This window comes from Ruegeria arenilitoris, from assembly GCF_013032855.1.
In the GTDB taxonomy this organism is placed as follows: Bacteria; Pseudomonadota; Alphaproteobacteria; order Rhodobacterales; family Rhodobacteraceae; genus Ruegeria; species Ruegeria arenilitoris.
The window spans coordinates 57,672-115,100 of record NZ_WQDA01000004.1; the positions used below are offsets into that span (position 1 = coordinate 57,672).

The 57,429-nt window shown below is 63.2% G+C and carries 52 protein-coding genes (2 of these 52 running past the window's edge); 26 read left to right on the forward strand and 26 right to left on the reverse strand.

Annotation, left to right across the window (positions count from 1 at the left end; genetic code table 11):
• The 3 genes in view from GOW72_RS13885 to GOW72_RS13895 are tightly spaced (at most 16 nt apart) and all read left to right on the forward strand, a layout consistent with a single transcriptional unit that may run on beyond the window.
• Positions 1-410, forward strand: partial view of a 5-oxoprolinase subunit B family protein gene (locus tag GOW72_RS13885; RefSeq protein ID WP_170367242.1) — the 3' portion only. The gene continues 319 nt to the left of window position 1, outside the view; only the last 410 of its 729 coding nucleotides appear in the window; its start codon lies beyond the left edge, outside the window; its stop codon occupies positions 408-410.
• Complete coding sequence (locus GOW72_RS13890) at positions 407-1,423, forward strand: 5-oxoprolinase subunit C family protein (RefSeq protein WP_170367243.1); 1,017 nt, start codon at positions 407-409, stop codon at positions 1,421-1,423. The genes GOW72_RS13885 and GOW72_RS13890 overlap by 4 nt, the downstream gene beginning before the upstream one ends.
• 16 nt (positions 1,424-1,439) lie before the next feature.
• The gene (locus GOW72_RS13895; protein WP_170341657.1) at positions 1,440-2,213 is read left to right on the forward strand and encodes a LamB/YcsF family protein; all 774 of its coding nucleotides are present in this window, start codon (positions 1,440-1,442) and stop codon (positions 2,211-2,213) included.
• Between the two features lie 22 nt (positions 2,214-2,235).
• On the opposite strand, the gene GOW72_RS13900 is transcribed toward GOW72_RS13895, so the two are convergent.
• Positions 2,236-3,249: a LacI family DNA-binding transcriptional regulator gene (locus tag GOW72_RS13900; RefSeq protein WP_170359559.1), complete on the reverse strand. Its 1,014-nt coding sequence runs from the start codon at positions 3,247-3,249 to the stop codon at positions 2,236-2,238.
• 219 nt (positions 3,250-3,468) lie between these two features.
• On the opposite strand from GOW72_RS13900, the gene GOW72_RS13905 reads away from it, so the two are divergent.
• The 8 genes from GOW72_RS13905 (at position 3,469) to nadC (ending at position 12,321) form a co-directional block, all read left to right on the forward strand.
• A complete protein-coding gene (locus GOW72_RS13905) occupies positions 3,469-4,776 on the forward strand; it encodes an extracellular solute-binding protein (RefSeq protein ID WP_409233626.1) in 1,308 nt (435 codons plus the stop codon).
• Between the two features lie 63 nt (positions 4,777-4,839).
• A complete protein-coding gene (locus GOW72_RS13910) occupies positions 4,840-5,721 on the forward strand; it encodes an ABC transporter permease subunit (RefSeq protein WP_093963282.1) in 882 nt (293 codons plus the stop codon).
• A 36-nt stretch (positions 5,722-5,757) separates the two neighbouring features.
• The gene (locus GOW72_RS13915; protein WP_170341801.1) at positions 5,758-6,642 is read left to right on the forward strand and encodes an ABC transporter permease subunit; all 885 of its coding nucleotides are present in this window, start codon (positions 5,758-5,760) and stop codon (positions 6,640-6,642) included.
• A 10-nt stretch (positions 6,643-6,652) separates the two neighbouring features.
• Positions 6,653-7,693 (forward strand): ABC transporter ATP-binding protein, encoded by a 1,041-nt coding sequence (locus GOW72_RS13920; RefSeq protein ID WP_170367244.1) that lies wholly within the window; start codon positions 6,653-6,655, stop codon positions 7,691-7,693.
• Entirely contained in the window at positions 7,693-8,703 is a 1,011-nt protein-coding gene (locus GOW72_RS13925; protein ID WP_170367460.1) for an endonuclease/exonuclease/phosphatase family protein, read from the forward strand. Before GOW72_RS13920 ends, GOW72_RS13925 begins: the two co-directional genes overlap by 1 nt.
• A 143-nt stretch (positions 8,704-8,846) precedes the next feature.
• On the forward strand, positions 8,847-9,899 hold the full coding sequence (gene nadA / locus GOW72_RS13930) for a quinolinate synthase NadA (RefSeq protein ID WP_170367245.1): 1,053 nt from the start codon (positions 8,847-8,849) through the stop codon (positions 9,897-9,899).
• An 8-nt stretch (positions 9,900-9,907) separates the two neighbouring features.
• Positions 9,908-11,500, forward strand: a complete 1,593-nt coding sequence (locus GOW72_RS13935) for an L-aspartate oxidase (protein ID WP_170367246.1) — start codon at positions 9,908-9,910, stop codon at positions 11,498-11,500.
• The gene (nadC, locus tag GOW72_RS13940; protein ID WP_170367247.1) at positions 11,473-12,321 is read left to right on the forward strand and encodes a carboxylating nicotinate-nucleotide diphosphorylase; all 849 of its coding nucleotides are present in this window, start codon (positions 11,473-11,475) and stop codon (positions 12,319-12,321) included. Before GOW72_RS13935 ends, nadC begins: the two co-directional genes overlap by 28 nt.
• Positions 12,322-12,328: 7 nt before the next feature.
• On the opposite strand, the gene GOW72_RS13945 is transcribed toward nadC, so the two are convergent.
• The 17 genes from GOW72_RS13945 to GOW72_RS14025 form a co-directional block, all read right to left on the reverse strand.
• On the reverse strand, positions 12,329-13,147 hold the full coding sequence (locus GOW72_RS13945; RefSeq protein ID WP_170367248.1) for a M90 family metallopeptidase: 819 nt from the start codon (positions 13,145-13,147) through the stop codon (positions 12,329-12,331).
• A gap of 41 nt (positions 13,148-13,188) precedes the next feature.
• On the reverse strand, positions 13,189-15,033 hold the full coding sequence (locus tag GOW72_RS13950) for an amidohydrolase (RefSeq protein WP_170367249.1): 1,845 nt from the start codon (positions 15,031-15,033) through the stop codon (positions 13,189-13,191).
• Between the two features lie 96 nt (positions 15,034-15,129).
• Positions 15,130-15,861 (reverse strand): amino acid ABC transporter ATP-binding protein, encoded by a 732-nt coding sequence (locus GOW72_RS13955; protein WP_170367250.1) that lies wholly within the window; start codon positions 15,859-15,861, stop codon positions 15,130-15,132.
• Complete coding sequence (locus tag GOW72_RS13960; protein ID WP_170367251.1) at positions 15,861-16,694, reverse strand: amino acid ABC transporter permease; 834 nt, start codon at positions 16,692-16,694, stop codon at positions 15,861-15,863. The genes GOW72_RS13955 and GOW72_RS13960 overlap by 1 nt, the downstream gene beginning before the upstream one ends.
• Position 16,695: 1 nt before the next feature.
• A complete protein-coding gene (locus GOW72_RS13965) occupies positions 16,696-17,511 on the reverse strand; it encodes an ABC transporter substrate-binding protein (RefSeq protein ID WP_170365764.1) in 816 nt (271 codons plus the stop codon).
• 105 nt (positions 17,512-17,616) lie between these two features.
• Entirely contained in the window at positions 17,617-19,032 is a 1,416-nt protein-coding gene (locus GOW72_RS13970) for an FAD-binding oxidoreductase (protein ID WP_170367252.1), read from the reverse strand.
• A gap of 105 nt (positions 19,033-19,137) precedes the next feature.
• On the reverse strand, positions 19,138-19,395 hold the full coding sequence (locus GOW72_RS13975) for a DUF4242 domain-containing protein (RefSeq protein WP_093963294.1): 258 nt from the start codon (positions 19,393-19,395) through the stop codon (positions 19,138-19,140).
• Positions 19,396-19,425: 30 nt separating this feature from the next.
• On the reverse strand, positions 19,426-22,986 hold the full coding sequence (locus GOW72_RS13980; protein ID WP_170367253.1) for an AAA family ATPase: 3,561 nt from the start codon (positions 22,984-22,986) through the stop codon (positions 19,426-19,428).
• Positions 22,987-23,074: 88 nt separating this feature from the next.
• Positions 23,075-24,811, reverse strand: a complete 1,737-nt coding sequence (locus GOW72_RS13985) for a SulP family inorganic anion transporter (protein WP_170367461.1) — start codon at positions 24,809-24,811, stop codon at positions 23,075-23,077.
• 65 nt (positions 24,812-24,876) lie between these two features.
• Positions 24,877-26,559, reverse strand: coding sequence for a bifunctional protein tyrosine phosphatase family protein/NAD(P)/FAD-dependent oxidoreductase (locus GOW72_RS13990; protein ID WP_170367254.1), 1,683 nt, complete (start codon positions 26,557-26,559; stop codon positions 24,877-24,879).
• A gap of 15 nt (positions 26,560-26,574) precedes the next feature.
• On the reverse strand, positions 26,575-27,459 hold the full coding sequence (locus GOW72_RS13995; RefSeq protein WP_170367462.1) for an MBL fold metallo-hydrolase: 885 nt from the start codon (positions 27,457-27,459) through the stop codon (positions 26,575-26,577).
• An 85-nt stretch (positions 27,460-27,544) separates the two neighbouring features.
• Complete coding sequence (locus GOW72_RS14000) at positions 27,545-27,982, reverse strand: DUF6691 family protein (protein ID WP_093963297.1); 438 nt, start codon at positions 27,980-27,982, stop codon at positions 27,545-27,547.
• 4 nt (positions 27,983-27,986) lie between these two features.
• Entirely contained in the window at positions 27,987-28,418 is a 432-nt protein-coding gene (locus GOW72_RS14005) for a YeeE/YedE family protein (RefSeq protein ID WP_170365772.1), read from the reverse strand.
• A gap of 1 nt (position 28,419) precedes the next feature.
• Entirely contained in the window at positions 28,420-28,635 is a 216-nt protein-coding gene (locus GOW72_RS14010) for a YgaP family membrane protein (protein WP_170359531.1), read from the reverse strand.
• Between the two features lie 96 nt (positions 28,636-28,731).
• Positions 28,732-29,397, reverse strand: a complete 666-nt coding sequence (locus GOW72_RS14015; RefSeq protein WP_170367255.1) for a Crp/Fnr family transcriptional regulator — start codon at positions 29,395-29,397, stop codon at positions 28,732-28,734.
• Positions 29,398-29,574: 177 nt separating this feature from the next.
• Complete coding sequence (gene cueR, locus GOW72_RS14020) at positions 29,575-29,961, reverse strand: Cu(I)-responsive transcriptional regulator (protein ID WP_170341589.1); 387 nt, start codon at positions 29,959-29,961, stop codon at positions 29,575-29,577.
• Positions 29,962-29,974: 13 nt separating this feature from the next.
• A complete protein-coding gene (locus tag GOW72_RS14025; RefSeq protein WP_170367256.1) occupies positions 29,975-32,485 on the reverse strand; it encodes a heavy metal translocating P-type ATPase in 2,511 nt (836 codons plus the stop codon).
• A gap of 249 nt (positions 32,486-32,734) precedes the next feature.
• On the opposite strand from GOW72_RS14025, the gene GOW72_RS14030 reads away from it, so the two are divergent.
• Positions 32,735-33,007, forward strand: a complete 273-nt coding sequence (locus GOW72_RS14030) for a hypothetical protein (protein ID WP_170341585.1) — start codon at positions 32,735-32,737, stop codon at positions 33,005-33,007.
• A 4-nt stretch (positions 33,008-33,011) separates the two neighbouring features.
• On the opposite strand, the gene GOW72_RS14035 is transcribed toward GOW72_RS14030, so the two are convergent.
• Positions 33,012-33,674, reverse strand: coding sequence for a L,D-transpeptidase (locus GOW72_RS14035; protein WP_093963303.1), 663 nt, complete (start codon positions 33,672-33,674; stop codon positions 33,012-33,014).
• Between the two features lie 303 nt (positions 33,675-33,977).
• On the opposite strand from GOW72_RS14035, the gene GOW72_RS14040 reads away from it, so the two are divergent.
• The 6 genes from GOW72_RS14040 (at position 33,978) to phoB (ending at position 39,999) form a co-directional block, all read left to right on the forward strand.
• Positions 33,978-35,015, forward strand: a complete 1,038-nt coding sequence (locus tag GOW72_RS14040) for a substrate-binding domain-containing protein (protein WP_093963304.1) — start codon at positions 33,978-33,980, stop codon at positions 35,013-35,015.
• 66 nt (positions 35,016-35,081) lie between these two features.
• Positions 35,082-36,458 (forward strand): phosphate ABC transporter permease subunit PstC, encoded by a 1,377-nt coding sequence (gene pstC / locus GOW72_RS14045; RefSeq protein ID WP_244952436.1) that lies wholly within the window; start codon positions 35,082-35,084, stop codon positions 36,456-36,458.
• Between the two features lie 11 nt (positions 36,459-36,469).
• On the forward strand, positions 36,470-37,774 hold the full coding sequence (gene pstA, locus GOW72_RS14050) for a phosphate ABC transporter permease PstA (protein WP_170341613.1): 1,305 nt from the start codon (positions 36,470-36,472) through the stop codon (positions 37,772-37,774).
• A 19-nt stretch (positions 37,775-37,793) separates the two neighbouring features.
• A complete protein-coding gene (pstB, locus tag GOW72_RS14055; protein WP_093963750.1) occupies positions 37,794-38,591 on the forward strand; it encodes a phosphate ABC transporter ATP-binding protein PstB in 798 nt (265 codons plus the stop codon).
• Positions 38,588-39,316, forward strand: coding sequence for a phosphate signaling complex protein PhoU (phoU, locus tag GOW72_RS14060; protein WP_244952437.1), 729 nt, complete (start codon positions 38,588-38,590; stop codon positions 39,314-39,316). The genes pstB and phoU overlap by 4 nt, the downstream gene beginning before the upstream one ends.
• Positions 39,316-39,999, forward strand: coding sequence for a phosphate regulon transcriptional regulator PhoB (phoB, locus tag GOW72_RS14065; protein WP_170367257.1), 684 nt, complete (start codon positions 39,316-39,318; stop codon positions 39,997-39,999). The genes phoU and phoB overlap by 1 nt, the downstream gene beginning before the upstream one ends.
• Here phoB and GOW72_RS14070 read toward each other — a convergent pair.
• From GOW72_RS14070 to GOW72_RS14080, 3 genes are all read right to left on the reverse strand, one after another.
• On the reverse strand, positions 39,984-41,267 hold the full coding sequence (locus GOW72_RS14070; RefSeq protein ID WP_170367258.1) for an O-antigen ligase domain-containing protein: 1,284 nt from the start codon (positions 41,265-41,267) through the stop codon (positions 39,984-39,986). The two genes, phoB and GOW72_RS14070, sit on opposite strands and share 16 nt — an antisense overlap.
• Complete coding sequence (locus GOW72_RS14075) at positions 41,264-42,745, reverse strand: GumC family protein (RefSeq protein WP_170367259.1); 1,482 nt, start codon at positions 42,743-42,745, stop codon at positions 41,264-41,266. The genes GOW72_RS14070 and GOW72_RS14075 overlap by 4 nt, the downstream gene beginning before the upstream one ends.
• A 115-nt stretch (positions 42,746-42,860) precedes the next feature.
• Positions 42,861-43,475 carry a response regulator transcription factor gene (locus tag GOW72_RS14080; RefSeq protein ID WP_170341595.1) on the reverse strand — a complete coding sequence of 205 codons (615 nt, stop codon included), beginning with the start codon at positions 43,473-43,475 and terminating at the stop codon, positions 42,861-42,863.
• A gap of 253 nt (positions 43,476-43,728) precedes the next feature.
• On the opposite strand from GOW72_RS14080, the gene GOW72_RS14085 reads away from it, so the two are divergent.
• The 4 genes from GOW72_RS14085 (at position 43,729) to GOW72_RS14100 (ending at position 49,232) form a co-directional block, all read left to right on the forward strand.
• Entirely contained in the window at positions 43,729-45,102 is a 1,374-nt protein-coding gene (locus tag GOW72_RS14085; RefSeq protein ID WP_170367260.1) for a WecB/TagA/CpsF family glycosyltransferase, read from the forward strand.
• A 21-nt stretch (positions 45,103-45,123) separates the two neighbouring features.
• Positions 45,124-46,011, forward strand: coding sequence for a UTP--glucose-1-phosphate uridylyltransferase (locus tag GOW72_RS14090; protein ID WP_170367261.1), 888 nt, complete (start codon positions 45,124-45,126; stop codon positions 46,009-46,011).
• A 100-nt stretch (positions 46,012-46,111) separates the two neighbouring features.
• Entirely contained in the window at positions 46,112-46,612 is a 501-nt protein-coding gene (locus tag GOW72_RS14095; protein ID WP_244952438.1) for a putative pterin-binding protein, read from the forward strand.
• Positions 46,613-46,673: 61 nt separating this feature from the next.
• Positions 46,674-49,232, forward strand: a complete 2,559-nt coding sequence (locus tag GOW72_RS14100; RefSeq protein ID WP_170367262.1) for a hybrid sensor histidine kinase/response regulator — start codon at positions 46,674-46,676, stop codon at positions 49,230-49,232.
• Here the strand turns inward: GOW72_RS14100 and GOW72_RS14105 are convergent.
• Positions 49,222-50,451, reverse strand: coding sequence for a polysaccharide biosynthesis/export family protein (locus GOW72_RS14105; protein ID WP_170365790.1), 1,230 nt, complete (start codon positions 50,449-50,451; stop codon positions 49,222-49,224). The genes GOW72_RS14100 and GOW72_RS14105 overlap by 11 nt on opposite strands.
• Positions 50,452-50,646: 195 nt before the next feature.
• On the opposite strand from GOW72_RS14105, the gene GOW72_RS14110 reads away from it, so the two are divergent.
• From GOW72_RS14110 to GOW72_RS14125, 4 genes are read left to right on the forward strand one after another with little or no spacing between them, the layout of a single operon-like run.
• Complete coding sequence (locus GOW72_RS14110; protein ID WP_170367263.1) at positions 50,647-51,885, forward strand: oligosaccharide flippase family protein; 1,239 nt, start codon at positions 50,647-50,649, stop codon at positions 51,883-51,885.
• Positions 51,882-52,802: a glycosyltransferase family 2 protein gene (locus tag GOW72_RS14115; protein ID WP_170367264.1), complete on the forward strand. Its 921-nt coding sequence runs from the start codon at positions 51,882-51,884 to the stop codon at positions 52,800-52,802. Before GOW72_RS14110 ends, GOW72_RS14115 begins: the two co-directional genes overlap by 4 nt.
• A 20-nt stretch (positions 52,803-52,822) precedes the next feature.
• Entirely contained in the window at positions 52,823-53,809 is a 987-nt protein-coding gene (locus GOW72_RS14120; RefSeq protein ID WP_170367265.1) for a glycosyltransferase family 2 protein, read from the forward strand.
• Between the two features lie 14 nt (positions 53,810-53,823).
• Positions 53,824-54,807 carry a glycosyltransferase family 4 protein gene (locus GOW72_RS14125; RefSeq protein ID WP_170367266.1) on the forward strand — a complete coding sequence of 328 codons (984 nt, stop codon included), beginning with the start codon at positions 53,824-53,826 and terminating at the stop codon, positions 54,805-54,807.
• A gap of 17 nt (positions 54,808-54,824) precedes the next feature.
• On the opposite strand, the gene GOW72_RS14130 is transcribed toward GOW72_RS14125, so the two are convergent.
• The 3 genes in view from GOW72_RS14130 to GOW72_RS14140 are tightly spaced (at most 44 nt apart) and all read right to left on the reverse strand, a layout consistent with a single transcriptional unit that may run on beyond the window.
• Complete coding sequence (locus GOW72_RS14130) at positions 54,825-55,247, reverse strand: GNAT family N-acetyltransferase (protein ID WP_170365799.1); 423 nt, start codon at positions 55,245-55,247, stop codon at positions 54,825-54,827.
• Between the two features lie 44 nt (positions 55,248-55,291).
• Entirely contained in the window at positions 55,292-56,569 is a 1,278-nt protein-coding gene (locus tag GOW72_RS14135) for an amylo-alpha-1,6-glucosidase (RefSeq protein ID WP_170367267.1), read from the reverse strand.
• A gap of 10 nt (positions 56,570-56,579) precedes the next feature.
• A protein-coding gene (locus GOW72_RS14140; protein WP_170367268.1) for an ABC transporter ATP-binding protein crosses the window boundary here: on the reverse strand, positions 56,580-57,429 show its 3' portion. 191 nt of this gene lie beyond the right edge of the window; the window shows 850 of its 1,041 coding nt (coding positions 192-1,041); the start codon falls outside the window, past its right edge — the gene reads right to left on this strand; the stop codon is at positions 56,580-56,582.

A 57,429-nucleotide genomic window follows, 5' to 3' on the forward strand; every position in this document is an offset into this window, starting at 1 on the left:
CGCAGCTGGGGCAGGCGGCGCAGGCGGCGGGCCTGTCCGAGGCCGTGGCGGTCCGGTCGCTGTCCGAGGCGCGGGTACGGGTGCAGACCATCGGCTTTGCTCCCGGTCAGCCATATCTGGGTGAGTTGCCGCCCGCCTGGGACATCCCCCGGCAAAAGGAGTTGACCCCGCGCGTACCCGAAGGCGCGCTGGTGGTGGCGCTGCGGCAGCTTGTGCTGTTCTCGGTCACCACGCCGACCGGATGGCAACATGTGGGCCAGACCGCCATCCGTTTGTTCCAGCCTGATATGCCCCAACCCTTCCTGCTGCGCCCCGGGGATGAGGTGCAGTTCACCCCCACCGACCCGGAAACGCTGGCGCGGATGCGCAGCGATCCGCGCGGCGGCGCCAGTTGCGAGCCGTTGGCATGAGCACGCATCTGACCATATTGCGCGCGGGGGCCGGCCTGACGGTGCAGGACATGGGGCGACCCGGTTATCTGGACATGGGCCTGTCGCGCGGTGGTGCGGTGGACCGGCTTGCATTGGCCGAAGGCGCAGCGTTGCTGGGACAGGCCGACAGTCTTGCCGCCCTGGAAATGGCCGGTATGGGCGGCGAATTTCAGGCTGATCAGGACCTGCGCATCGCCCTGACTGGCGCGCGGATGCGGGCGCAGATCGACGGCGCGACCGCAGTCTGGAACGCCTCGCACCTCCTGCCTGCGGGCGCCCGGCTCAGCATTGGGCCGGCCGTAGCCGGCAGCTATGGATACCTCAGCATCGGCGGCGGGGTGCAGGGCGACCCGGTTCTTGGCGCCCGTTCGGCGCATCTGACGGCGGGGATCGGAGCCGTGCTGAAGGCGGGGGACCGGCTGGCGATCGGCCTGGACGCGGGCGGTGCAACCGGCATGACCTTCGACCCCGAGGACCGGTTCTCGGGCGGTGAAATCCACATCGTGGCCAGTTTCCAGACCGACCTGTTCGCCGCCGACGTTCTGGAGCGGCTGCAAAACACCGCGTTTCGCCGGGACGCGCGCGCCAACCGCATGGGCGTGCGGCTGGAAAGCGACGGACCGGGCTTTCATGTCTCGGGCGGGCGCAGCGTGCTGTCGGAAACCATCGTGCCGGGTGACATCCAGGTCACCGGCGACGGCACGCCCTTTGTGCTGTTGGCCGAGTGCCAGACCACCGGCGGTTATCCCCGCATCGGCACCGTTCTGCCCTGCGACCTGCCCAAGGTGGCGCAGGCCCCGGCCGGGGCCGACCTGCGGTTCCGCTTCGTGTCGCTGGACGAAGCGGTGACTGCCGAGCGCGCCGCGGCGCAAACCCGCGCCGCGCTACCCCGGGCGCTACGCCCGCTGATCCGCGATCCGCGCAGCATGTCCGACCTGCTATCCTATCAACTGATCAGCGGCGCCATCGCCCGCGAAGAGGACGTTTTGTAGAAAAGGAGCCTGTGTCATGGCACATCAAGTCGATCTGAACGCCGATATGGGCGAAAGCTTTGGCCCCTGGAAAATGGGCGATGACGCGGCGCTGCTGAAGATCGTGACGTCGGCCAACGTGGCCTGCGGGTTTCATGCGGGCGACTGGGACGTGATGGCCACGACGATGGCGCAGGCGGTCGAAAACGGCGTGGGCATCGGCGCGCATCCCGGCTTTGCCGATCTGCACGGCTTTGGGCGTCAGCGGATGCACTATCCCCTGCCGTCGCTGCAGAACCTGATCCGCTATCAGGTCGGCGCGGCGCAGGCGATGGCGCGGGCGGCCGGCGGACAGGTGCGCCATCTGAAATTGCACGGCGCGCTGGCCAACATGGCGTCCGAGGATCAGGCGATGGCGCGGGCATGCTACGAGGCGGCGCTGTCGGTGGCTCCGGATCTGATCATCATGGTTCTGGCCGGAACCGCCCAGCAGCGCGCCGCGCGAGACCTGGGCTGTCCGGTGGCCTGCGAGATCTTTGCCGATCGCGCCTACAACGATGACGCCACTCTGGTCGACCGCAGCCTGCCCGGCGCGGTGATCCACGACCCCGACCGTGCCGCCGCGCGCATGGTCGAGATGGTCAAGGCCGGGGCGATCATCACCGAAAGCGGCAAGCATATCCCGACCCGCATCGACACGATCTGCCTGCATGGAGACACGCCCACGGCGGTGTCGATTGCGGCCGGTGTCCGCCATGCCCTGCAGAAGAGCGGGGTTGAGCTCAAGCAGTTCGCCGGTGGCCCTGCCTAGGCTTCTAGATCGACGCGGCTGTTCAATGCGTCTCGCGTTCGATGACGCTGGGGTCCAAAAAGATACTCTCTTCGGGACGTCCGGGATCGACGAGCCTACGCTCCAGCAACGCGATGATCGCGTCAACGGCGGCGTCGATGGGGTTCCGGACTGTCGTCAGGCGGAATGTCGGCCATTTCGCCATGGCGATGTCGTCGAAACCAACAATCGCCAAATCGCCGGGTACGTTCAGAGACAGATCGCGCGCAGCCGATAGCGCCCCGATCGCCGTGGCGTCATTGGCGCAGACTAGCGCATCCAGAGAGGCGCGGGACAACAGACTGCGCGCGGCGCCGTATCCGCTGTCGACCGAGTAATCAGTCGGGTGTTCGGCCACGAGGTCAAGCCCCGCCCGATCCAGCGCCTGGAGGACCCCGGCGCGTCGCCGTGAAGACGAATAGAACTCCTCGGGTCCGCTGAGAAACCCGAACCGGCGCCGCCCCCGGCTGATCAGCAAGTCGGTGATCATGGTCATGCCATCGGCATTGCGGCAGCAGACATTGTCGACACGGGGCCCTTGAACGGGACGGCCTGACGAGATCATCGGGATGCCGAACCGCGCACATCTGTCGACGATCTCTTCGGACATGCTGCCGCCGCGCAGAATCAATGCGTCCAACGGATAGCGCAGCAGCTCTCGCAGCGCCTGATCCGTGTTGGCGCCGGTTCGGTCGATCAGAATGGGCCATTTCTTCAACCCGCTCAGGGCCTGGGCCAGTTCACCTACAAAGGCCGAGTCGTAGGGGCTGCGCATGTTGCCGACGAAGACGGCGACCAAATTTGATTGCCCGGCCTTGAGGCCAGCGGCCAGGGCATTCGGCTGATACCCGGTATCGGCTGCGATCTTGAGGATCCGTCTACGCTTCTCGGAATCGACATAGGCACCGGGCGTGAAAGCGCGCGAAACAGCTGAACGCGAGACGCCCGCAAGGTCCGCAACGGTCTGGGCCGTTGCGCGCCGGGGGCGTTTTGCGTCCTTGTTTCTCTCGCTACACATGCGGTTTGCGTTTCGCCTGTTCAGAGGGTTTCAACATTCTTGCAATGAATCGAATCTTTCATCAAACTGTCACGGTTGGAAGCTAGTGAACACGTGTGCACATTTTGCGAAAGGTGTCAGCCTTTTTCTGGATGTGAAATATGTCATCGGGGAAAATACCCCATAGTTTCCAGGGCTTTGGCCCGCCCGTAGGGGCGCAACATGAATCGGAGGAACTACATGATAAACGTCAAAACAGGTGCTGCTGCTGCCGCGTTCGCGATGATAGCGAATACGGTCTCGGCCGAAGTCGAGATTACTTGGTGGCACGCCATGGGAGGAGCCCTGGGTGACACCGTCAACCAGATTGCCGAGGATTTCAACGCGTCCCAGGACGACTACAAGATCACGCCGGTTTTCAAGGGCACGTATGAAGAGACCCTGACCGCCGGCATCGCCGCATTCCGTGCGGGTGAACAGCCCAACGTCCTGCAGGTATTCGACGCCGGCGCCGCCACCGTGATTGGCGCCAAGGGCGCGACCGTTCCGGTTCAGGACCTGCTGGAACAGAACGGCGTTGCGTTCGACATCGAAGACTATATCTCGGGCGTTCGCTACTTCTATGCCGACAGCGATGGCAAGATGATCGGGATGCCGTTCAACTCGTCCTCGCCCATCATGTATTACAACGTCGATGCGCTGGAAAAAGCGGGTGTGACGCCGCCGAAAACCTGGGAAGAGTTCCAGACCGTGACGGCGCCGGCGCTGAAAGAGGCCGGTTATATCGGCCTGTCGCAGTCGCATCTGCCCTGGATCTTCACCGAGAACTTCCATTCGCGCCACGACCTGCCGTTTGCCACCAACGACAACGGCTATGAAGGCGCTGACGGCACCAAGATTCTTGTCAACAACGACGCGATCAAGGCACATTTCAGCGCCGTCAAAGACTGGAAGGACAACGGGTTCTTCGAATGGTACGGCACCGGCTGGAGCGACAACCAGACGCCGTTCGAAGAAGGCAAGGTTGCCATCTGGTTGGGCTCGTCCGGTTCGTTCGGCGGCCTGTCCAAGAAGGACCTGCCGTTCGAATTTTCGGCCACCTTCCTGCCCTATTGGGAAGCTGTGACCAAAGAACCCAAGCAGACCTTCATCGGTGGCGCGGCCCTGTTCGCGATGGCTGGCAAGAGCGACGAGGAAAACAAGGCCACCGCGGCATTCTTCGAGTTCCTGACCAAGCCCGAAACCCAGTACATGTGGCACCGCGAGACCGGCTATGTTCCGATCACCACCGCCGCCTATGAAATGGCGAAGGGCGATGGTCACTATGACCGCGCTCCGGCGGCCGAGGTCGGCATCAAACAGCTGTCGCTGCCTGCTGGTGAAAACACCAAGGGCTATCGCATGGGCTTCTACGTCCAGATCCGCGACGTGATGAACCGCGAATATGGCCGCATCCTGACCGGTGAAACCTCGGTCGAGGACGCCTTCAAGGCGATCGAGGACGAAGCCAACGGTCTGCTCGAGCGTTTCGCAAAGACCCAGAGCTGATCCCACTCGCCAAGAAACGGGCGGTCGCAGAAGTGCGACCGTCCTCCCTTTTTCGGAGTTTTCATGAAACGCGCTGGTTTTTCCACTCGCTGGCTGCCGGTTCTTCTGCTGTTGCCGCAGCTGTTGATCATCGCGGTCTTTTTCTACTGGCCTGCCGCCCACGCGGTGCAGTCTTCGTTCTTCCTTCAGGATCCGTTCGGGTTTGGGTCTACCTTCGTCGGGCTGGACAACTACAGCGACCTTGCCGGGAATTCCGAGTATCTCAGTATTGCCTGGTTCACGGTGATCTTCACCGTTCTGGTCACGTTCTTTTCGCTGTCGATCGCGTTGTTGCTGGCCGTGAAGGCCGACAATGTGCTGCGCGGCGCCAAGACCTATCGCACGCTGCTGATGTGGGTCTATGCCGTGGCGCCGCCGGTGGCGGGTTTCATCGGCCTGATCCTGTTCAACCAGAGCTGGGGACCATTGACCGAACTGGCGCGTTCGATCGGGTGGGATTTCAAACTGGGCGTGAATTTCAATGACACCGCCACGGCGATGGTTATCGTTTCGGTCTGGAAACAGGTTCCGGTGAATTTCATCTTCTTTCTGTCTGGCCTGCAATCGATCCCGCGATCGGTGCGCGAGGCGGCTTTGATCGACAACCGCTCATCCACGGGCCGGTTCTGGGACGTGACTTTTCCCCTGCTGGCGCCGACCGGGTTTTTCCTGCTGATCATCAATATCACCTACGCATTGTTTGATACTTTCGGTGTGATCGACACGATGGTGAAGGGTGAGCCGGGCAACAACCCGATGACGTTGGTCTACAAGGTCTATGTGGACGGCTTCCGCGGCAACGACCTGGGTGGCAGCTCGGCGCAGTCGGTCGTTCTGATGGTGCTGGTTCTGGCCCTGACGGTGTTCCAGTTCCGGCTGGTCGAACGCCGCATCCACTACACGTAAGGAGGGCAGACAATGACCGAAGCACATACCCCTGCGATGGCGTCCGCCACTTCACCCACCCAAACGCGAAAGCGCGGCATCCGACTGTCCACGATCCTGGATCACACGATCCTGATCGTCGGATCGTTGTTCATGATGCTGCCGCTGCTGATGATCTTCCAGATGACGACCGTTCCGGATGTCGAGGTGATCAAGACCGGACCCAGCCTGACGATCGGGGACGAACTTGGCCCCAACTTCCAGAAGGCAATGTTCGAGGCCTCGGGCTTTTCCGGCCAGAACACGGGCATGAACATGCTCAAGAACTCGTTCATCCTGGGCATCGGTTTTGCCCTCGGAAAGATCATCATCGGCATGATGGCGGCCTATGCGATCGTCTATTTCCGGCTGCGCTTTGCCACGCTGGCTTTCTGGGTGATCTTCACCACGTTGTTGCTGCCGCTCGAGGTGCGCATTCTGCCCTCGTACGAAGTGGTGCAGAAACTGGGGATGCTGAACACCTATCAGGGCCTCATCATCCCGCTGATCGCCTCGGCCACCGCCACGTTCTTCTTCCGGCAGTTCTTCCGCTCGGTTCCCGAAGAGCTGGTCGAGGCCGCGCGGATCGACGGCGCCGGCCCAGTGAAATTCTTCATCGACATCCTGGTGCCGCTGTCGCGTACGATGATTGCGGCGATGTTCATCATCATGTTCGTGTTCGGGTGGAACCAGTATCTGTGGCCCACCATGATCACCACCGAAGAGGACATGTTCACCCTGGTGCGCGGGATCAAGCAGATCACTCAGGTGCTGGAGGGCAACCGCATTCCCGAATACGGCCGGGCCAACCTGCTGGCGATCATCGCCATCATCCCCCCGGTCATGGTCGTCATCTTTTTCCAAAGCTGGTTCGTCAAGGGCCTGACGGAATCCGACAAGTAAGGCAGAATCAATGGCTCAGGTATCCCTGAAGAACATCCGAAAAATCTATCCCAACGGCGCCGAGGCGCTGACCCCGTCCAGTTTCGACATCGGTGATGGCGAATTCGTGGTTCTTGTCGGCCCGTCGGGCTGCGGCAAGTCCACACTGCTGCGCATGGTGGCCGGCCTGGAAGAAATCACCGAAGGCGAACTGACGATCAATGGCCGCGTCATGAATGACGTCGATCCGGCCGATCGCGACATCGCCATGGTGTTCCAGAACTATGCGCTGTACCCGCATATGACCGTGCGCAAGAACATCGCCTATGGTCTGAAAAATCGAAAGACGCCCAAGGACGAAATCGAGCGCAAGGTGGCCGAAGCCGCTTCGATGCTGAACCTGAACGAGTTTCTGGATCGCAAGCCCTCGCAACTCTCGGGCGGTCAACGCCAGCGGGTTGCCATGGGGCGGGCCATCGTGCGTGATCCGGCGCTGTTCCTGTTTGACGAGCCGCTGTCGAACCTGGACGCCAAGTTGCGCAACCAGATGCGGATCGAGATCAAGGCGCTGCAGCGGCGTCTGGGCGTCACCTCGATCTACGTCACCCATGACCAGGTCGAGGCGATGACCATGGCCGACCGCATCATCGTGATGAACGCGGGCCGGATCGAACAGATCGGCACCCCGTCCGAGATCTATCACCGCCCGGCCTCGACCTTCGTGGCCAGCTTCATGGGCGCTCCGCCGATGAACCTGATCGGCGCGCGTCTGGAGGGCGGCCGCGTGATGATCAACGGCGACACAGTGCTTGCCACGGCCGAAGGGTCTGGCGCGGTGACTGTAGGTGTGCGGCCCGAAGATGTACTGATCGGGGCTGAGGGTTCGATCGCCTTTCACGTCGACATCATCGAAGAGCTTGGCGCGCACCGCCTGTTGCACGGGCGTCTGGCGGATCAGGAGTTTACGATCCACGTGGGCAAGGATGTCGAAGCCGCGCCCGGAGAAACGCGGATCTCACTCAAGCCCGACGCGATCAGCCTGTTCCACCCGGAAACCGGAAAAGCCCTGTGATCACGAACATCGTGTCGTCTTTGCCGCCGGTCTCGGATGATGTCCGAGACCGCATATTGGCAGCGCCGCGAACGGCCGAGGCGCACCGCGCCCTGATGGCGCAGACACCGGCGATGAACGCGGTGCAACTGGGCGGAAACGCAACCCGGGACGTTCTGGGTGCACGTTTCTCGGCTGCGGCTTGGAATGTGGAACGTTGCCTGTTCCCCGAAGAAAGCGCAGCCCACCTGGCGGCTGTGACCCCGGACATCGTTCTGCTGTCCGAGGTGGACCACGGTATGTCCCGTACCGGTCAACGTCACACGACGGCAGAAATGGCCGACAAGCTGGGTATGGCCTACGCCTTTGGAGTTGAGTTCCACGAACTGGATCTGGGCGGTCCGACCGAGCGCGCTTTTTGCAAGGATGATTTCAACACCCTCGGGTGGCATGGGAACGCGATTCTGTCCTCGGTTCCGTTCAAACGCGTGGCCATGATCCGTCTTGACGACCATGGCCACTGGTTTGCGGCCGAGTCCGGGGCGTCGGACCCGCAACAGCCGCGGCTGGGTGGCCGAATGGCGATTGCTGCGGAAGTCGCGACCGAGAATGGGCCTGTATGCGTGGTTTCCACCCATCTGGAAAGCAACGCCGCGGCCGCGCATCGGCATGCGCAGTTTCAGCTTCTGCTGGATGCGCTCGATGAGTTTGCGCCCGGGATGCCGGTGCTGATCGGTGGCGATCTGAATACCGGCAACCACCTGCCACCGGATTTCGACTGGCGCCGGGAAACCTTGTTTGCTCTGGCCGAGCAGCGCGGCTTTTCCTGGGAGTTCACGACCGAAGGCCACACCACCCGGCCCAGCCTGATCACGCCGCACCCGGACCGGGTGATGAAGCTGGACTGGTTCGCCGGCAAGGGGCTGATCTGCCGCGACCGGGGTCTGCTGTCGTCGCTGACCGCCGACGCCAAGCCGCTCTCGGATCATGACTGCGTCTGGTGCGCGGTTGAGGTGCCTGACGCCGGGTGACTCCGGCCTGTCCGCGATATTTGGTCACGTGGCCCAACGTCCCGATGAATTTCGGGGCGTTTTTTCGCGGTTCGACTGTGGAAAACGGTTTGGAAACCCCATAAGAACGAGGCCACCTATTCAACAGGCGGAAAACCAGTCCAGTGTTTGACCTCCCCGCGCAGCGCGCGCATCTTGCCGAGAAATTCGATCTGACCCCGTCGCCCGAGCTGGCCGCCAGCATGAGCGACATCTACGCCCGCATGTCGCGAGTCGTCACGCCAGCGGATTGGGCGATCTACGCGCCCTATGTCAAGGCGATCAACGATCTGAAAGCCGAACGCAACGCGGTGATCCTGGGCCACAACTACATGACGCCCGAAATCTATCACGGCATTTCGGACTTCGTCGGCGACAGCCTGCAGCTGGCCATCAAGGCGACCGAGGTCGAGGCCGACGTGATCGTGCAATGCGGTGTGCATTTCATGGCCGAGACCTCGAAGATCCTCAGCCCCGAAAAGACGGTTCTGATGCCAGACATGGAGGCCGGCTGTTCGCTGGCCGAGTCGATCACCGCCGAAGGCATTGCCGAGATGCGCCGCCGCTATCCCGGCGCGCCGGTCGTGACCTATGTGAACACCACGGCCGAGGTGAAGGCGGCATCCGACATCTGCTGCACCTCGTCCAACGCGGCGCAGATCGTGGCGGCGATGGACAGCGGCACGGTCATCATGACCCCCGACCAGTACCTGGCGCAGAACGTGGCCCGCGACGTGCCGCAGAAGAACGTGGTCTGGTGGGAAGGCTCGTGCATCGTGCACGAACAGTATACGGCGCAGGACCTGCGCGAGTTCCGCGAATGGAACCCGGGCACCCGCCTGATCGCGCATCCCGAATGCCCGCCCGACGTGGTGGCCGAGGCCGATTTCTCCGGGTCTACCAGCGGCATCATCAAATACGTCACCGACGAACAGCCCGAAAAGGCGATGCTGATCACCGAGTGTTCGATGGCGTCGAACATCGCCGACGCGCTGCCGCAGGTCGATTTCGTCGGCCCCTGCAACATGTGCCCCTACATGAAGAAGATCACGCTGGAAAAGGTGCTGTATGCGCTGGACACCATGACCGGTCAGGTCGAGGTTGACCCCGACGTGGCGGAAAAAGCGCGCCTTTCGGTTCAGCGGATGATCGACCTGTCGCGCAAGCTGGGAATTTGATCGGGGCGATGCAGACGGTCTCGACCCCTCGGGTGGTCATCATCGGCGGCGGGCTGGCCGCGGTCTATACCGCGCTCAAGCTCGACCCGCACCCGGTGGTGATGATCTCGCCCGAGCCGCTGGGCTCGGGTGCCAGTTCGGCCTGGGCGCAGGGCGGGGTGGCGGCGGCGATGGACCCGTCCGACAGCCCCGAAGCCCATGCCCGCGACACGATGCGCGCCGGCGCAGGATCGGTCCTGCAGGAGGTGGCCGAGTTCGTCACCCGCGCGGCGCGGGATCACATTCTGGACCTTTCCGATCTGGGCACCGGGTTCGACCGGGACGCCGATGGCGGGTTCATCCAATCGCAGGAGGCTGCGCATTCGGTGGCCCGCGTGGTGCGTGTCAAAGGCGACCAGGCCGGTGCCGAGATCATGCGCGCCCTGATCGCCGAGCTTCGGCGGCGTGCTTCGGTCCAGGTGATCGAAGGGGCGCTGGCCGTGGGGCTGGAAAGCGACGGGGCCAAGGTCTCGGGCGTATATCTGGCGCCGACAGATGCGCCGGGGGCCGAACCGGTGTTGCTGCGTGGGGCGGCACATGTACTGGCCACGGGCGGGTCGGCGGGGCTCTATGCTCGCACCACCAACCCGGCGCGCATCCGCGGGCAGGGGATCGGCATGGCCGCACGGGCCGGGGCCCGGATCGCCGATGCCGAGTTCATTCAGTTTCACCCCACCGCGATTGACGTGGGCGAAGACCCGATGCCTCTGGCCACCGAGGCTTTGCGTGGCGAGGGCGCCGTGTTGATCAACCGCCACGGCGAACGGTTCATGCAAGGTGTCCACCCCGATGCCGAACTGGCCCCGCGTGATGTCGTGGCGCGCGCCGTCTATCTGGAAACCAAGGCCGACAACCGGCCCGCGCTGGATACGCGCGCAGCGATCGGCGCGGCGATCCGCAGTCAGTTTCCGGCGGTGACCGAGGCCTGCCTGCGCAACGGTGTCGACCCCGTAACTCAACCGATTCCGGTGGCGGCGGCGGCGCATTACCACATGGGCGGCGTGGCCACCGACCTGAACGGCCGCAGTTCGCTGGCCGGGCTCTGGGCCTGTGGCGAAGCGGCCTCGACCGGGTTGCACGGGGCGAACCGGCTGGCCTCGAACGGTCTGCTTGAGGCGCTGGTCTTTGCCCGCGCCTGCGCCCGTGATATCGCCGGCACCCTGACGGTGGCCGACGCGCCCGAGGTGCGGCTGCGCCTGCCGTCCGGCGGCACCGACCCCGACCCCCAAGCCGTAGCCGAACTGCGCCAGGTCATGACTGATGGCGTGGGGGTGGTCCGCGACGCCGACGGGCTGCGCCGCGCCTTGGGCCGGATCGCCGAGTTGGAGTCGCTGCACGGCCAGTCGCACCTGTTCCGAAACATGACCGCAACCGCCACGCTGATCGCGGCAGCAGCGCTGATGCGCACCGAAAGCCGCGGCGCGCACTATCGGTCGGATTGTCCGGTTACGGCCGAAGGGCCGGGGCGGCGGTCTGATCTGACATTGGACGAGGCCGTGGCGCTGCGGTCGAAAATCTTCAAGGAAACCGCAAAATGCATCATGCCACTGTCCCCGACCTGATCCTCGAACCGATGGTCCGCGCCGCCCTGACCGAGGATCTGGGCACCTGCGGCGACATCACTACCCGCACCGTGATCCCGGCGGACGTGACCTATGCCGCACGGCTGAACGCGCGCGAGGATGCGGTTGTGTCGGGCATGCAGGTTGCGGCCCTGGCGTTCCGGCTGGTGGACCCGACGTTGAAGATCACGCCGCTTGTGGCGGACGGGGACCGTTGCACCAAGGGCCAGACCCTCATGGAGATCGCCGGCAGCGCGGCCTCGATCCTGTCCGGCGAACGCGTGGCGCTGAACTTTGCCGGTCGTCTGACCGGGGTGGCGACCCTGACCGCCGGGCTGGTGGCGCAGACCGCCGGGACCAAGGGGCGCATTACCTGCACCCGCAAGACCACCCCGGGCCTGCGCATCGTCGAGAAACTGGCCGTGCTGCATGGCGGCGGGTTCAATCACCGCCATTCGCTGTCGGATGCGATTCTGATCAAGGACAACCACATCGCCGCCGCCGGCGGGGTGCGCGCGGTGCTCGAGGCGGTCAAGGCGCGTGCGTCGCACATGATGAAGGTCGAGATCGAAGTGGACCGGCTGGACCAGTTGGCCGAGGTTCTGGAAATCGGCGGCGCCGATGTCGTGTTGCTGGACAACATGACGCCCGACATGCTGGCCGAGGCCGTGGCGATGGTGGACGGACGTCTTGTGACCGAGGCGTCAGGCAATGTCACCGTGGGGACGGTGGCCGAGATCGCGGCCACTGGGGTCGATTATATCTCGTCCGGGGCGCTGACCCATTCCTATCGGACAATCGATCTGGGTCTGGATTTCTGATCATAGATCATGACGGTTTCGGCCATTTGATTGGATCCAGCCGGAAGTATTTGGACAGCTGCCCGTAGAATTCGGGCGCGGTATCCCTGAGGGCCTCGGGGCGTTCGAAGAACAGCTCGACCGTGACGGCAAAGAACTCTTCGTGTCCGGTGGCGCCATAGGGGTCGATCACCGTGCGCCGGCCTGTCTCGACCGCGTGCAGATGCGCGTCATACGCGGCCAGAAAAACACGTTCCCACTCGGCATAGCTTTGATCTCTGGCCAGAACTGGCACACCGTTGGTGCCGCCGGACAGATCATCCAACTGATGCGCGAATTCATGAAACACGACGTTGTGTCCGTCATGATCGTTTGCCGCGCCCTGCCGGCTGTGCGCCCAGGACAGGATCACCGGCCCCCGGTCCCAGCTTTCGCCGGTACGGATGATCTCCTGTTCGGTCACGACATAGCCGCTGTGCCGCTGTTGGCGGGACTTGAAGGCATTGGGATAGATCAGGACCGTCGTCAGATTGTCGTACCATTGGTCCGAGTTGACGACCAAAAGGCAAGCTTGTGCGGCGATCGACAGACGCATCTCGTCCGTGACCTCCAGCCCGTCGCAGCCGATGAAATCGACCTGATTCAGGAACAGGTTGATCTTGCCTTCCAAAGTGGCGCGCAACTTGGCAGGCAACCGCTCGAGGATCGGCACCATCGCATGGATGGTTCGCCGCTCCTCATCGCTCAGCGGTGTTAGCAGCAGCGCGGCCCTGGCCCTGGACTTCGACCAGAAATACCAGACCACCAGACCGGCGATTGCCGCAAAAAGGCTCAGAAACAGCACCATGTGGCGACGGTATCTCTATTGCCCCACCTCGGAAAGCCGATTCATTCGGTCGAGGGCTGCGTGAAGTTCGCCAGCCAAGGCCGTTCGACATCCATGCCCTGATACAGCGCATGCAGCAGCAGATGTGCCGTCACCGGGTCGGGGGCAAGGGGGCGTCGGTCCAGTCGTCCCTCCTTGACCGCCGTATCGGCGTCGAAGATCACCGCATCCTCTTTGATGGTGGTCAGCACCCGAAGCTGGGCCAGCGTTTCGGGGTTGACCGCGGTCGGGTCATCCGAAAGGATCACGAAATCGGCCAGCTTACCCACTTCGATCGAGCCCTTCTGGTCTTCCTCGAAATGCTGCCATGCCGGCCAGATCGTCATGGCCTTGAGCGCTGTCATCACATCGACCCGCTGGTGAGGGCCTAGGATGTCGCCCGACCTGGTGCGCCGGGTGACCGTTGCGGCCAGAACCCGCATGCTGTCGGGAAACGCTACAGGCGCGTCGTGATGCGTACCGAACATCATGCCGCGTTCGGTCACCCAGCCGGTCGGCGAGATGTTGTCGGCATTGACCGGCCCGACCGTGTGGTCGCGGTGCCAATCGCCCCAGTAGAAGGTGTGCATCGGAAACAGCGACGGGAACACGCCCAATCGTTTGAGGCTGGCCACCTGATCCTCGCGCAGGAACTGACCGTGCACCAGAACCGGCCGGTTGCCCGGATCGCCATAGGTCAGCCGCGCCTCGTCGATGGCGGCGACCAGCATATCCGTGGCGCCCTCGCCATTGGAATGGGTCAGGATCTGGTGACCGTTCTCGAAACACCAGTTCACCGCATCCTGCAACTGCTCGCGCGTGATGGCGGCGTATCCGGCATAGCCGGGCGGGTAATCCCCGACCGGATCGTAGTAGGGCCGATCCCGCAGCGCGGTAAATCCTTGCGGCGAGCCGTCGATTGTCAGCTTGCACCCGCCGACTCGCACCCGGTCGGCATAGGTGCGCGAGGCGTCCGACGCGATGAAATCGCGCGATTCCAGAATGTCGGGAAAGGCCACGACGTCGATCGGAAGGTCGCCGTCCGCGGCCACCCGGCGCAGGGCCCGAACCACCGCGCCCGAGGAGCGTCCCTCTTGCGCGGTGGTGTAGCCAAAGCGCGCCCACATCCGGCTGCCGGCGCGCGCGAAAGTCTGCAGCCCGTCTTCGCCGACAGCGCCAAGCAGGGGCACCAAGGCGCCGAAGAATGCGTATTCCTCCAGCACGCCGTTCGGCTCGCCAGCTTCGTCTCTTCGGATCACGCCTCCGGGCGGGTTCTCGGTTTCTGCGGTGATCCCAGCCAGTTCAAGCGCCTTGGAATTGCCCACCCCCAGATGGCCCGATTGGTGGATGATCATGATCGGAACATCGCGCGAGACCGCGTCCAGCTCGGTACGCGTGGGGTGGCGCAGTTCGGCCAGTTGCGCGTTGTCATAGCCAAAGCCGATGATCATCCCCATCGCTTCGACCGTGTCGTTATTGGCCTCGGCCCACGTGGACAACGCCGCCTGCAGGCTGGCAATGTCGGTGACCTTGCCATCCGGTGGGGCCAGCAGGTTCGCCGACAGGGCTTGCAAACCGCCCATGACGACGTGGCCGTGGCTGTCGACAAAACCGGGCAGCATCGCGCGCCCGTCCAGATCAAAGATCGTCGTGTCGTCGCCCTGATGGCTGCGTATCTCGGCCAGTTCACCTGCTGCGATGATCCGCCCATCCCTGACCGCGACCGCCTGTACCGTGGGCCGGGCGTCATCGATCGTCAAAATCGGACCGCCGGTATAGATCGTGTCCGCGAGCTGTTGGGCCAAAGACATGTTGCCGAGGGTCAGACCCGCAGCAACGCTCACGGCAGACAGGGACAAAAGACGCATTCCGAACCTCCAGCAGCATATGGCAATGCGCTGGAGTCTAGCACGAAGTTGGCGTCCGGCCCGTGCAATGTTCAGTTGTCGATCCGACGTCGGCGTTCACTTGAGCGCGCGCGACAGGAATTGCCGTGTGTCGTCCTGCTGCGGGTGATCGAACAGCTGCTCGGGCGGGCCTTCCTCGACGATGCGGCCGTTCTGCAGGAAACACACCTTGTCGGCGGCCTGCCGGGCAAAGCCCATCTCGTGCGTGGCCATCACCATCGTCATGCCCTGCTGTTTGAGCATCAGCAGCACGTCCAGAACCTCGCCCACCAATTGCGGGTCCAGAGCCGAGGTAATCTCATCGAACAACATCACCTCGGGCTGCATGGCCAGGGCGCGCACGATGGCGACGCGCTGCTGCTGTCCACCAGATAGTTGGTCGGGATAGTTGTGCATCCGGTCGGCAAGCCCGAAGCGTTCGAACATCTCTTCGATCTGGGGCAGCAGCTCGGCGCGCGTGCGGCCGCGCACGCGGCGCGGCGCCAGCATCACGTTGTCCAGCGCCGTCATGTGCGGGAACAGGTTGAAGCTCTGGAACACGATGCCGATGCGCGCGCGCACCGATTGCGGATCCAGACCCGGCACCGAAATGTCGACCCCGTCCAGCAGAATCTCGCCATCCTCGATCGGTTCGAGCAGGTTGATACAGCGCAGAACGGTGGATTTGCCCGCCCCCGAAGCGCCGATCAGGCAGACCATCTGCCCCTCGTCCACGGTCAGGTCGATGCCGTCGCAGACGGTGCGGTCGCCGAAGCGTTTGACGACGTTGCGCAGGTTCAGTTTCGACATCAACGCCGCTCCCTCATCTGCTTGGCCATAAGGTGGTCGGCATAGCGCGTCGCCGGGATGGTCACGATCAGGAAGATGATCGCCGCGCCCACATAGGGCGTGAAATTGGCCAGCAGCGACTTGAACACGCCGGCCTGGCGGAAAATCTCGACCGGGCCGATGAAGCTGAGCAGCGACACGTCCTTTTGCAGCGCGATCAGCATGTTCATCTGCGACGGCACGACGTTGCGGACGGCCTGCGGCAGTACCACATCGCGCATAACCATACCCTCGGTCAGGCCCAGCGACAGGGCGGCGGCGCGCTGACTGTGGTGTACGCTGTCGATGCCCGAGCGGAAAATCTCGGCCACATAGGCCGAATAGGTCAGGATCAGCGCCAGCGATCCCCAGATATAGGGCGAGTTCCATGGCCGGGTCAGGCCCAAGCCGGGAATGCCGAAGCCGATCAGATAGACGGTCAGGATCACGGGCACGCCACGGAAGATGTCGGTGAAAGCCGCGCCGAAGATGCGCAACGGGAACAGCGCGGGCGATTTGGTGTCGCGGGCCAGCGCGATCAGCAGCCCCAGCACAGCGATCGCCGGTGCCGACCAGGCAAAGATCATCACGTTGATCTTGAAGGCCTCGAGCAGCTTCGGGAAGGTCTTGACCAGGACTTCGCCGTTGAAAAAGCTCTGCTGGACCTTGGCCCAGCCCGGCGCCAACGGCACCAGCACGATCAGCGCAACGACGACCAGAACGGTGCTGGTCGCGGCGATCCGGATCGACCGCCGCCGCTGCTGCGCCTCAAAAAGTTCGCGGCGGGTCGGGCCCGCCGTTCTGTTCTGTGTCATGTCACTTGATCAGCGGAACGCCCGTCGTGTCCTGCAGCCATTTGGCCTCGATCTCGGCCAGCTTGCCGCTTTCAGTCAGCGCGGCGATGGCCGCATCCACGCAGGATTTCAGCGGGTTGCCTTCCTCCATCAACATGCCGAACTGGTCGGGGTTGTCGCCTTGATCGGCAGGGAACTGGCCAATCACCTTGGACCCTTCGATCATCACCGCGCTCAGGAACAGGGCGGTAGGCAGGTCGAACAGCGCGGCGTCGATCTGGTTGGCGGTCATGGCCGCGTTCACATCGGCATTGTCGCCATAGAGCAGCGGGTCCGCATCCGGCTGGATCACGCTGGCCAGTTTCGGCACTGCGGTGGTCGACCCGACCGCGCCCCATTGCAGGCCCTTCAGCGCCTCGAGCGTGGGCGGGGTTTCAACGGCGTTTGCGCTGACCAGAACCGCCATCGGCGCGGTGTAATAGGGGGCCGAGAAATCAACGACCTGATCGCGCTCGGGCGTGATCGAGTATTGCTGGATGTTCACGTCGAAATTCTTGGCGCCGGGCTGGATCGCCTCGTCAAAGGACGACCGGACCCAGACCACGTCATCCGCGGCAAAGCCCATCTCTTCGGCCACGGCATAGGCGACGGCGGCTTCAAAGCCCTGGCCGGATTCGGGCGCGTCGTCCATCACCCACGGGTAATAGGCCGGGTTTCCGGTGGCCACGGTGAACTTGCCCTCGGTCAGGGTCTTGCCCGCGGCGCAGTGCCCGTCCGCAAGGGCCGAAGTTGCGGTGAACGCAAGGGTTGCGGCCGCGATCGAAAGCATCTTGGACATGGATCTGGGTCTCCTGTTGGGAATGTCGGGCCCACGGTAGTGTTGCCCGCCGACCCTGTCCAGTTGGTCGCGGTCTATGCCAGACACCGCAAGAAGTTCAAGCCGTCACGCGGGTGGAATGTTGTGGTTCACCCGGAACAGGTTGCCGGGATCGTACCGCCCCTTGATGCGCGACAGCTGCGTGGCATTTGCCCCGTAGGCGCCGGACAGGTGATCGGCCTCGTCCGCTGGCATGAAATTGACATAGGCACTGCCGGTTGCATGCGGCGTCATGCGATCATAGAGCGCACGCGCCCAGGCGATGCAGGTGTCATCCTTGGCCGGATCTTCCCAACGGGTGTGCACGTTCATGATGAAATGGGCCGAGCGTTGGGGATAGGCTGTCGCCGCAGCCTCGACCCGGGCCATCGCACCGCCGACATGGGCAATGAACACCTCGCAGGACGGGTCCGGAAGGGTCGAGATACTGTCCAGAAGCCCTGTGATTGCATCCGCGGGCAGGGCATCAAAATCGTGGCTTTTCCAATAGTTTCTTGCGCCGGGGGTCAGCAGGGGGTCAAAAGCGGCTTGCCAGTCGACGAAGGCGTGCGGCGAGATCACGTCCACGATCGGGTCCCCGAGGGCGCGCAGCGGCTCCATCGCGGCTTCGCCGTTTTCGATGGGCCCGGCATAGCAGGCGGCAAAGATCAGCACCTCGCGCCCGTGCCAGTCTTCGGGAAGGAAGGGCAGGGGAGGGGCCTTGCGCATCACCGTCCAGACCGTCAGCTCGTCAGGCGCAGTGTCAGCGATCCGCGCGTATTCGGGCAGCAGGGCGGGGCCCTGCTCGATCGGATGCACCACAAGGCCGGACAGCACCTGCGGCCCCAGCGGGTGCAGACGGAACTCGAACGAGGTAACCACGCCGAAATTGCCGCCACCGCCGCGAATGGCCCAGAACAGGTCCGGGTGGCTGCTTTCCGACGCGGTCACGATCGAGCCATCGGCCAGAACAACCTCGGCCGAGATCAGGTTGTCGATGGTCATGCCGAACTTGCGCGTTGTCCAGCCAAAGCCGCCGCCCAGTGTCAGCCCGGCGATCCCGGTGGTCGAGTTGATGCCCGTCGGAATCACCAACCCGTGCGCCTGCGTCTCTCTGTCAACGTCACCCAGAACCGCGCCCGGCGCCACACGCGCGGTGCGCGCTTTCGGGTCGACATGCACCGATTTCATCTGCGACAGGTCCAGCATCACCGCATCATCGGCTACCGCATGTCCGGCGATCTGGTGACCGCCCGATCGGACGGACATGATCAGCCCTGCCTCGCGCACGAAATTCACGGCCTTTTGCACATCGCTGGCCCCGAGCGCCCGGATCACAAAGCCGGGTTTGCGGTCGACGATGCTGTTCCAGGTGGTGCGGGCACTATCGTATTCGGGGCTGCTGGGAAGAAAGACGGATCCACGCAGCGACGCGTCCAAAGCGTCCAGCGCTTCTTGGTCCACGGTTTTGGTGCTGCCGTTCAGCGTTATCAGGTCAAACATGATCAGTCCTCCAGATCAGGTGGACAGGTTTCCTGCGGTGCTGCCTCGGGCAATGGGTTGCGCGCCCCATTCGAGCGAAGGGCGCGCAATGCAAATTTGGTCGTGTCAGGCGAAGATGCCGGGATCGATCCGATCAACTGGCGTGATGACGTCAGCCGGAATGTTCAGACGCTTTGCCGCCTTGCGTAGGCTTTCCGCGTCCGGCGCCTCGTATAGACAATAGGTTTTTCGCTTGTCCGCGCTCAGGAACGAGAAAATCCACTCGATCCCTTCTTCGTCGTTGATTTCCTTGATCTTTACCTTGTCATCGTCGCCAAGCTCAAGCTGTTCGGCGAAGTTCCGTTCGATGATGTACCTTGGCATTATGCACCCCCCTGCGCATGTGCTCGGAGTCTAAGACGCGGATCCTTCAAGTTTTGACCTAAGGGAAACCATACCCAATTCCCGGGCAGTTGCCAACGCTTCGGCCTCAAGCGACAGGGCCGAGCGCAGATCCTGAGCGCGACCGCGACGGCGAAGAGCCCAGGCGCGCGCGGCATTGCTGTGGGCGATCCACGGCGGTGCGGCCATCGCTGTGTCCACTTGGATCGCGGTTTCGAACAGCTCGTCGGCGGTGTCCCAATCACCCAACACGGCGGACAGGGCTCCCAGCCGCCGGGCCGCGGATCCGGTGCAGACGGTTGTCGCGCCGGCCGTGATCGTCAGGTCCCTATAGGGCAGCAGCTTGTCGATCAGCGTTTGGGCATGGTGCGTGTTCTCGACCGCGACGCAGATATCCGCCAGATAGGACAGGGTGGTCGAGTACATCGCGTCCTGCGGCAGGTCAAAACCGGTGTCCGCGATCTCATTGAGAATACGCTCGGCGGGCTCGCGAAACCCCAGTTCGGCGGCTATCAGGCCGAATCCGGGTTTCCAGCTGGTTTCGCCGGGGCTGTCGGACATGAGCCGCTTGATCACAGGGGCCACTTCATGCAACCGGGCCTGCTCGCGCCGGATGGTGAACATCTGAACGCCGTAGACACCCTCGACATGGGCGCCGTGTGTCTGCCGCCCGATTTTGACGGCTTCGCTCGCATAGGTCTCGGCGCGTTCGAAATCGCCATCCAGTATGGCCACCATTGCACGGGCATGGATCTGGACCCAGTACAACTGTCGGTGGTTGTCCTTGTCCGAAATCTCGGTCAGCAGTTTCAACGAGGTGTCGACCAACTGGCGGTCCGCCATCTCGGCACCGACAAACAGGCTGAGGGTACGGTCGCGACCCTGATCGATGTTTCCAAGCTTTTCCGCCACTTCGTGCATGGATTCGAGGTTCTTGCGCCAGTTCAGCCGATCTTCGCCCTGGCGCGCCACGAAGGGAGCGCCGAAGCGGGTCATCATGACGGCGAACCGGGATTTGTGATCGCCCAGCCGGGCGGCCAGTTCCATGCATTGCTGGCCATATTTAGTGCCCTCGGCAAAGTCGCCGATGAACATGTAGGCGCGGGCGATCTGGGCCATCAGACGACACCGCCGAACCTCATCTGTCGGCGGCAGGCTGTCCAATGCCTCGAAGCACAGGCTGATCGCCTGGCCGTGCCGTTGACCGGCCATCATGCATGAATCGGCGAAGTGATGCGCCGCGTCGGCAGCAAGGTCCGTCTGGCCTGAGTGCCGGGCGGCGTCCGAGGCTTCCTTCAGTTTGGCGATTCCTTCCGGCAACCTGCCTGCGCTGTCGTAGCTGCGCCCAAGCAGCAGGTTTCCAACGATCGTCTGAGGGCTTTTTTCGTCGCCGAGTTTTTGCGCGGCCTTCAGGGTTTCCGTCGCATTGGCCAGGGCTTCCTGACTGGCCGACCGTGACAGGGCCATTTCTGTCGCCGCGCGCCACCGGTCATAGGCGGCAGCCCAGTCTTCGGCCTCGGTCAGGTGCCGGGCGGCCAACTCGGGGCGTCGTTCAATCTCGGCCGACCGCAACTGCATCAGCGCGCGGGCGACATTGGCGTGTTGGGCCTTGCGCGTGCTGCTGAGCATGGACTGATAGGCGGTGTCCCTGATCAATGCATGGCGGAATACATAGTGCCCTTTGTGGTGCCCGCTTTCAAAGACCAGTCCAGCGCGACACAGCTCAGCCAGACAAGTGTCGAGCTCTGCCGGGGCTTCCGGCATCGACGCGGCAAGCAGAGCCGGTTCGAACTCGCGCCCGATAACCGACGCGGCAAGAGCCGTTTGTTTGGCGTCGGGCGATACGGCGTCCAACCGGGCCATCAACGCTCCGCTGAGGGACGCGGGCACGTTCACACCGACCCCGCCGGTTTCGTGTATGGCGCGGGTCAGTTCCTCGACAAAAAGCGGCACGCCGTCGGTTTTGTCGACAATCAGGTCGACCAATTCCGGATCCGGATCGCGTCCCGAGACACGTTGCACCAGATGGGCGACCTGCTCGGCATCAAGACGCCCTAGGTGCAGGGTTTGCACATGGCTGTCCCCTTCGGTCTTCTGCATTTCCCAGCCGGGGCGATGCGTGATCACGATCAGAAGGGGAAGGTCGACGCACAACGCTTTGAAACGATCCAGCAACGCGTGGGTCGAGGCGTCGATCCAATGGGCATCCTCGACAAACAGGATGACCGGACGTTGGACGGCCCGGGCCTTTACCGTGGTGATCAGCGCTTGGATCGTCAGGTCTCGCTGTTCCTGGGGCGACAGTTGCAGGACCTGCTGGGCCAAGGTGCTGCGCGGGGCGACCAAAGCGGCGAAGGCAGGTAGAACAAGGTCCAGATCCAGTCCTTGCCGCTGGGCCAGCATGGCGTGAACACTCTCCTGCACCCTGTCGTCGTCAAAATCCGGGTCGACGCCCGCATCCTGTGAAATCCGTTCGGCAACCGGGTGAAACGGGCTGCTGGTCAGATAGGGTGAGCAGTTCAGTCTGATGATGTCGGCCTGATGGACCACGCTTTCGTCCTGCAGAAACTCCTCGATCAGGCGCGACTTGCCGATTCCCGCTTCACCTGACAGCAGGACCACTTCGCCTTTGCCGTCCTGCGCGTGTTTCCAGGATTGCAGAAGGATGCCCTTTTCAAAACTGCGGCCGATCAGGAACCCGTGGGCTCCATCCCCGCGAACCGCATGGAACCGGCTTTCGGCGCTGCGCTCACCCATGACCTGAACCAGGTCGTGCGCGACATCGAAGCCTTTCAGGGGCACGCTGCCCAAGGATGAAACCTCGAACACGCCATCCAACGACCCTGTCAGGTCTGCACGGGGCATGACGACGGCGTTTGCCGGGGCTTTTTCCTGCAACCTGGCGGCCAAGTTCAACACCGGTCCGGTCATGGCCCCTTCTTCGAACGAGTTTTCACCGATCGCATCACCGACAACCACGTCGCCGCTGGCGATGCCGATGCGCACGGCGAGCGGGGTTCCGTCGGGCGTCGTCATCTGCCGGACCCTTCGCACGGCTTCGAGACCAGCTTTGACGGCCCGAATGGCGTGATCCTCATAGGCGCGGGGCCACCCGAAAAAGACCAGCAGCCCGTCGCCAAGGTATTTGGCGACATATCCTCCATACCGGCTGACGGCACCTGCGACGGAATCCTGGTATCGCTGCAACAGGATCCGCATGTCTTCGGGGTCGATCCGGTTGGTCAATTCGGTCGAGCCGACGAGATCGGCAAAAAAGACCGTCAGATGGCGCCGCTCGGCCGGAGCGCGCGACGGTTGCCCATCCGTGTCGGGCCGTATTTCGGCTGCGGCTGCTGCGATGTCAGATGTTGGCTGCTCGGGCGTTTGTTCATCAGACAGGACGCGGGCGGCAGCCAGAATGACCTTGCGGTGTCCGAGGCTGACTCCAAGCTCTCGGAGATCGTCATTGGTCAGCAGAGGCAATACGCGTGCATCAACGTCATTTTCCGCAAAGGTCTCTGCGTATTGGCCCAGACCAAGATCGTTCAGCCATGTTTTGACCGTGAACCCCATTGACGGATCATGCGTGGTTGCAATTCGTCAATCAAGCGTGAGGAATAAACTTTACATAATCATGATTACGCGGCTCAGGGATCAGAACTCATTCCGCGGCCCACGTGATCCGGTCAGGCGCGGTCAGTCTTTGCCAAGCGTCATATTGCGACAGAAACACCTGCCCGTTCAATTCATCGAGGAAATGCGATTGCTTCAGGCGGTCCATGACCGGGCCTTTGACCTCACTCAGGTGCAGCCCGACACCCATGTCGCGCAGGCGGTGGTTGATCGCCTCAAGGCTTTCGAGCGCTGAGAAGTCGACCTCGTTCACCGCCGAGAACATCAGTACCACGTTGCGGATCTCGCAACCCTCGGTCACGCGCGACTGGATCAGATCCTCGAGGAAGCGGGCATTCACGAAATACAGGCTTTCATCCACCCGCAACGTGACCAGCGTGGGGTCGGTCTGGACCTTGTGGCGCAGGATGTTGCGGAAGTGTTGAGTGCCCGGCACCAGCCCCAGTTCGGCCACATGTGGACGTGAAGTCTTGTAAAGATGCAGAAGGATCGAGATTGCCACGCCGCTGGCAACACCCGCTTCGACGCCGGCCATCAGGGTCAGGACGATTGTAGCGGCGACGGCGGTGAAATCGGCCCGTGAATAGCCCCAGGTCTTTTTGAGGATTGAAAAATCCACCAGGCTAAGCACCGCCACGATGATCGTCGCGGCCAGCGTCGCCTTGGGCAAGAAATAGACAAGCGGGGTCAGGAAGAGTGCGGCAACCGCCAGCCCAACGGCGGTGAAGGCACCGGCCGCCGGGGTCTCGGCGCCCGCGTCGAAGTTCACCACCGAGCGCGAGAATCCGCCGGTGACCGGAAAGCCCCCGGTGAAGGCGGCGCCCAGATTGGCCGCGCCCAGGCCGATCAGTTCCTGGTCGGGATCGACGCGCTGACGTTTCTTGGCCGCCAGCGTCTGCGCGACCGAGATGCTTTCGACGAAGCCGATGATCGAGATCAGGATGGCGGGCACCAGCAGCGCGCCGATCAGGTCCGAGGACAGCCCCGGCAGGGTCAGCGGAGGCAGGCTTTGGGGCACCTCGCCCACGATCTTGACGCCGCGCGCGTCCAGCCCGAAGGCCCAGACCGCCATCGTGGTTGCCACTACCGCCACCACAGGCCCGGCCTTGGTCAGCACATCGGCCAAAAGCGGCGGTACGCCCATGCGCCGCAGCGCGGGTTTGAGGTTCTTGCGCACCCAGAACAGGAAAGCCGTGGCCAGTGCGCCGATCAACACCGTAATCCCGCTGGTCTGGTCCAGATGCGCCAAGATAGAGCCCAGCATCTCGGGCAGGGTATGGCCATGCGCGCTGACCCCCAGGATGTGTTTCAACTGGCTGGTGGCGATCAGAATGCCCGAGGCGGTGATGAAACCCGCGATCACCGGATGAGACAGGAAGTTGGCCAGAAAGCCCAGCCGGAACACACCCAGCAACACCAGGAACCCGCCCGACAGAAAGGCCAGTGTCAGCGCCGCCACCGCATAGCCGGCGGTGCCCTGTTCAGCCACCTGCCCCACGGCGGATGCGGTCAGCAGCGACACCACCGCCACCGGACCCACCGCCAGCGCCCGGCTGGTGCCGAAGATCGCATAGAGGATGATCGGCACGATCGAGGCATAGATACCCGCCTCGGGCGGCAGCCCCGCCAGCAGCGCATAGGCCAGCGATTGTGGGATCAGCATGATCGTCACGATCACCGCGGCGATCAGGTCATTGGACAGCGCCGCCCGGTCATACCGGCGGCCCCAATCCAGAATTGGCAAGTATCGCAACAGGTTGTGCATCGGTTCCACGTTCAAGAGGGCACAGGGCGGGTGTTGGATGGCGCAGGGCAAGAAGCCCTAGCGACCTATTCGGCCGCCACGTTCAGCGGCTCGGGCTTGGCCATCCATTCCTTGCCCTTCAGCATCGCCGACCAATAGACCGGCGGCAGCAGCTTTTCCTTGAGGACCCAGGCCGCGCGGCTGGGTTTGGTGCCGTCGATCAGGAACTTAGGGAAGCTGGGCTTCAGGACACCGCCATAGCCGAACTCGGCCAGCACGATCTTGCCGCGTTCCACCGTCAGCGGGCACGAGCCGTAACCGTCATAGGCCGCCACCGGGCCGCGGCCCTCGATATCGGCCACGATGTTGTCGGCCACCACCGGCGCCTGCTTGCGGGCAGCGGCCGCGGTTTTCGCGTTCGGCGCGTTCATCACGTCGCCCAGCGACCAGATGTTGTCAAAGCTCTTGTGGCGCAGCGTGGACTGATCCACATCGACCCAACCCGCCGCATCTGCCAGCGGCGATACCCGGATGAAGTCCGGCGCCACCTGCGGCGGGCAGACATGCATTATGTCGAACTCGACCGTCACCTGCTCGGGCTGCTCGTCGTGCTTGGCGACCTTGAACGTGGCGGTTTTCGCCGCCCCGTCCACCGCCACCAGATTGTGGAAGAAGTTCAGCGTGGCGTCGTATTTCCTGACATACTCCATCAGCGCCGGGACATAGTCCTTGACCCCGAACAGCACCCCGCCCGCATTCATGAACTGGATGTCGATATCCTTCAGAACCCCGCGTCGGACCCACGCATCGCCCGACAGATACATCGCCTTTTGCGGCGCGCCCGCACATTTGATCGGCATCGGCGGCTGGGTGAACAGCGCCCGTCCCACCTTCAGCCCTTCGACCAACTGCCAGGTATAGGGCGCCAGGTCATAGCGATAGTTCGAGGTCACGCCGTTGCGGCCCAGCGTTTCCTCCAGCCCTTCGACCGCACCCCAGTCCAGCTTGAGCCCCGGAGTCACCACCAGACGGTCGTATTTGACCACTCGGCAACCATCCAGAATGACGGCGTTGTTCTGTGGCTCGAACGCGGCCACGGCGGCCTTGATCCATTTGACCCCGCGCGGGATCAGCGCGCCCATGGTCTTGGCCGTCTGTTCCGGCGTGAACACGCCGCCGCCCACCAGGGTCCAGCCGGGTTGATAATAGTGCACGTCGGACGGGTCGATGATGGCAATCGACAGGTCGGATTTACGCGCATGCAGGCTGGCGGCGGTGGCGATGCCCCCTGCCCCGCCGCCCACGATCACCACGTCAAAGGACGCGTCGCCGGTGTCGGTGGGCGTCTTGCCGCCATTGGCGATGCGGCGGGCCACGCCGCTCATGTCATATCCGGCAGCCTTGGTTGAGGTCAGGATGTCAGGCAAGGCTCGGCCCTGCGCGGCCTCGTGCAGCGACCAAAGCGTGGCCGAGCGCGTGCCCGTCCGGCAATAGGCCAGGATCGGACCTGGCAGTTCGGTCAGGGCTTGACCGAAGGCCTGCGCGTCCTCATCCCGAACCAGGCCAGTCTGGACGGGAACGTACCGGGCTTCGATGCCAAGCTTTTCTGCAGCGGCCTCGATTTCCTCGAATGTCGGTTGGTCGGACCCTTCACCGTCGGGGCGATTGCAGATGATGGCGCGGAAGCCCGCGGCCTTGATCGCCGGGATATCGGCAAGCGTTACCTGTGGCGACACCGAGAGTGCGCCCGAAATCTTTCGGATTTCCATTGTTGTCTCCTGCGGTCAGATCTTGTTGACCGGAACCTTGAGCATCTGGTTGCCGTCCTTGTCGGTCGGGATGTCACCCGCCCGGATATTGACCTGGATCGACGGGATGATCAGGGTCGGCATCGCCAGCGTCGCGTCACGCTCGGTGCGCATCTTGATGAACTCGTCCCGCGACTTGCCGCCGCCCACATGAATGTTGTGCGCCTTTTCCTCGGCCACCGTGGTTTCCCAGCGGATGTCGCGACCGTTGGGACCGTAATCGTGGCACATGAACAGGCGGGTTTTGTCCGGCAGGCTCAGCACCTTCTGGATCGAGTCGTAAAGGGTTCCTGCATCTCCGCCCGGAAAGTCGGCTCGGGCCGAACCGCCATCGGGCATGAACAGCGTGTCACCCACAAAGGCCGCATCGCCCATCACATGCACCATGCAGGCTGGTGTATGGCCCGGTGTGTGCATGGTGAAGGCGGTCATGTTGCCGATGTTGTAGGTCATGCCGTCGGTGAACAGTGCATCAAACTGACTTCCGTCGCGCTGGAACTCGGTGCCCTCGTTGAAGATCTTGCCGAAGACTTCCTGCACGATCTTGATGTTCTCGCCGATGCCGATCTTGCCGCCCAGCTTCTGCTGGATGTAGGGCGCCGCCGACAGGTGGTCGGCATGGGCGTGGGTCTCGATGATCCACTCCAGTTTCAGGCCCTGTTTTTCGATCTCGGCGATCAGCAGGTCGGCATGTTCGAAGGTGATCCGTCCAGCGGCATAGTCGATGTCCATCACGCTGTCGATGATCGCGCAGGCGTTGGATGTCGGGTCCGAAACGATGTAGCTGATCGTCGCCGTGGCCTCGTCGTAGAAGCCCTGAACCTTGGGTTTGACGCTCAGATCCACCGGATATGCGGAAATTGGTGTCGCGATTGCGTCAGCCATTTTCTGGTTGTGGGTGTCGATTGCCTTTTGGTCGGTCATGATCGTGCCTCCTCTCTGACGCTCAGGCCTTGGCCGAACGTGTAATCAATGGTTGCCCTTGCAGAATGCGCGCCAGGGCCAGCCCGGCGGCGACCGCGCCCAGAAACAGCAGAACCTCCCACCGTCCGGTGCCCAGGGCCGGAATTGCCGCGCCCGGGCAGAATCCTGCGATGCCCCAGCCCACGCCAAACAAGGCTGAGCCGCCGACAAGCTTCATGTCGATGTGCTTTGCGCCCGGAATCTGGAACCGGTCCGCATAAAGCGGCGCGGCGCGTCGCCATACCAGGCGATAGCCGATGAATGTCACCACCAGCGCACCGCCCATTACGAAGGCGAGGCTGGGGTCCCAGGTTCCGGCCAGATCGAAGAAGTTCAACACCTTGGCCGGGTTCATCATGCCCGAGATCGCGATGCCAGTGCCGAAGACAAGGCCGGTCAGGAACGTATGGAACAGTTTCATTGCCTCACCCTCCGAATACGTGGCGGATCACGAAAACTGTGATGGCGGCAGTTGCCATGAAGGTCGGAACGGCGACCAGGGACCGGGTCGACAACCGCGACAGGCCGCATACTCCGTGACCCGAGGTGCACCCCGAGCCGAGGCTGGCGCCCAGGCCGACGATGACGCCGCCGACCACGATCATCAGCGGGCTGATCGGTACCTCGATGGCCGGCATGGAGCCGGTCAGCACGTAAATCAGACCCGGCGCAACGATCATTCCGGCAACAAGCGCCAGCCGCCAGGAAAACTCGGACCCGCTGTCAGGAAAGACCAGACCGGACATGATCCCGGTGGCACCCATGATGCGGCCGAGGCCCAACATCAACAACACTGCGCCCAAGCCTATCAGCAGGCCGCCGCCAAAGGATGCAAAAGGCGTGAATACGGTTTCCATATTATCTGGTCCTGCAGGTTTTGATGCCCAAAAGCGTGTACACCGGGCAGAATTTCATGGTCGCGGTCAACAGCATGATGATGCCGACGATCACAGCGCCATATTTGAAAAGGGGTGCGGCGAACAGGGCCAGCCCGCTGAAGAGTACCAGGTACAGCAGGACCAACCCAAGAGCTGCGCGCAGCGTGCGGTCGATCGTTCCGACGTTGTTGGTCATATCGCCCTCCATATTCAGGTTTCTGAATGGCATATATGACGCCAGGAGCGTCTCTTCAGTGACAATGTCACGAAAGCCGAGAAGATTCCCGAAAAATCAGGTGCTGTGGGCCAAAGCCTGCAAAGCCGTTGTGTCGGTGAGCGTTATCTTGCCCCGGGATTGCGAAACCAACTCGCGTTTCTGGAAGTCGTGGAGCACCCGCGAGACAACTTCACGCGCGGTTCCCAGTTCGCTGGCCAGTTGTTGATGTGTGGCCTGCACCTCGTTCGCGGCATCGGCCAATGCAAGCAGACGTTCCGCCAGCCGGACATCGATCCGGCCGAAGGCGACGTCATCGACCACACGCAGAAGGTCGATCAATCGGCGGGAATAGGCCTGGAACACGAAATCGCGGAACGCGTCCTCTTCCGCAGCTAGGCGGTCGAAGGCAAGCTTGGGCAGGACGATCGCGGTGACATCTGTTTCAGCAATGCCTTCGGCGTTATAGGCCTCTTCGGCCAGCATACATGCCGTGGTCAGCACGCAGCTTTCGCCGGCTTCGACCCGATACAAGACGATTTCGCGCCCCGTATCCGAGCTTTGTGAAACGCGGATCCGGCCTTCGTACAGAAACATGAGGCTGTCCGGCACATTGTCGGGCCCGAACACCTGGGCCCCGTTCCGGAACTTCACGATCCGCGCGGCCGCGCGCAACCGGGCGCGTACCGCATCGGGCAGGTGGCTGGTTCCGTGGAACCGCTGGGTCCAGTCAGTGATTGTCATGTGGCTGCTTGCATGGGTGGCCCAAAGCCCTCGTAGATCATTACGGTTCTGCCGTCTTTCGCCCGGCCTAGACGATACGTTCGTAACAACGCGTCCTGTGCACCTGCCGCATGGCCTAGGACAGAACCGTGGTCGCGATCAAGGGAAAGCGCCCGAAGGTGCCTCGGGTCTATCCTGTCAGTCGCGACCCAGATCCTTGAGGATCGGACAATCCGGGCGGTCATCTCCGGCGCATTCCTGGATCAGGTGCGACAGTGTTTCGCGCATGGCTTTCAAATCTTCGATCTTGGCATCGATCTCTTCGAGGTTCTGTTTCGCGATCCGCTTGACGTCCGCGCTGGCGCGGTGCTTGTCCTCATACAGCGCCAGCAGCGAGCGGCAGTCTTCGATGGTGAACCCCAGCGACCGCGCGCGCCCGATGAACGCCAGCTTGTGCAGTTCTTTCTCGTCGAAATGGCGGTATCCATTGGTCGAGCGTCTGGGTTTGATGAAACCGATATCCTCATAATACCGGATGGTCTTGGCCGGCAAACCCGAGCGTTCGGCGACGTCCCCGATGTTCATGGCGGCTCCTTTCCTATTCGGCGGGTGTGGGTGCGTGTGCGATGGTCTGCGGTTTGCGGTCGGATCCGCTCGGCGGCCGGGCCGCCTTGACCCAACGCAGCCGCAATGCGTTTGACAAGACGAACACGCTGGACAGCGCCATGGCGCCAGCCGCCAAAACCGGGGACAGCAAGGGTCCGCCAAAGGGATAGAGGATCCCCGCGGCCACCGGAATCAGCAGCGTGTTGTAGCCAAAGGCCCAGAACAGGTTCTGCCGGATATTGCACATGGTGCGCTGGCTGATATCGAAGGCGTTGACCACGCCGATCAGATCGCCCGACATCAGCACCACGTCTGCGGCCTCGATCGCAACGTCGGTCCCGGTGCCGATGGCAATGCCGACATCCGCGGCCGCCAGCGCCGGAGCGTCGTTGATCCCATCGCCGACAAAAGCCAACTTGCCGCCGTTCACGCGCAGGTTATTCAGTGCAGCGACTTTGCCTTCGGGCAGGACTTCGGCGACGACTGTGTCGATCCCAAGCTGTGCTGCGATGGCATCTGCCGTCGCTTTGTTGTCGCCCGTGATCATCGCCACTTTGAGCCCTAGTGCGTGCAAGGCTTCGATGGCCTCCGGTGTGCTGGGCTTGATCGGGTCGGCCACCGCGATTGCGGCGGCAGCGGTTCCGTCGATTGCGGCGTAGAGCGGTGTTCTGCCCTTGGCGGCCAGCGACGCGCCGTGATCTGACAACGCGCTGATTTCGATGCCTTCGCGCTCCATCAGACGATCGGCACCGATGAGGATGCTGTGCCCTTCGACGGCCGCTTGAACCCCATAGCCGGTGATCGACTTGAAATCCTCGGGCTTCGGCAGATTCAGGCCGCGTGTCTCGGCCGCGCGCACGATGGCGGTGGCGATCGGATGTTCCGAAGTGGCTTCGACGGCTGCGACCAGGCGCAGGACGGTGTCCTCATCCAGCCCTTGGGCAACCACAAGATCAGTCAGTTCCGGGCGGCCTTCCGTCAGGGTGCCGGTCTTGTCCACCGCTACAACAGTGGTTTCCTGCAACATCTGCAGCGCGTCGCCCTTGCGGAACAGAACGCCCATTTCCGCAGCGCGCCCCGTGCCCACCATGATCGATGTCGGCGTTGCCAGCCCCATTGCGCAGGGGCAGGCAATGATCAGCACCGCGACCCCGGCAACCAGAGCCATGCTGAGCGCCGGGTCCGGTCCGAACAGCAACCAAACAAGGACCGTCACGATCGCAACCGCAATCACCGCGGGCACAAACCAAAGGGTGATGCGGTCAACCATGCCCTGAATGGGCAGTTTCGCGCCCTGAGCCTGTTCGACCATCTGAATGATCTGCGCCAGCATCGTATCCGCTCCGATCTTTTCAGCGCGGACGGTCAATGCTCCGGTACCGTTCACGGTGCCACCTAAGACGGTTGCGTCAGAGGATTTCTCGACCGGAACGGGCTCACCCGTGATCATGCTTTCGTCGACATACGAAGTGCCGCTCAGCACCGAGCCATCGACCGGGATCTTTTCGCCGGGACGCACATGAACCAGATCGCCCACTGCGATCTGATCGATGGGCAGTTCGACGATGCGGTTCTCCCGTTCGACCCGCGCGGTTTTGGCCTGCAGGCCGACCAGCTTGCGGATCGCCTCGCCGGTTCGGCCTTTGGCGCGTGCCTCAAGGAAGCGGCCCAGCAGGATCAGAACCACAATGACCGCGGCCGCCTCGTAATAGACATTGGCCGTGCCGGTCGGAAGGATTTCGGGCGCAAAGGTCGATATCAGCGAGAACCCATAGGCCGCCGACGTGCCTAAAGCGACCAGCGAATTCATGTCTGGTGCGCCCTTGGCAAGTGCTGGAAAGCCCTTGGTGTAGAATTGAAGACCGGGCCCGAACAGGACCAGTGTCGTCAAGACGAACTGAATGTAGTGGCTGGCTTGCAGGCCGATGGTGCTTGCAATCAGGTGATGCATGCCGGGAATGACATGCGCGCCCATTTCAAGAATGAAAACCGGCAAGGCCAGGATTGCCGCAAACCCCGTTCGCAGTGCCAGTTTGCGGATTTCGTCAGCTTTTCGATCCTGCGCCGCTGCCTGAGCCGAGTTGCGCGGCGTCACCGGGTACCCGGCTGCGTTGGCCAATGCAGCAATCGCTTCGGGTGTCGTGGCGCCCGCTGCAAACTGGACGGTCGCGCTTTCCGAGGCGAGGTTGACCGACGCCGCCAGCACCCCCTGCCCGGCGAGCAAAGCCCTCTCGACCCGGCCGACGCATGAAGCACAGCTCATGCCCTGGATGTTGAGCGTGACGGTCTCGGTCACGGCGGGATAGCCCGCCGCCTCCATCGCCTGTGCGATGGCTTTGACATCAGCCGGAGCGTGGAAATCCACTTGGACGCTCTCATTCGCCAGGTTTACGGCAGCCGAGTCGACGCCCGGAACCGCGCTGAGCGCACGCTCAACCCGAGCCACGCAAGACGCGCAACTCATCCCCTGAACCTGAAATTTGGCATGTGAAATATTGGCCATGTCGTCACCACGATTATCCGGTCGACCCTGTACATAAGGGTTCCAGCAAGTGGAAGGTCAAGGCCCTCTGCGGAATATCCCTGCGCACCAAGCAAACCATCCCGTCAGGGCAAGAGCAGTTTGCTGCTGTGCTCCGTCGGCAACAGGGCAACGATGGATGGCGGCGGATCCTTGGTGAATTGAAGCGGGATCGCTTGGATGCGAGGGTATCACGCAAAGAGAATCACTTGGGAATCGGAAAGGTGCGGCATGACAACGAGGAAAGCATTGATTGGGCTATGCGCGCTGTCCCTGATTGCCGCCTGCACCGAGACCACGTCGATGTCCGGCGACAAAGCCCCCGGTGACCTTGCCAAAGTGCCCGAGGGCGTGGTCGAGATCGCCGCGCCGGGCCAGGACCTGACCGCCGTTCGCATCATGCCCGAAGACGGTTGTTACTGGTACCGGTACGTGGGCCCGGTCGAAACGACATACCTACCGCTGAGAACCGCCGATGGCCGCCCGATCTGCGCCCGGGCGTGACGGATCAGCTGCTGGCAGTCGCAAATCTTTCGGGTGGGTAAAGATGAGCCGTCGCGCCCGGCTGCACCCGGTCATACAGGCCTATGATATGGGCCATGACCATACGTACACAGCCTGAGCTTGCCCGCCCGCCGATAGACCGGGAATAGGGTGTTCCGTGGATGCGCAGATATGTGTCGCGATTGCCCTGAAACAGGTAGAAAGCGCGTGCGCCCAAGGGGTTGTTGGGTCCGCCGGGCATTCCGTCGGCAAACTGCGCATAGTCCTGCGGATCGCGTTTGATCATGTCTGCGGTCGGGGTCCAACGCGGCCATTTGGCTTTGCGCCGGATCGTGTAGGTCCCGGGTTCGTAGAGATTGCCACGGGCGATCGCCACGCCGTATCGCATCGCGGTTCCGCCCTCTTCGATGAAATACAGGTAGCGCGCGACCGCATCCACGTGAATGTCACCGGGCACCAGCGACCGATTGGTTTCGACCCGTTGCGGCAGAAACCGGGGATTCAACCCCCAAGGGTTCGAGGTGGCCGGGTCATAGTTGGCCGGCGTCACCTGCCTGTCCCAAGCCGCCCATTGAGATGCGGTCGACGCTTCGGCCGATGTCGCGCCAAGAATCGGTTGCGAGAAAACAGCAAGCGAAGTCGCAACAAAATGTCTTCTGGTCAGCATGTCTGCACCTCCAGTCGCCTTGCCGTGGCAGCAAGAAAAAAGATCGGACTAAACGATTCCCTGAAACAGACCCCGAGTCCATTCACTTGTTCGTTTGACGCAAAACCTTGTCGCAACTGGTGTTTTGAGGTCGTGCACAAACGGCTGCCGAAAGCCGCGCATCTGGATCAGACGAGTTTTTGAACCGCCCCGGGTGGGTTGTCATAAAACTGTTACGAAAGCGTTACATAAGCTTCGCACGCCCGGACTACTGCACTCAACAAGGCCGCAGGGGGCGGCCAAAGCTGATTCTCAGGAGTGACCATGACCACCATCAAACTGACCGCTTCGGTTCTGGCAATCACCGCGATCGCCGCGTCCGCTGCCTCGGCGCGCGACGCCATCCGTATCGTCGGATCGTCGACCGTATTCCCGTACACCCAAGCCGTGGCCGAGCAGTTCGCCAACAACACGGGCGCTGCTTCGCCCATCGTCGAATCGACCGGTACCGGCGGCGGCATGAAAATCTTCTGCGAAGGCATCGGCGAAAACACTGCCGACATCACCGGCGCATCGCGTGCCATGAAGGCCTCGGAATACGAGCTGTGCCAAAAGAACGGCGTGACCGACATCTCTGAAGCTCTGATCGGTTTCGACGGCCTGTCGATCGCCATCTCGCGCAGCAATGAACAGGATTGGGACCTGTCGCTGGCCGACATCTACATGGCTCTCGGCGCCCAGGTGCCGGTTGATGGCGAGTGGAAGGACAACCCGTACAAGACCTGGAACGAAATCAACCCCGACCTGCCGGCCGTGGAAATCCTGGCTTATGGACCGCCGCCGACCTCGGGCACCCGCGACGCGTTCGTCGAGCTGGCCATGCATGAAGGCTGCAAAGAGCTGGACTTCGTCAAGAGCGGTGACTTCGACAAGAAATGGGTCAAGGAAAACTGCTCGCGCATGCGTACCGACGGACCCTTCGTCGAAGCGGGCGAGAATGACAACCTGATCGTTCAGCGCCTTGAGGCGGACCCGAACGCCGTGGGCATCTTCGGCTACTCGTTCCTGTACGAGAACCTGGACAAGCTGAAGCCGGTCACGATCGAAGGCGTCGAGCCGAATGCCGACACCATCGCCGACAAATCCTACCCGGTGTCCCGCCCGCTGTACTTCTATGTAAAGAATGCGCATCGCGGCGTGATCCCGAACCTGGACGAGTTCCTGGAAGAATACATGTCGGATGATGCTTTGGCATCCGACGGCTACCTGGCCGAACGTGGTCTGGTTGGCCTGTCCGACGAGCGCCGTGAAGAGCTGCAGGACGCAATTCTGGACGGCCAGAACATGGAACCCAAGTCGTAAGATTTGCAATTCACAGGGCTGTCCGGCCGCGAAACCGGGCAGCCCATTTTTGTGCCTGGGGGGCAGATGACTACTTTCGTGTTTGCGGCGCTGTTGGGCGTCAGTATCCTTGGATATTTGCTGAACAGACGGGCTGCGGCCGGTCTGCGCGCAGATGGGACGTCCCTGCACTCCCTGCCCGGCTATCACGGGCTGTTTTCTTTTCTGTCCACGCTGGTTCCAGTCTTTGTGCTGATCGTACTTTGGCTGATCTTGCAGGGGCCGGTGATCGACCATGTGGTCATGTCGGGCCTGCCTGCCGGCAGCCTTGACGGATTGGACACTGGCGGGCGCCAGCTGGTGCTGGCCGAGATCAAGTCGATCTCGCGCGGTCAGATTTTCGGCGAGCCGGAACAGTGGAAGATGGACGCAGCCCAGCGGTATCTTGAACTGCATCAGATGTCGGGATGGGTTCTGCTGTCGATCGTTGTCATTCTGTCACTGGCCATCGTGGCATTTGCCCGGTCGCGTGTCGGCGTCGAATTCCGCGCCCGCCACAGTGTGGAACGCATCGTTTCCGGCCTAATGATTTTCTGCTCGACCGTCGCCATCTTTACGACCGTCGGCATCATTGCCGCGCTGCTGTTCGAATCCATCCGCTTTTTCGAGATGGTGCCGATCACCGAGTTCTTCTTCGGGCTGAACTGGGAACCGCAGATTCCTCTGCGCGAGGACCAGATTGCGGCCGAAGGTGCCTTTGGCTGGCTTCCGGTCATCCTCGGCACGATCGTCATTACCGTGGTCGCGTTGTTCCTGGCGGTGCCGGTGGGCCTGCTGTCGGCCATCTACCTGAACGAATTCGCGCCCGACCGCTTGCGGGCGGTGGCCAAGCCAGTGCTGGAGATTCTGGCCGGCGTGCCGACCGTGGTCTATGGCTTTTTCGCGATCCTGGTCGTGGCCCCGGCCATGCGCAGTTTCGGAGCCTCACTGGGCATTCCGGTTTCGCCCAACACGGCGCTGGCCGCAGGCAGCGTGATGGGCATCATGCTGATCCCGTTCATCTCGTCCTTTACCGACGACGCCCTGTCAGCCGTGCCGAAATCTCTGCGCGACGGAGCGCTGGCCTTGGGTGCGACACGGGCCGAGACGGTTCTGAACGTGCTGTTTCCCGCCGCCATCCCCGGCATCGTCGGTGGCATCCTGTTGGCCGTCAGCCGCGCGATCGGGGAAACCATGATCGTTGTGATGGCGGCGGGCCTGATCGCCTCGCTGACCATCAACCCGCTGGACAGCGTGACCACGGTGACCGTGCAGATCGTCACGCTTCTAATCGGCGATACCTCGTTCGACAACCCCAAGACGCTGGCAGCCTTTGCCCTGGGCATGATGCTGTTCGTCGTCACCCTGATCATCAACGTCTTCGCGCTGCGCATCGTGCGCAAGTACCGCGAAGCCTATGACTGAGGCCAAGAATCATGGCTGACCTGACCGCAGGACAAAACAATTCGCCCAAAGGCGGAGACACCGCCGACGCCGTGCGCGCCAGCTTGGCCCGCCGCAACCGCAAGCAGAAAATACTCCAGGGCCTTGGCCTGGGCGCCATCGGATTTGCATTTCTGATGCTGTTCATCCTGGTGGCCTCGCTTGTGTCATCCGGATATCAGGCGTTCACCCAGACCAAGATCACGCTCGAGGTCTATGTCGACCCCGAGGAGATCGAGCCCGAAAAGCTGCCGAGGGGCGGTTTCAAGGACGTGTTGCAAGCCTCGCTGTCCGAGTTGCTGCCCGAGGTGGACACCAGCGATCGGGCTACCCGAAAGGCCCTGTCAGGCATTCTGTCCAACGGAGCGCAATTTGATCTGCGCGACCGGGTGGTGGCCGACCCTGCGCTGATTGGTCAGACCATCACGATGACCGTGCCGGTATCTGACCCGTATGACCAGCTGAACAAGGGCACCATCGACCGCGACACGCCCGAACAGAACCGCCGCTTGAACGATGCCGAGATTGCGTGGTTCGATCAGCTCAAGGCCGAAGGCGTGATCAGCAAGCCGCTGAACACCGGCCTGGTCACCAATGCCGACAGCCGGTTCCCCGAATTGGCGGGCCTGAAGGGCGCGCTGATCGGGTCGTTCTGGGCGCTGTTCGTGTGTTTCGTGATTTCCTTCCCGCTGGGCATCGGCGCGGCGATCTACCTTGAGGAATTCGCGCCCAAGAACAAGGTCAGTGACTTCATCGAGGTCAACATCAACAACCTGGCCGCGGTGCCGTCGGTCGTTTTCGGCCTGTTGGCGCTGGCGGTGTTCATCGGCTGGTTCGGGCTACCGCGCTCGGCCCCGTTCGTGGGTGGCATGACGCTGGCGCTGATGACCATGCCGACGATCATCATCGCCACCCGCGCGGCGCTGAAGGCCGTGCCGCCATCGATCCGCGAGGCGGCTCTGGGCATCGGTGCGTCCAAGCACCAGGTGGTGTTCGGACATGTGCTGCCGTTGGCGATGCCTGGCATCCTGACCGGTACGATCATCGGGCTGGCGCAGGCCTTGGGGGAAACTGCTCCGTTGCTGCTGATCGGGATGAACGCGTTCATCACCTCGGCCCCGGCTGGCCCGTTCGACAGTGCCACCGCCCTACCCACGCAGATCTTCATCTGGGCTGACAGCCCCGAGCGCGGCTTCGTCAGCCGGACCTCGGCCGCGATCCTGGTGCTGCTGGGGTTCCTGGTCACGATGAATGCAATCGCGATCTATCTTCGCAACAAATTCGAGCGCAGCTGGTAAGCGCAAAGGGGTCATCATGATGAACGACATGAGCAAGATCGAGCCGAGTACCGCCGTCGACGCCATCAAAATTCAGGCGAAGGGCGTCCAGGTCTTTTATGGCGACAACCAGGCAATCAAGGACGTATCGGTCGACATTCTCGACAAAACGGTAACCGCTTTCATCGGCCCGTCCGGATGCGGCAAGTCCACGTTCCTGCGCTGCCTGAACCGGATGAACGACACGATTGACGTCTGCCGCGTCGAAGGCGACATCCGGATCGACAACGAAGACATCTACGACAAACGGATCGACCCGGTGCAGCTGCGTGCCAAGGTGGGTATGGTGTTCCAAAAGCCGAACCCGTTCCCCAAGTCGATCTACGACAACGTAGCCTATGGTCCCCGGATCCACGGACTGGCCAGAACAAAAGCCGATCTGGATGAGATCGTTGAGAAATCCCTGCGCCGTGGCGCCATCTGGGATGAGGTGAAGGATCGCCTACACGAGCCTGGCACCGGCTTGTCCGGCGGTCAGCAGCAGCGCCTTTGCATTGCGCGCGCGGTTGCCACTGAACCCGAGGTCCTGTTGATGGACGAGCCGTGCTCGGCTTTGGATCCAATCGCAACCGCCCAGGTCGAGGAACTGATTGACGAGTTGAAGCTGAACTTCTCGGTGGTGATCGTCACGCACTCGATGCAGCAGGCGGCTCGGGTCAGCCAGAAAACGGCGTTCTTCCACCTCGGCAGCTTGGTGGAATACGGGGACACGGGGCACATCTTCACCAATCCCGAAGACCCGCGCACGGAATCCTACATCACCGGGAGAATCGGATGACCCAGGACGCCATGAAGGACAAGCACATCGTCCGATCGTTTGATCAGGAACTTGAGTCCGTTCAGGCGCATCTGATGCGCATGGGTGGGTTGGTCGAGAGCTGCCTGTCGGACGCGATCCGGGCACTGTGCGACAAGGATGTCGAACTCGCCGCGCGCACCGTCAAGGCCGACCGCGCCATCGACGAGTTGGAGGAGATGGTCAAGAACGACAGCGCCAACATAATCGCGCGGCGCGCGCCTACGGCCATCGACCTGCGCGTGGTCCTGGCGACCTTCACCATCGCCAACCAGCTCGAGCGCAGTGGGGATCATGCAAAAAACATCGCCAAGCGTGCGGTGACCCTGGCGGACTCGGCGAGTTTGGACGAAGTCAAATCGGCCATCGCGCGTCAGGCCCAGCTGGTGCAGAGCATGATTGCGGATGCCTTGGATTGCTTCATCCAGCGGGACGCGGACAAGGCCCAGGCCATCCGTGAACGTGACGCCGATGTGGATGCGATGTACAATAACGTCTTTCGCGCTCTGCTGACCCATATGATGGAGAACCCGGGCAATATCACCCCGGGCATGCATCTGCATTTCGTGGCCAAAAACCTCGAGCGGATCGGTGATCATGCTACCGGGATCGCGGAGCAGACCATCTACCTTGTCAGTGGGCAGTTGCCTGATGATGACCGCCCGCGCCTCGACAAGACACCGACGGAAACCACCGAGGTCCTGTGATGTCAACGCCATCGATCCTTGTCGTCGAAGATGAGCCCGCACAGCGCGAGATCATCTGCTACAACCTCGAGGCCGAAGGCTTTGACGTGCGCCAGGCCGAAACCGGTGACGAGGCGCTGCTGCAGATCAAGGAAGTGCCGCCCGATCTGATCCTGCTGGACTGGATGCTGCCCGGCGTTTCCGGGATCGAGATTTGCCGCCAGCTGAAGATGACCGCTGCGACCCGAGCTATTCCGGTGATCATGCTCTCGGCCAAATCCGAAGAGGTCGACAAGGTGCGCGGACTTGAGACAGGTGCCGACGACTATGTCACCAAGCCTTATTCGGTGATCGAACTGATGGCCCGGGTCAAATCCCAGTTCCGGAGGACCCGCCCCGCAGCCGTAGGCGAGCGGTTGGAATACGATGACATCGTCCTGGATGCCGAGACGCACCGCGTGACCCGCGCGGACGAGGACATCAAGCTGGGCCCGACAGAGTTCCGGCTGCTGTCGACCTTCATGGAAAAGCCGGGCCGGGTCTGGAGTCGCGAGCAATTGCTCGACCGGGTCTGGGGGCGCGACATCTACGTGGATACCCGGACCGTCGACGTGCATATCGGGCGTTTGCGTAAAGCTTTGACGGTGCGTGGGGGGGATGACCCGATCCGCACCGTGCGCGGGGCCGGTTACGCGCTCGGCTGAGCACCGGTCCCTGCCATTTCGCGCAGGTGGCACCCCAGCATCAGCAGCGCAGGCCAGAGCAGATAGGCCTCGATCTCGATGTTTTCGCCGAAGGTAAGCAGCAGCAGGGTCATCAGCAGGCCCAGCGGCAAGCGTCCGCGCGCCGAGCGGACCGCGTCGGTGATCACCGCGCCGAAATGCACGGCGAAGGGGACAAGAAACGCCATGAAGCCGGTGATGCCCTTGACGAACAGAAGGCCGTACCAAGTGTGGTGGCTTCCGATGGGCATGTACTCGACCAAATGCGCACCGGGCTGAACCGTTCCGTGACCAAACAGCACCGCGTCGGACTGCCAGCGCTCATAGGCGATGCGTTGAAGGGTTTCGCGCACACGGGTGCTGTCGGCGCGCGCCGATTTGAAATTCTGCAGCGCCTGATTGCCGAGATCGATCGCGGCGGCACCCCACGCCGCGGACGCCGTTGCCACGGCCGACACCAGAAACCATCCGATGCTGCGCGCCACCAACGGCAAAAGGCGCGGCCCCAGCGTGCAGGTCACCAACCCGACCAGCCCCATGCGGGATTTCGACGCCAGGATCATCACAATGCCTGCACTCAGACCGACGGCCATCCATCCCCGGTGCCGCTCTTCGAGCGCGAACAGGACCATGCATACCCCCAGCAGGGCGGCAAATGGCGACCAGGGCGCGAAGAACTGCCACCGGGGCGTCCAACTGGCCGGGTCGATCGTGTAGAGATAGACCGAGAAATACTCGGGCCCCGGCCCACCTACCGCCTTGAGCGGTGAGGTGAAGATCTGGCTGGGCAAGCCCAGATAAGGTGCCGCCAACAGCGGGGGCGCAAGGCACAGGGTCCACAGCCCCAGTCTGCACTGGCCCCGCACCAGAACCTCGCGCCGGATCGGCAGCACGGCCCCGGCCAGAATGAACAATGGAATAAGCGCCCAGCCCTTGGCCCAGCCGATCGAAGACTTGATGGTTTTACCCAGCCCCAGCCCCCAATCCAGATGGCCGGCCCACAGTGCAAACAGCATCAACAGCATGCCGGCCATCCATAGCCAAACCAGCGCCGGAACCGGCCCGGTGGCCCGCAGGTCCGGACGGATCGTCGGCCCCAGATACAAGGCCAGCGCCGCCAACCCCGCCAGGGACCATCCCAGTACCGGCCCGACGACATAGAGCGCGCCGATGGCATAGAACGGCCATGTCCAGACCAGCGCGCGCCAGACAAACCGCTCGGCCGGGTTCTGCGGCTCGGCCTGGGTCATGCCTTGTTCTTGCCTGTGTTTTCCAGCAGCCGCGAGATCAGCGGGTTGCGGACCCATGCCAGCGTCAGCCCGATCAAAAGCATCAATGTGGCGGCAATCCCGGCCGCGATCGACAGCTTCTTGTTGGGTGAAGACGGTCGTTCCGGCAGCGACGGATTTTCCAGCACCTGGATCAGCGGGTACGAGGCATAGACATCGGTCTTTTTTGATTCCGACCGGGCGATGGCCGAGGCAAAGACGGCTTCGGCCACGGCAAAATCTCTTTGACGGTCTTCAAGTTCGGCGGCCACCGGCGCCAGCGCGGACAGGCGTGCAGTTTCGGCCGCGACCTGTGCGGCGAGGGTTTTTACGTGCTTCTCCTGCCCTGCGCGCAGGGCGTTTTCGCGGACAAGCTCGCTGAGCAACTGCGCGCGCTCTCCCTCGGGGGCGCGGTCCAGACCCGCGAGCTGCTCGACAGACAGGCCGGTCACCTCGGCCGCGCGTTGGACGGCAACCTTGCGTGCGCCTTCATATTCGTCCCGCGCTGTGCGGTAGACCGGGTGGCGCGGTCCGTAATTGGCATCGGCCTGCGCCAGCTTGGCCGCGCCGGCCGAAACATCCTTGAGCAACGACATATATTGCGCGTCGGCGTACAGCTTCAGCGTCACCGCGGCGGCATCCGGCGGCAGATCCAGCGCAGTCTCAAGCGCCGCGACGCGCTCGGCCTGGCGCGCCAGTGTGCTTTCCTCGGCCCGCAGCGTCTGGCGCGCGCGGTCATTGGCGGCCACCTGCTCACGGTATTGGGCGGCCGAGAGCAGCCCGCTCTGCCGCTGCAACTGCTCGATCGCAGCGCGGGTTTCACGAACCGAGCGCTGATACTCGTCGATTGCGCCACTGTTGCTGGCTTCGCGCGTGGCGATCTCGTCCGCGCGCAAGGCGTCGATCTCGGCAAAGAACGCAGCGACAAGGGCATCGCCGTGGCGTTGCGCGTCCCCCGGGCTGGCGGCCTCCATTTCGATATGGATCAGGCTGGTCTGGTCCACCAGGCGGATGCGCGGCTTGCCGAACGCATCGCGCTCGGCTCCGACGGCGCGTGCGGCCGCATCCAGAATGCGATCGGCCGACAACAGCCGCTTGTAGGTTTCGGTGGGGCTGATCGAGCCGTTGGCAAAGGCTGAATTGGCGTAGGACGAGGCCTGCCCGATATTGGCCAGATTAACCGAGGCCGACGCACCCGACCCCGGCAGGATCAACGAGGCGTGGGATGCGTATTTGACCGGCGCGGTTGCCAGATACCCGCTGATCGGGGCCCAGATGCAACTGGATCCCAGAAGAAACAACGCAACGTATCGCGGCAGCCGTCCCGCATCGGTCAGCCGCCCGCCCTTGAGAACGCGCCGCCAGCCCAGCGACCGGATGTCAGTGCGGCTGATGCGCGCCCAGTCCCAGGGGCGGTTTGGCGCAAGCGTTTGACGGTTGTCGGAAATCTGGTTCGGCATATCAAATCCTCTCTTACAGGATTGATATACGGATGCGGCTTGGGCTGTCCGCTGCGCAAGGGGTTAGGCCGGGGCGGGTTGGGACAGGCCCCCTATCCGAAAGGATGGGCGCGGGTCAGAACAGGCCCGCCTCGCGCGCGGCCATCGCGGCCTGAGTACGGTTGCTGACACCCACTTTGCGGTACAGCGTTTTCACATGCAGCTTGATCGTGGGCTCGGACAGGTCCAGATCGCGGGCGATCTCCTTGTTCGACTTGCCCTCGGTCAGACCTTTGAGGACCTGGCGCTCGCGCTCGGTCAGTTTCTTGGCCATCGGGTGGGTGTCGTTCGGTTGCTCGGCGCTCATGAAACCGACGGGCAGATATTGCTCACCCATGGCCATGAAACGGATGGCGTTTACCAGAGACTTGGCCGGCAGGGTCTTGGGCACGAACCCGGCTGCCCCCAGCTCGAGCGCACGTTCAGCCAGATCGCGCGAGGCATCGCCGGTGAACAGCGCCACATGCCGCGCGCGATCCATGCCAATGCAGGTTTCCAAACCGCTCAGCCCGTTCATGCCGGGCATGTTCAGATCCAGCAGAACCAGATCGAACGGACCTTCGGATTCGATCTTGGCCTTTGCGGTCGCAAAATCCGGTGCCGTGGTGGGTTCGATCCCGCCCGCGGCCTCGATGAAGGCGACGAGCGTGTCCAGAACCAGTTCGTGATCGTCGGCGATAAGAACTTTCATCAATGAACTCCATGTGCCTCCACCCAGACCTGAAAAGGTTAATAAACCATTGATGATTGGCGGTGAAGCCTACCGAACGGACAGGCAGATACCCGATCGGATAGGAGCAGCTGGCCGGATGTCCGCGCGGTTCCGCATCCGGGCCGTGTCAGTCAGCCGATTTCTCCGCGCGCTCTCCCGATGCTCGTCTGTTGCAGTGCGGGCACAACGGGCAGGTTCAGAGCAACAGTTCAGTTCATGTTCGGAGAGTTCCATGCACTTTCAAGCCGCTCACGCCCTTTTCGACGGCGCACACACCACGCCCGGCACCGCGCTGCCGATCACCGAAATCCTCGGGCAACCGGTGGTGAATGCAGAATCCGGGCCGGTCATCACCACGCTTTTGGATGGTCACCGCCGGACCGTCTTTTTCCTGAACGCCCATTGCGCAAATGTTCGGGCAAAGAATGACCAATATCGAGCAGCCCTGACGCAAGCCGACCTCGTCCTGCCCGACGGGATCGGGGTCGAGCTTGCCGCCGCGATGCAGGGCGAACACCTGGCCGAGAACTTGAACGGAACCGACTTTGTCCCGCGCCTGGTCCGGCGCGCGGCCAAGCTGGGCCAGACGGTCTATCTGCTGGGCGGAACGCCCGGCACCGCACAGGCCGCGGCAGCGCGCCTGCAAGACATGGCGCCCGGCCTGAGGATTGCCGGTTGCCGCGACGGGTTTGGGGGCATCGAACGGACGGACGAAGCCTTGGACGAGATCAACCAGTCCGGCGCAGACATCCTGCTGGTGGCCATGGGCGTTCCGTTGCAAGAACTGTGGATTGCGCGGCACCGCGCACGGCTGAACCCGAACCTGGTGCTGGGTGTCGGCGCGTTGTTCGACTTTCTGGCGGGCAACGTCCGGCGGGCGCCCGGGATCGTACGGCGGGTTCGGATGGAATGGGCGTGGCGGTTGGCGATGGAGCCACGCCGCATGGCCCGCCGCTATCTGATCGGAAATTTCGAATTTCTGGGACGGTGCGTCGCCCAGGTTCTTGGCGGGCTGACGCCCAGCCGTATTCTTGACCTGACCGTCGCGCTGGCGGCCATGACGGTTCTGGCCCTGCCGATGCTGGCCATTGCCGCCTTTGTCCGGCTGGACAGCCGCGGCCCGGCCCTGTTCCGGCAGGCACGGGTGGGAAGGAACGGGGTGCCTTTCACCGTCTACAAGTTCCGCTCGATGACCACCGACGCCGAAGCGCAAAGGGCCAGCCTGCTGGCGCAGTCCGACCGCGCAGGCGTGTGCTTCAAGGCCCGTCACGATCCGCGTGTCACGCGGGTGGGCAAGGTTCTGCGCCGCTTTTCGCTGGATGAGCTGCCGCAGATCCTCAACGTGTTGAAGGGCGACATGTCGATCGTCGGACCGCGCCCTGCCCTGCCCGAGGAGGTCGCCAAATACCCGCCCCGCGCGCTTGAACGCCTGGCCGTCCGCCCCGGGATCACCGGCCTGTGGCAGGTGTCGGGCCGGGCCGCCATCGACTTTGACCGAATGATCGATCTGGACACGGCCTATGTACGGTCCCGCTCGGCCCTTCTGGATCTGATGCTGATTGCCATGACCATGCGGGCCGTCGTGTCCGGTCGCGGCGCCTACTGAGAAAACCCAAGGAGAATTGATATGACCAAGATTCGCAAAGCCGTCTTTCCCGTCGCCGGACTGGGCACAAGGTTTCTGCCCGCGACCAAGACCGTGGCCAAGGAGATGCTGCCCCTGATCGACCGCCCTCTGATCCAATATGCCGTCGACGAGGCGCGCGCGGCCGGTATCGAAGAGTTCATCTTCATCACGTCACCCGAGAAAACCGCGCTCGAGGCCTATTTCGGGCGGAATACGGCGCTTGAACGCAAGTTGAAGGATGGTGGCAAGACCGAGCTTTTGAACAACCTGCGCTGCGCCGATCTGGAGGATGGCAAATACTGCTTTGTCCGGCAGGACGCGCCCCGTGGATTGGGCCATGCGGTGTCGCTGGCGCGCGAGTGCGTGGGCAACGAGCCGTTTGCGGTGATCCTGCCCGATGACGTCATCAGCGCCCGACGCCCGGCCCTGTCACAGATGGTTCAAAGCTATTGTGACCAAAGCGGCCACATGGTTGCGACCCAATCCGTGCCGTCCGACAGGATCGGGTCCTACGGCGTCGTCGATATCGCCCTGCAGGCCGGGCGTGTGCAAAAGCTGCGCGGCCTGGTCGAAAAGCCCAGCCCCGAGCAGGCGCCGTCGAACTACGGCATCGTCGGGCGGTATATCCTGCAGCCGTCGATCTTTGATCGACTGGCCGGCCAGGCACCGGGTGCGGGAAATGAAATCCAGCTGACCGACGCCATCGCTGCGGATGTCGAAACCGCTGGCTGCTCGGGCTACGCCTTCGCGGGTGAACGCTTCGACTGCGGGTCGGTCGCCGGATATCTTGAGGCCACCGCGGTCTTTGCCCTGCAGCGGTCAGAGCTGCGCGAAGGGTTTGAGCGGATCATGGCACAGCGCATGGGCCACCTGCGCCCGGCCGCGTAACGGCGGGCACCTATCCGTTTGGATAGGTGCTTATCCCGATGCCCGACTGTTGCCCGGTCACGCTTTCTGATCTTGTGCAGTTGGACACTAGGAGAATGAAATGCGGATTTTACTTGCAGCCCTGGCAATGATTCTGACCTTGGGCCAGGCACAGGCCCAGGATCTGGCCGAACCCACCGGAGACGTGGTTCTGACGATCACCGGCAACCTGACCCAGTCCGGAGCCGAGGATGGAGCGCGGTTCGACATGGACATGCTGAAAGCCTTGCCCGCGCGGACTTTTGCGACCTCGACGATCTGGACCGAAGGTGAGAACACCTTCGTCGGCGTGCCGTTGTCGGTGGTGATGGAGGCAGTCGGTGCAGCTGGCAGCATGATTCGTGCCACGGCGATCAACGACTATGCGGTCGAAATCCCGATGGATTCGGTCACAGAAAGTGCTCCGATCGTGGCCTACGAAATGAACGGTGCCGAGATGTCACGCCGGCAGAAGGGCCCGCTGTGGATCGTCTACCCCTATGACAGCGACCCGAAATACCAGACCGAGGTGACCTATTCGCGCAGCATCTGGCAACTCGATCGTCTCGAGGTCGTCAAATAGCTTGCAACCGGAATGAGTGCAGTAATGAGTAAAGTGCAGTGAACAATCGATGAGGCTCGGATTGAGCGATACCGATACGCACGTTTTGCGCCGCCGATGGGTCTTCGGGCTCATCGGCTTCGGCGTTTTGTTGGGTCTGGTCACGGTGGCGTGGCTGTCGGCGCAGGTGTTTACCGATTTCAACGACCGGCGAGCGGCGCCTTCGGACAATGTCCAATGGACGCTGTCGCAGGTCGAGGTCGACTATCTGTCCTACCTGAACGCTCTGGAAACCGCGTCGGCGGCGCAGGACGCGCAAAATGGCACGTTGGATCTGGTGCGCCGGCGGTTCGATCTGTTTTACAGCCGTGTCGATACACTGGCCCAATCCCGTGTGTTCCAGCCGTTGCGCCAGGATGACCGGTTCCGCCTGCCGTTGGAGCGGGTGACCCGGCACCTGAACGCCGCAATCCCCTTGATCGACGCGCCGGATGCCAAGCTGTCCGAACAACTGGACGATCTGAAACGCGCGGCCCTTGAGATCGGTCCGCATGTCCGCACGTTGGCCGTTTCGGGCATCTCGTATTTTGCCACCGAGTCAGACCAGCAGCGCACCCAGACGGCGGCAAACCTGCTGCGGTTGGCTATTCTGTCGGGGGCCTTGCTTCTGACCCTGGGCGCCGTCAGTGCCTATCTTCTGGTGGTCAACCGGCGCGCCACGCGGCGCGGCCGGGCCCTGCGGCAGGCGAATGAACGGATGAACACGATCCTCTCCACCTCGTTGGACGGGGTGATCGTGGTCGATGCCAAGGGCGACGTGATCGAGTTCAACCCAGCCGCCGAGGCAATATTCGGCTATACGGCGGATCAGGCCCGGGGGCGCTCGATCGGTGACCTGATCGTGCCGCCGCATCTGCGTGAGGCACATCGCGCCGGCATGGTGCGAATGCAGTCTGGTGGAGAACGTCATGTCGTCGGCAAAGGCCGTGTCCAGTTGGAAGCGATGCGCGCGGATGGCGAGCAGTTCCCGGTCGAACTGGCGCTGCAATCGGCCCGGGCAGGCGATCAGGAAATCGTCATCGGCTTTGTCCGCGACATCTCGCAGCAGGTGGCGGCGCAGCAGGAACTGATCCATGCCCGCGACCAGGCCCTTGCCGGCGAAAAGGCCAAGGCCGATTTCCTGACCGTGATGAGCCACGAGATCCGCACGCCGCTGAACGGGCTGCTGGGCAACCTCACGCTGCTGAAAAACACCCGCACGACCCGGGAACAGGCACGGTTTGTCGAGAACATGGAAATCTCGGGCCAGATCCTCCTGAGCCACGTCGACACCGTTCTGGACATCGCCCGGTTCGAGGCCGGGAAACTGTCGGTGGCGTTGCAGCCCTCTAACCTGAACGACATCCTGCAAGAGATTGTGGACGGTCAAAGCGGCAACGCTGCCTCGCGTGGGAACTCCATCTCTTGGCAGTGGGTGGGCGAGGCGCGCCCCTGCGTTGCCGCCGATGCCCAAAGGTTGCGGCAGATTCTTCTGAACCTTGTGGGCAATGCCATCAAGTTCACCGAAAACGGTCGGATCTCGATCGAGGTCGAAGTAACCGAGCCTGGCCCCGCTGCAGGCGTCAACATCTTTGAATTCCGCATCATCGACACGGGTATCGGTATCGGCCCGGATGAGGTCGACGTCATCTTTGATGATTTTCACACCAGCGATCCAAGCATCGGTCGGGCCACCGGGGGCACCGGTCTGGGCCTGGGCATCGCACGTCGGTTTGCTGAGGCCATGGGCGGAGAGATCGGCGTTGAAAGCACACCCGGCGAGGGCAGTGTATTCTGGGTTCGTCTGCCGCTGCAGGACGCGGAATTGGACGCCAACGTTGACAGCGACCAGCCAGAGGTTCAGCACGTCCAGCCGTTGGACGTGCTGGTGGTGGAAGACAACGAGATCAACCGCGAGGTGATCTGCAACATGCTGAAACTGGACGGTCACCGGGTGACGGTTGCCAAGAACGGCCAACTGGGCGTGGACGCGGCGGCTGCGCATCGGTTCGACGTGATCCTGATGGATATCAGCATGCCGGTCATGGACGGTCCGACGGCCACGCGCCACATCCGCAGCGGGGGCGGGCCTTCGGCAGAGATACCGATCATTGCCGTTTCGGCCAACGTGCTGCCTGATGCGGTCGACGCGTTCCGCGCCGCCGGTATGACCGCCTTTGTCGGCAAGCCGATTGCCCTGGATGCCTTGCGCAAGGCCTTGTCGGTGGTCACCAACCTCGGAGCTTCGACCCGGTCCGAGGAGGAAACGGATCATATCGGCGATCTGCGCGCCAGTCTCGGCGCCGACGTCTTTGACCGGTTGCTTGCCAAATACCTGTCCGAAGGGGATGCCGTCGTCGCTCAGCTTGCCCAGTTGGAGGCCGGTGAAGCAGATCTGGACCAGGTCGCGCAGGAGTGTCACAGGCTGGCGGGAAGCGCGGCGACCTTTGGTGCGATGGGGTTCCGCGATGCGCTGATTGCGATCGAGATGGCCGCAAAATCAGCAGAACGTCAGCAGGTCGCCCTTCTGTTGAACGGTCTGCCCGAGGTTTGGGAGCGGGCAAAGGCTGTGTTGCCCGCCCCCGGTGCGATCAAGGGATGAGCAGCGCGGCGGCCCCGACGATGCCCAGCGACCGGGCGATTTCGGTCACTCCGGTGACCTTGCTGTCGTAACAGGCCACGGCATCACCCGGCAGAACATAGGGGTCGAAGTCGTCACGGTCTCCGCGCCGCAGCAGCTTTTCGATATTGCGCTCGATCACGACCGAGGACCCGGTCACTGGGTTGCGCGTGAACAACACTGCGCTGCGGTTGGCGTTTGTCGTCTTCGACCCGCCGACGCAGTTGCTGTCGACCACGGCCTGCAGGAAACGGGTGCCATAAGGCACTTCACGCACGTCGCGCCCGATGGCGGATTCTGCATTGCCCGCGGCCGGTTGGGTCAGGTTCGACATGTATAGCGTCACGCCGGGCGGGCTGATCGGGCTGGGGCGCATCAGCGCGTCCTGGAAGCAGCCGCGGCTGTTGACCACGATCTGGTCGCCGGTCAGCAGCATGATGTCGGTCGGGTCCGATCCTTCGAACACGCCGCGCAGATCCATGCGATAGATGCGCCCCTGGCGGTGCAGTTCGACCGCTGACAGATCGGCATCCGGCCGCACCCCGCCCGCGGCCCGCAGCGCCACCGACAGGTTGCGCCCCTCGGTCGAGGCCCCCAGTGCGCCCTGGCGCCGACGGTCAAGGGAGTCGCCCGGAACTCCGCCGATCTCGACCGAGTGCGGCTCGAACACCGCGCCGCGGACACCCACTGTCACTGAGGCGAAATCGCTGACTCGCACGGTCACGCGGGGTTCGATGTCATAGAACTGGGCCGCAACCAGAACGCGGGCCACCTCTTGTTCGACCTGCTCGGTGGTGCGGCCCTGGGCGCGCACGGGCGGCAGGTAGGGCAGCTTGAGGTCTCCGTCACGCGAAACGACATAAGCGTCGCTCAGCAGGTCGTCCCCTTCGATGGTGATCTGGACCATGTCGTTGCGCGACAGTTTCTCGCCCAGCAAGGGGCTGAGCGCCGGTTGCGACCATTTCGCATAGGCATTTGCGCCCTGATCGCCGGCCTGCGGCATGCAGGTCTGGCCGTTCATCGCGGCGGCCTGCAGTAATTGCGTATCGCCCCGCCGACGTCCGGGTTCGCGATATTGCGCCTGATAACTTTCGCCGCGCGATACGGCTTCGATGTTGCGCGGGGTCTGCATGCTGCTGCACCCCAGCAGGGTCGAGGCGCTGACGGCCGTAATAAGGAAGGTCTTGAAATTCATGGTCATTTTCATCTCCTGATCTGTCACAGAAGATAAACCGCGCCGCGCGCCCTGCGTCAGTCCGGCATCGGGATGGCGGTTTGTCCCATTCGGATAGGTCCCTCTCCGAACGGTCCCCTGCCCCGTCCGACCGCGTCCGGGACACAGACCCTAGCCACCCGTACAACAGAACCAACAACTGTTTTTCGGGATAACGGCGTCATGACGCACAGCTTTGCACGATCAGGCTTCCTACAGCATCTTTTGGCCTACACCGCCTCCGAAGTGGCGGCCAAGGCGTCGCGCCTGGTCGTCGTGGTGGCCGTTGCCCGTACCCTCAGCCCCGAAGCGATCGGTCTGGCCGCAGCAGCTCTGGCGGCGGGCGACATCCTCAAGGCGCTGACCGAGAATGGGGTGAACCAGCGTATCATTCAGGCTCCGTCCGAGGAGCTGGCGCGGCGGTGCAACACGGCGCACCGCATCTTCTGGGTCTGGTGCGCGGGGCTGTGCCTGCTGCAACTGGCGGTCGCGGCGGCGCTGTTCATCATGGGCCACACCATGCTGGCGATGCTGCTGGCGGTGCTGGCCGGGGAATACCTGTTCATGCCGGCGGGCCTGGTTCAGGCCGCACTGGCAATGCGCGAGGGCAAGCTGCAGCAGACCGCCGCGATCGCCGGCGGGCAAGTCGTGGGGGCCAACTCCCTGACGGCGCTGCTGGCGGTGGTCTGGGCTTCGCCCCTGGCGCTGGTCCTTCCGCGCCTGCTGACTGCACCTGTCTGGCTGGTGCTGATGCGCCGCCTGCGTCGGTGGTCGCCTGATCGTCAGGCCGGGTTTGCAGCCTTGAAACCTTTCGTGGTCTACGGCTGGGCCGTTCTGGGCGTCGAACTGGTCAAGGTTCTGCGCCTGCAGGCAGACAAGCTGGTGGTGGGCGCGATGATGGGCGCAGAGGCGCTTGGCATCTATTTCATGGCTTTCAATGCGGGGCTTGGGCTGGCCACTTCCTTCACGCAAGCCTTCTCGGTCGTTCTGTTCCCGCATCTGTGCGCGGCCGAGGACAAGCATGGGGCGCTGCGCCACGGGCTGGGCCTGTCGCTGCTGATCCTGACGCCGCTGGTTTTGCTGCAGGCGGCATTGGCCCCGGTCTATGTGCCGCTGCTTCTGGGACAGGGCTGGGCCGAGATCGCCCCGGTGGTGTCGGTTCTGTGCCTGGCGGCCCTGCCGACGGTGATCTGGTCGGCGGTCGCCGGATGGCTGCGGTCGGAAAACCGCCCCGTCACGGAATTGCGGGTCAGCACGGTTCTGGCCGTGGGCCTGATCGCGAATACCGCCCTGATGGCGCCGCTGGGCCTGATGCCCGTCGCCGTCGGGTATGTCTGCACCTGCACCGCCATCATGCTGGCCGCATCCTGGGCGCTGCTGCCGCGGGGTTCTGCAATCACCCAGGAGGCACGCGCCCAATGACGCGGTTTTCCATCATCGTTCCCTTCCACAATGACGCGGCAACCATTGCGGCCACCCTGAACAGCCTGCTGGGGCAGAGCTTTGCCGATTTCGAACTCATCTGCGTGGGCGACAAGCCCTCGCGCCAGACGACCGAAGTTGTCCGGCAATTCTGCGCGCGGGACACCCGGGTGCGGGTTGAGGCCAATCCTAATCGCGGTCCCAGCTCTGCGCGCAACCATGGTGCGGCAGTGGCCTCGGGCGACATCCTCGCGTTCTGCGACGCGGATGACCTGTGGGTCACCCACAAGTTGGCCCAACTGGACCGGTTGTTTGCGGATACCAGCATTGATGCGGCCTTTGGCCAGATCGGGTTCTTTTCCGAAACCCCCGGCGATTGTCCGACGCGCTCGACGGTTCCCACCGATCCCCTGACCATTCCGGACCTGCTGGCGGAAAATGCGGTGTGCACGATGTCGAACCTTGCAGTGCGCCGCCAGGTGTTCGCTGCCGTCGGCGGGTTGAGCCCGGCAGCGGTCCACAACGAAGATCTCGAGCTGCTGATCCGCTTGGCGGGCGAAGGCCACGTGATCACCGGGGTTGATCGCCTGCAGGTCTGGTACCGGACCAGCGGCAGCGGTCTGTCTTCGGACCTCGAGGCGATGCGGGCCGGGCGCGCACGGGCGGTTGCAACGGCGGCCCGCTACGGCGTCGCGCCGTCGCCCGCGTCCGAGGCGATCTATTTGCGGTATCTGGCCCGGCGCGCGCTGCGTCTGGGCGCGGAACCGTCGATGGCCCGCGCCTATGCCCGCGCCGGACTGGCGCTGAGCGCGCGCAGCTTTCTCAACCCAATCCGCCGCGGTGTACCCACTGCACTTGGCGCGGCACTGGCCCCCGCCCTGCCCCGCCCGATCCGTCAAGCGCTGTTTGCCCGCTGATCCCAACCAGGAGACCCAAAATGCCCCAGGCATCCATCATCGTTCCCGCCTACAACACCGCCGCGACCCTGGCCGAGACTCTGGCCTCGCTTCTGTCGCAGACCCATGATGATTTCGAAATCATCATCGTGGATGACGGCTCGCAGGACGAAACCCACGCCATTGCCCGCGCCCATGCGACCGACCCAAAAGTGCGGGTGATCCGGCAGGAAAACCGCGGCCTCGCCGGGGCGCGCAATACCGGCATCGCGGCCGCGCGGGGAGATTTCGTCGGCTTCTGTGACGCCGACGATTTGTGGCTGCCCGAAAAGCTGGCCACCCATGTGCGCCACCTGCAGGCCGAACCTGACGTTGCGATCAGCTATTCCGGCAGTGCCATGATTGACGAGGGTGGTCGGTTGATGCGCGTCCGCCAGTCGCCGCGTCTGCGGGACGTGACGGCGGCACATGTCCTGAAACGCAACCCGATCGGCAATGGATCAGCAGCGGTGATGCGCAAATCCGCCTTGCTCGATCTGGCCTACCGACCGGCGTTCGAAACCAAGCGCGACTGGGTCTTTGACGAAACCTTTCGCCAGTCCGAGGACATCGAATGCTGGCTGCGGCTGATGCTGACGACGGATTGGCAAATCGGAGGCGTACCGGGGTTGCTGACCCGCTACCGAATCCATGCGACCGGCCTGTCGGCGGCCTTGGACCGGCAGTTGCAGGCGTGGGAGCGGATGGTTGACAAGCTGCGTCCGCTGAACCCCGAATTCTTTGCCCGGCACGAGGCGGCGGCGCGCGCCTATCAGCTGCGCTATCTTGCCCGCCGCGCGGTCAGCAATCTGGATGCGCACAAGGCCTGGGAGCTTGCGCAGCGGTCGGTTTCAACCAGCGCCCTGCCCGTGATCGAAGAACCCGCCAAAACGTTGACCACCATCATCGCGGCCGCAGCCCTGCGCGCGGTCGGGCCAGCGCCTGTTGTTCAAGCCGGTCGCCTCATGCGCCGCCAGACTTCCATCTGAACCGAGGTTTCCAAATGTCCAAGATCACCGTTCTTCACCTTGTTGATGACACCACGGCCGGTGGGGTCATGCGTATGCTCGACCATCTTGCGCAGCTGCCCGAACTGGCCGACGAAGTCCACCAAGAGGTTCGCCCGGTCAAGCGGACCGCCTTCAGCTGGGGCAGTTTCGACGCCGATGTCATTGTGTGCCACATCGCCCCCGGCTGGCGTTGCCTGCCGGCGTTCTCGGCCCTGCGGGCGATGCATCCCACCACGCGGCTGGTGCATGTCGAACACAGCTATACCCGGTCTTTCACCGCCTTGAACGTGCCGCACAAGCGGCGGTTCTTTGCGATGCTGCGCGTGACCTATTCGTTGTTCGATCAGGTTATCGCCGTCAGCAAGGCGCAGGCCGGCTGGATGGCCGAACGTCGATTGGCCCCCGCATCCAAGCTGAGCGTGATCTCGCCGCAGGTTGACCTGAGCGCAGTTGCGCGCGCAGCCGGGCCGGTCGAGGCGGCCCGGGTCATCGGTGCGATCGGACGGCTCGAGCCGCAGAAAGGCTTCGATCTGCTGATCGAAGGGTTTCGCATGTGCCCCAACCCCGATGCGCGGCTTGTGATCTTTGGCGAAGGCAGCCAGCGCGACCGCCTTGCAGCCTTGGCCGCAGGAGACCGGCGGATCGAGTTTCGGGGCCACGCCGACGACCCGGCCGAAGCCTATCGGGTCGTGGACGTGGTGGCGATGCCCTCGCGATGGGAGGCCTACGGGCTGGTGGCGGATGAGGCGCGCGCGGCGCGGCGTCCGGTCATCGTCAGCATGGTCGACGGTCTGCGTGACCGGATCGGGGCAAGCGGCGTGATCCCGTGCGGGTCCGATCCCAAGGCGTGGCGCAAATCGATCGAGGCGATTCTGGCGGGTACGCCTCCGGTGGTTCCCGTCCTGGCGCCCAAGGCTGATAGATCCCGCTATGCACAGCGGTGGCAGCAGGTGTTCGACCCGGCCAAACGGTTGTGAGGGCGGCGTGGCCACGGCTACGGCAAGGGGCGCCACAAGAACCAGCGGCAATGTCCGGGCGGGTTTTGCGTGTGCGTGTTGGCCAGGCGACCAAAGGGCTCGAAGCCCGAAGCCTGATAGAACCGTGTGGCGGCCGGGTTGGATGTGTCCAGCCACGCAGAATGACACCCGCGTCGGCGCGCCTCGTCAAAGGCGTGGTCCAGCAACTGCCGACCCAAACCGCGGCGTCGATGGGCCGGGTCGATCCATAAGGTCTTGATCAGCAGCCACCCATAGGAGGTGGCGCCATGCAGGCCGCCAACCCGGCCCGCACCGTCCTGTGCAATCAGCGTGATGCTGGCATTGACCCCTTGCGGCGCGGTTGTCCGCAATTCCGCAAGAAGGGCTTGCTCGACCCAGTCCGCCTGACCGGGGGCGGAAAGAATGGACGGCCCCGCCATCGGTCAGGCCCATGCCCGTTGCGTGGGGACCGGTGCCGCGCCGCTCATGCCGGGGTGGTTTCCGCGTTCAGGATCTCGATCACCATCGCGGCCGTCCAGGTAAAGCTGCTGCCGCCGCAGGGTTCGGCAGTGACTGGGTCGTAATACTCGGCAAAGCCGCTTTGCTCGATCAGGCGCAGGCTGTCGTCGACGATCCGCTGCACGATCCGGGTCTGGCCCGCGCGTTTCAGACCATCGGCGATCATGTAGTTCACGATCAGCCAGACCGGCCCGCGCCAGTACCTTAGTCCGTCGAATTCAGGGGCCGCCGGGTCGTGGCTGGGCACCAGATACGGAACTGCGGCTCCGATGGCGTCCAACCGCTGGGCGATGGCCTGCGCGCGGTGCTCGGGGATGGGACAGAACGCCCCCAACAAGCCGCCGATCGAGGGGCTGTCGATCAGCGCCCCGGTGACCCGATCAAAGCACAGATATTGCCCGTGGGTTTCGCTCCACAGGGCGTCCATCGCCGCGATACCTGCCTGCGCAAAGGCGCGTGAGGCGCTTGCGATCTCGGCTTCGCCCAGGTCGTCGGCCAGCGCGGCAAGGTCGAGGCACGAGCGGATCAGGATCGCGTTGAATCCCGGGTCCACGACCCGGAACGGCGAGGCGTCATGCAGCTTGGAATTATCCCAGCCAAGGTCGCGGAAATGTTGTACCAGCCAGATATAGCGGCGGTATTCTTCATCAGTCGGCCTGTGCGCCGGGTTGGCGTGGGCCACATCACGACGCTGGAACGGGGCCACGCCCTCGGTCGGGACCCGGGCCAGCGCCGCGTCCCAATCGACCGAATTGTCGCGCCCCGATTCCCACGGGTGGATGATGGCGACCAGTCCGGTGCCCTGCGGGTCGCGGTTCGTGTAGAACCATTGGTGCCAGGCATGAATCTTGGGCAGTAGGGCGCGGGCCTGCGCATCGGCCAGCGCCCGGTTCTTCGCCCGCGCATGGATCCGCCGCACGGCGAACCCAGCCACCGCCGGTTGCGTGATGCCCGAGGTGGGAACCGCGTGGCCCGTGGCCCAGACGTCCGGCCCCGGGAAATAGCCGTCATTCATCTCGTGAAAGATGATGTGCGGCACCATGCCGTCATCCCACTGATGCCGGAACAAGGTCTCGATTTCGCGCCAGGCGCGGGCTTCGTCGAAATGCGAGAACCCAAGGGCGCTGAGCGCGCTGTCCCAGTTCCACTGGAACGGATAGAGGCCGTGGGTGGGCACCGTGTAGTCGCCCCGGTCGTTTCGGGCCAGAACGGCGCGGGCCTGTTCGATCAGATCCTGTTTCATTGCGCGCTCCTTAGGTCACGGCCAGGGTTGTTTCGGGGTCGAACCAGCGCACCCGGTCGGGCTGCGGGGCCAGGGTCAGGGTGTCGCCGTGGCGGACGGTCAGATCGCTGTCCAGAACCGCGCGGAACAGGGCGCCATCCACGCTGCAGGTGACCAGAAGGTGCGCGCCCAACGGTTCGACCACCTTGACCGTGGCGGCCAGGCCCGTGTCGGCCGGGCGCAGATCCTCGGGGCGGATGGCGAAATGTAGCGGCGTGGTCCGGGACGGCCCGTCGAGGATCTGGCCCGCGACTGTCCATTTGCCGTCTCTGGTCGGAGTGGCGGGCAGGAAGTTCATCGGCGGATTGCCGATGAATCCGGCCACGAACTCGGCCGCCGGGTTGCGGTAGACCTCGATCGGCGAGGCCGCCTGAACGATCTTGCCCTGATGCATCACGCTGATCCGGTCGGCCATGCTCATGGCTTCGACCTGGTCGTGGGTGACATAGATGGCGGTGGTGTTGCTTTCGGCCAGAACGCCTTTGAGCTCGGCCCGCATCTCCATCCGCAGCAGTGCGTCCAGGTTCGACAGCGGCTCGTCCATCAGGATCACGTCCGGCTCCATCGCCAGGGCGCGGGCTACGGCGACGCGCTGGCGCTGACCGCCGGACAGCTCGCCGGAATAGCGCCCCAGCAGCTGGTCGATATGCATCAGGCCCGCTGTGCGCTCGACCCGGCGTTTGACCTCGTCATTGGGCAGTTTCTGCATCCGTAGGCCGAACCCGATGTTCTCGAACACGGTCAGATGCGGGAACACGGCATAGTTCTGGAACACCATGGCGATGCCCCGATCCTTGGGCGGCAGGTGGTCCACCCGGCGC

Coding starts and splice junctions, on each gene's coding strand:
- GOW72_RS13890 (WP_170367243.1), top strand. CDS start 407: ATGAGCACGCATCTGACCATATTGCGCGCGGGGGCCGGCCTGACGGTG.
- GOW72_RS13895 (WP_170341657.1), top strand. CDS start 1,440: ATGGCACATCAAGTCGATCTGAACGCCGATATGGGCGAAAGCTTTGGC.
- GOW72_RS13900 (WP_170359559.1), bottom strand. CDS start 3,249: ATGTGTAGCGAGAGAAACAAGGACGCAAAACGCCCCCGGCGCGCAACG.
- GOW72_RS13905 (WP_409233626.1), top strand. CDS start 3,469: ATGATAAACGTCAAAACAGGTGCTGCTGCTGCCGCGTTCGCGATGATA.
- GOW72_RS13910 (WP_093963282.1), top strand. CDS start 4,840: ATGAAACGCGCTGGTTTTTCCACTCGCTGGCTGCCGGTTCTTCTGCTG.
- GOW72_RS13915 (WP_170341801.1), top strand. CDS start 5,758: ATGGCGTCCGCCACTTCACCCACCCAAACGCGAAAGCGCGGCATCCGA.
- GOW72_RS13920 (WP_170367244.1), top strand. CDS start 6,653: ATGGCTCAGGTATCCCTGAAGAACATCCGAAAAATCTATCCCAACGGC.
- GOW72_RS13935 (WP_170367246.1), top strand. CDS start 9,908: ATGCAGACGGTCTCGACCCCTCGGGTGGTCATCATCGGCGGCGGGCTG.
- nadC (WP_170367247.1), top strand. CDS start 11,473: ATGCATCATGCCACTGTCCCCGACCTGATCCTCGAACCGATGGTCCGC.
- GOW72_RS13945 (WP_170367248.1), bottom strand. CDS start 13,147: ATGGTGCTGTTTCTGAGCCTTTTTGCGGCAATCGCCGGTCTGGTGGTC.
- GOW72_RS13950 (WP_170367249.1), bottom strand. CDS start 15,033: ATGCGTCTTTTGTCCCTGTCTGCCGTGAGCGTTGCTGCGGGTCTGACC.
- GOW72_RS13955 (WP_170367250.1), bottom strand. CDS start 15,861: ATGTCGAAACTGAACCTGCGCAACGTCGTCAAACGCTTCGGCGACCGC.
- GOW72_RS13960 (WP_170367251.1), bottom strand. CDS start 16,694: ATGACACAGAACAGAACGGCGGGCCCGACCCGCCGCGAACTTTTTGAG.
- GOW72_RS13965 (WP_170365764.1), bottom strand. CDS start 17,511: ATGTCCAAGATGCTTTCGATCGCGGCCGCAACCCTTGCGTTCACCGCA.
- GOW72_RS13970 (WP_170367252.1), bottom strand. CDS start 19,032: ATGTTTGACCTGATAACGCTGAACGGCAGCACCAAAACCGTGGACCAA.
- GOW72_RS13975 (WP_093963294.1), bottom strand. CDS start 19,395: ATGCCAAGGTACATCATCGAACGGAACTTCGCCGAACAGCTTGAGCTT.
- GOW72_RS13980 (WP_170367253.1), bottom strand. CDS start 22,986: ATGGGGTTCACGGTCAAAACATGGCTGAACGATCTTGGTCTGGGCCAA.
- GOW72_RS13985 (WP_170367461.1), bottom strand. CDS start 24,811: ATGCACAACCTGTTGCGATACTTGCCAATTCTGGATTGGGGCCGCCGG.
- GOW72_RS13990 (WP_170367254.1), bottom strand. CDS start 26,559: ATGGAAATCCGAAAGATTTCGGGCGCACTCTCGGTGTCGCCACAGGTA.
- GOW72_RS14000 (WP_093963297.1), bottom strand. CDS start 27,982: ATGAAACTGTTCCATACGTTCCTGACCGGCCTTGTCTTCGGCACTGGC.
- GOW72_RS14005 (WP_170365772.1), bottom strand. CDS start 28,418: ATGGAAACCGTATTCACGCCTTTTGCATCCTTTGGCGGCGGCCTGCTG.
- GOW72_RS14010 (WP_170359531.1), bottom strand. CDS start 28,635: ATGACCAACAACGTCGGAACGATCGACCGCACGCTGCGCGCAGCTCTT.
- GOW72_RS14015 (WP_170367255.1), bottom strand. CDS start 29,397: ATGACAATCACTGACTGGACCCAGCGGTTCCACGGAACCAGCCACCTG.
- cueR (WP_170341589.1), bottom strand. CDS start 29,961: ATGAACATCGGGGACGTCGCCGAACGCTCGGGTTTGCCGGCCAAGACC.
- GOW72_RS14025 (WP_170367256.1), bottom strand. CDS start 32,485: ATGGCCAATATTTCACATGCCAAATTTCAGGTTCAGGGGATGAGTTGC.
- GOW72_RS14030 (WP_170341585.1), top strand. CDS start 32,735: ATGACAACGAGGAAAGCATTGATTGGGCTATGCGCGCTGTCCCTGATT.
- GOW72_RS14035 (WP_093963303.1), bottom strand. CDS start 33,674: ATGCTGACCAGAAGACATTTTGTTGCGACTTCGCTTGCTGTTTTCTCG.
- GOW72_RS14040 (WP_093963304.1), top strand. CDS start 33,978: ATGACCACCATCAAACTGACCGCTTCGGTTCTGGCAATCACCGCGATC.
- pstC (WP_244952436.1), top strand. CDS start 35,082: ATGACTACTTTCGTGTTTGCGGCGCTGTTGGGCGTCAGTATCCTTGGA.
- pstA (WP_170341613.1), top strand. CDS start 36,470: ATGGCTGACCTGACCGCAGGACAAAACAATTCGCCCAAAGGCGGAGAC.
- pstB (WP_093963750.1), top strand. CDS start 37,794: ATGAACGACATGAGCAAGATCGAGCCGAGTACCGCCGTCGACGCCATC.
- phoU (WP_244952437.1), top strand. CDS start 38,588: ATGACCCAGGACGCCATGAAGGACAAGCACATCGTCCGATCGTTTGAT.
- phoB (WP_170367257.1), top strand. CDS start 39,316: ATGTCAACGCCATCGATCCTTGTCGTCGAAGATGAGCCCGCACAGCGC.
- GOW72_RS14070 (WP_170367258.1), bottom strand. CDS start 41,267: ATGACCCAGGCCGAGCCGCAGAACCCGGCCGAGCGGTTTGTCTGGCGC.
- GOW72_RS14075 (WP_170367259.1), bottom strand. CDS start 42,745: ATGCCGAACCAGATTTCCGACAACCGTCAAACGCTTGCGCCAAACCGC.
- GOW72_RS14080 (WP_170341595.1), bottom strand. CDS start 43,475: ATGAAAGTTCTTATCGCCGACGATCACGAACTGGTTCTGGACACGCTC.
- GOW72_RS14085 (WP_170367260.1), top strand. CDS start 43,729: ATGCACTTTCAAGCCGCTCACGCCCTTTTCGACGGCGCACACACCACG.
- GOW72_RS14090 (WP_170367261.1), top strand. CDS start 45,124: ATGACCAAGATTCGCAAAGCCGTCTTTCCCGTCGCCGGACTGGGCACA.
- GOW72_RS14095 (WP_244952438.1), top strand. CDS start 46,112: ATGCGGATTTTACTTGCAGCCCTGGCAATGATTCTGACCTTGGGCCAG.
- GOW72_RS14105 (WP_170365790.1), bottom strand. CDS start 50,451: ATGACCATGAATTTCAAGACCTTCCTTATTACGGCCGTCAGCGCCTCG.
- GOW72_RS14110 (WP_170367263.1), top strand. CDS start 50,647: ATGACGCACAGCTTTGCACGATCAGGCTTCCTACAGCATCTTTTGGCC.
- GOW72_RS14115 (WP_170367264.1), top strand. CDS start 51,882: ATGACGCGGTTTTCCATCATCGTTCCCTTCCACAATGACGCGGCAACC.
- GOW72_RS14120 (WP_170367265.1), top strand. CDS start 52,823: ATGCCCCAGGCATCCATCATCGTTCCCGCCTACAACACCGCCGCGACC.
- GOW72_RS14125 (WP_170367266.1), top strand. CDS start 53,824: ATGTCCAAGATCACCGTTCTTCACCTTGTTGATGACACCACGGCCGGT.
- GOW72_RS14130 (WP_170365799.1), bottom strand. CDS start 55,247: ATGGCGGGGCCGTCCATTCTTTCCGCCCCCGGTCAGGCGGACTGGGTC.
- GOW72_RS14135 (WP_170367267.1), bottom strand. CDS start 56,569: ATGAAACAGGATCTGATCGAACAGGCCCGCGCCGTTCTGGCCCGAAAC.